Raw genomic sequence first — 57242 nt, 5'->3', positions numbered from 1 at the left:
TCACGGCGAGCCCGGTGTCCAGGTCGAGGTATTCCCCGCTGCGGACCGCGCCGGTGAAGAACGTGCTGGTCAGCGCGCTGACCAGCCCATCCCGCTGTTCGCTGCCGGGCGGTGCTGCCGCCGCGGCGGCGTAACTGTCCGGGGTGAAACCGGCCGCCTGGGTGACCAGCGAGGCAAGGCCGAGGCCGGTTGCGGGTGCGCCGCCGCCATCGTGCAGCGCGGCGAAGAAGGCGTCGTCGCCCATCCGCTCGCGCAGCCGCGCGGCGTCGTCGAGCAGCGCGTCCGACCGGTGTACGGCCGGGACGGGCGCCTCCGGGTGCAGCGCGGTGATCTGGTTGAGGTAGCCCTCCAGGACCGCCTGCTCGACCGACCGCGCGTCGAGCATATGGAAGGTCAGGGTGAGCAGCTTCCGGCCCCGCAGCCAGGAGTCGGCGGCGAGCACCGGCTCGGCCAGGCCACGCACCTCCCGGGCCTCCGGGTTGTGCTGGAGGACCTCCCGCAGCACCGCCATGAAGTGCGACTTACCGGAGCCGAACGAGCCGTGCAGGAACACCGCCTGGGAGCGGCCGGTGGTCACGGCGTGACCGATCCGGCGCAGTGCGTCGGCGAAGTTGTCCCGGAGCTGGTCGGTGACGACGTAACGGCGCAGGTCCGCGCCCTCGGCGGCACGGACGACAAAGTCGCCGTCCCCGACCGAGGTCGGAATCTCGATCACATCCCGCAACAGCGTCATCGCCGCTCCTCGCCCCCACTGCGCCCCGTTACGCCGGCATCACCGGCGACCCGACGATCCTAAGGGCTGGTCGCCGCACGTCCCAGCCCGCCGGCCCGGCGTCGCGTCACCGCGGCCGGAACCGCCGGGAGCATTCGCCGTCGTGGTCGGGCCGGAGCAGGCAGCGCTGCCCGCCGGGCAGCAGCCGGTCGCAGAACACCCAGTGGCGTACGTTCTGCTCGTCCTCGGGCGAGACGGTGGTGCCGCCCGGTTCGGTCTGCGGCAGGACGTGCGTCCAGTGCGCCACCACCCGGGCGAGCCGCTGCGCAGAGAGCAGATCGGTAACGACCACGGGCAGGTGGATGACCCAGCGCTCGCTCACCGGTGGTGTCCCCCTTCGTTGCGGGCCCGGACCTGCTCGGACTGCCAGCGGCGCAGCGCGCTCTTGATCCGGTCGGTCTCCCGGCGGCTCTCAGCGAGCGCGTCGTAGACGGTGGCCAGGTCACCGGCGACCCGGTCGAGGAACTCCCGCACCTCCTGCGGGTCGAGCCCGCGCCGGCCCAGCGACGTGGGCCGGAACCACCGCTCGCGCACCTGCCAGGGGCGCAGCGGATGGTAGGCAGCCGAGCGGTAGCAGGTCGACCCCAAGACCGACCGCTGGCGACGCCGGGCACGCCGGAGGAAGACGCGCATGACAAGACCTGCCTCTCACCGTCGAGATCGAACCGTGGATGGGATGGGCCCACCGACCCGCCACGCACCGGCGGACCCACCCCGGCACCTGCCACCGCAGCCTCCGATCAGCAGTACGACAGCAGGGCACACATGACCGCTGAGCAGCGATAACTCCACATTGGCCGCAGAGGCAGTCAAGCATCGCATCAGATCAAATGCAACGTCTAACAATCGCCGCCTCGAAAGCTTTTGGCATCGCTAATAGAACGCGGCGTGACGTGTCTATTGTTTCTGATACATAGGAGGCGTTTAATTGAACGGGCGCGTGTCAACCGCGACCTGACCATCGGAGGCAAGGGTGTCACAGGCCGTAACGGGATCGACCATGCTTCGGCGGCAGCTCGGCAGGAAACTCGAAGCACTTCGCAAGGCCGCCGGGCTGACGATGGAGAAGGCGGCTGAGGACCTGGACAGGGCGCGGGCGACCCTCTACCGGATCGAGAGCGGGGCCGAGAACGTCCGCTTCCGTGCGACGGACGTCAAGGAGATGCTCAAGCTTTACGGCGCTTCGGACGAAGACACCGAGTTGGTCCTTGCGATGGCGGCGGCCACCAGGGAGAACAAAAACTGGTGGCACGACTACGTCGGCTCCGGCCTGCCACGCTGGTTCCAGCTCTATATCGGGCTCGAAGCAGCCGCCTCCGGCATCCGCAAGTACCAGCCCGAGTTGGTTCCGGGCCTACTTCAAACCCGCGCCTACGCCGAGCAGGTCTTCAAGATGCCCGGCGGCTCGATCGATGCCGGGGACAGCGATGAGCAGCAGCGCGCCATCCAGCTTCGCATCGAGCGTCAGGCGCTGCTGACACGGTTTGCCGCTCCGCAACTCAGCGTGATAATCAACGAGGCCGTATTGCGTCGCCCGGTCGGCAGCACCACGATCATGGCCGAACAGCTTCACCAGATCTTGAAGGCCGCGGAACTACCCAACGTAACCGTCCAAGTGCTGACTTTTTCTGTCGGACTGCACGCCGGTGCGATGACCGGAGCCTTCTCGATCATGGAGTTCCCCATGGACAGCAACGGCAAGGAGATGGAGCCGCCGGTGATCTACCTGGAGAGCGCCACCGGAGCGATCTACCTCGACAAGCCGCATGAGGCCGACGCGTACGACGCGATCTGGACCGACATGACAAGCCGCGCCCTCAACGAATCCCGCTCAAAGAGCTTGATCCAGCAAGTCGCAGAGGAGTACTCCCGTGCCTGACCTGACCGGTGCCATTTGGCGCAAGTCGACCCGCAGCAACAACGGCGGGGATTGCGTCGAGGTCGCCGACAACCTCCCCGGCATCGTCGGGCTACGCGACAGCAAGGATCCGGCCGGTCCAGTGCTCACCGTCGAGCCCAAAGATTGGGCTGCCTTCATCCAGGCCGTCAAGGACGAGGCGCTGAGCCGCTGACCCGATCGCCTGCGCCGCCTCCGGATCACGTAGAGGCGGCGTAGGCGATTGTCGGTGTACTGACACTGCTCGGCGCAGTGATCTGGCGAACGGTGCCGTACGGCTACCGTGCCTCCATGAGCCCCTCTCATCAGTTCACGACGAACGATGTCGACGCGGCCATCGACTTCGTGATCAAGAACGGGGCAGAGGATCGCGGGCAGACCGTCTCGTACTCACGGGTGTTCGAGGCGGCAGGCCTACCAGCACCGCAGTACCTCCACATGGACGGCGAGCCTCAGCGGGTGACGGAGTTCATGGCGGCAGTCCATCACCGCTGCAAGGAAAGACAGCTTCCTCCCCTGGACGCCTTGGTCGTGCACGTCGCTGGCTACCGCGCGGGATTCCCCGACGCTGGCTACTTCCGGGTCAACTGCGTGGCAGACCCTCTCGCCGACCGCACCAAGCCGGAGGCTCAGGCGGCGAGCGGCCGGTTCTGGGAGACGCAGCGGGAAGAGTGCAAGCGATGGGGCATCAAAAATCGACGTGGCCGTCTGTAGGGCTACGCGCAGCACCCGGTCCACGCCCGACAGGTGACGGGCCCGGCGGCGCTGCAACGTCAACTGCCTGACATGACATCGACTGTGCCCCAGTCGGGTGCAAGGATGCGGACCATGATCCGGTTGATCGCGGACGACACCTGGCACGGCCTCGAGAGCTACCTCCGGCAGGCAACCCGCAAACGTGCGGCCATCGCCTACGTCGGATCAACTGCTACGGATCTGCTCGGTCTCGTGACCGGCGACATGATCATCGTTGATGGCTCCGACGCTGCGCTCGGTGCCGGTCTCGTCGACCCGGCTGTCATCGGAGCCTGGCTCGCCGAGGGTGTCGAGGCGCGCTCCCTGTGGGGGCTGCATGCCAAGGTGCTGCACCTAGAAGGCAGGCGGATCCGCGTGGTGGTCGGTTCTGCCAATGCTTCGGCCCACTCACGCGACCGGCTGCGGGAGGCCGCCGTCGTCACCGACGACGAAGGGCTGTGCGCCCAGGTCGCCGAACAGTTGGACGTATGGCAGGCCGCGAGCGACGAGGTCGACGCGACGTGGCTGGCGCACGCACGGACCGTCTACCGTCCGCCGGTTGTCGCATCGCCACCCCATGCATCCCGGCGACTGCCGCGACTCTGGGTGGGCATGGCGATCAATGAGCCGACCACCCTGTCAGGCAAAGCGGCAGCAGCCACCGACAGGCTCGAACAGCGCCACGGACTTGGCACCGTTTTCCCATGGCACATGTATCGGGGCGACGAACGAATCGTCCGTCAAGGGGATGAGGTCGTCCTGGTCGATGTCGGTCCGGTCGAGCGGAAGCCACGCCGAAACTCCCGAGCCTGGCCGCCGGCACGGGTGGCGCGGGTGATGACCGAGGAACGGCGCCGCCCGGTGGCACTTCTGGTATGGCCGCACAGCGCTGACGAACTTGAGCCACGCTCCTTCGCGGAGGTGGACGAAGCTGTCCGCGCAGCCGGCAGCGAGATCAACTGGGACGATCCCTTCGAGTCGCAGTCACCCGCGGCGGAAGCGCTCCGCAAGCTCTGGGCACTCTCGGCCATGTCGCAGTAGCAACAACGGGCAGGGATCATCACGTCTCGTGGCGCTGTTGCGGAAACGGTGCCAGGTTCACTCCGCCGAAGACGTCGCGCGCTTGCACCACCGGTCCGGTAACACGGCCCGAGACGGTGTTGGTGACCGCGTCAGCCCGCAGGGTTGTCTGGTGGAAGAGTTCCCAACGCCGGCGTAGCTTTTGATCAAACTCCGGATCCTGGGCGGCGGCGTCGACCAGCGCCCGCCGCAGGGCGACAGCCCGGTCATCGACCGTCGCGGGCGTCGGCCCGATGGCTAGCGAGGTCTCCAGGCCACGGTGGTCTCTGGCCTTGCGGCGAACGAGGCGCACCAACGAGGCGAACGCGTCTCTTCCTGCGTCGGCGATGCCCTCCGCGCCACGGGTCGACAGGGCCACCGCGATGGCCCCGAGAATCGGGTCATCCATCTGGCTCTCCCAGGTTCGCTCCGACATCAGGGTTTTCCCAGTCGACATCCGCCAGTCGTCGCTGCACATCCGGCGATGGGATCGTCCAGTTCCAGCAGCGTCAAAAGGGCATTCGTATAGGACTCGCGGGCCGCGCGTCGTTCGTGAAGTGCCAGGTAGGCATCGCCGGTGTAGGACTAGGCCAAGGCGACGTGTCGACGGTCGTCGAGTTCACCGATTAGCGCCACTGCCGAGGTCAGGGCGGACATCGCCACTGGGTGATCCCCTGCTCGCAGCAGGGTCTGACCGCAGTGGAGTTCGACCAGCCCTTGACTCCATCGGTTGTCCAGGCGCTTGAAGACCTTCATGGCTTCGCCGTACGAGACGAGCGCGTCATCGAGGTAACCAGCGCCATGATGGGCATCGCCGAGGCTCATCAGCGCCAGGCCGATGCTGCGCTCTTCCTTCATCCGGCTGAGGGTGTCCAGTGCTTCCTGCGCGTAGCGAGTGGCTTCCGGGGAGTTCCCTCGGTCCTCGTGCACCCGGCCGCACCCGCGCAGGGCGAAGCCGAGGGTCCACAAGTCGCCGACGTCCCGTGCCGCCTGTAGTGAATCGGCGTAGCAGCGCAGGGCCTCGCCGAGGTCTCCACGGTCCCGCCACGCGTCGCCGAGGCTGAGCAACAGCCAGTCTTCGGCCAGACGGTCGCCGACGTGCCGGGCGGATCGCAGCCAGGTCAGGTGGCTGTCCACCCACGCCTTCCAGTAGGACCGCCGTTCGAAGAAGGCCATGCCGGCGAGCGCGAGCTGCCAACCGAATCGGTGGTGGCCCCACTCGGATGCCGCCCGAACGGCGTCGAGCAGATTGAGCCGCTCCCTCTCGCACCACCGGAGTGCGTCGTCCAGCGTCTCTTCGGCTGGTTCGTCCACTCCGGGCAGTGAACGGCCCTGCGGAAGAGTCGCGCGGTAGGCCGCGTACGTGTGGCGCAGATACCAGCTGAGCAGCCGCTCCCGCGCCCGCTGGAGGGCGTCAGGGTTCTCGTCGAGGTTTGCCCGCTCCACGGCGTACAGGCTCAGCAGGTCGTGCAGGCGGTACCGGTTCGGTCCGCTGCGGGCCAACATGTGCAGGCCGACCAGCGACTCCAGGTGGCGGCGCGCGGCCGGCGGGGTGAGACCAGTGAGACTGGCCGCCGCGTCCAGGGCGGTTGTTAACCGCATACCCGGAATCAATAGATTCCCGCCGCTAGATTCCTTGCCGCCGAATGGCTCGCCGACGTTCAGGGCAGCTCCGGTACGCCACGCAGCAACGCCAGCGCCGAGCGGTCGGAGCTGAGCTGGGACAGCTCGGCGTTGATGAAGTCGGTGAAGAACTCGGCGGGCGACCCCGGGAACGCGGGCTCCTCGCCCGAGTGCCACTGGTGCAGCCACGGCTCGATCTCCGCCAGCCCGGCGAGCAGCGGCAGCAGCCGTTCCGCCGGCCACGCCTCCTGTGTCTTCCGATCGAGATAGACGGTGGCGAGCGCCTGTGCCTGCTTCAGGTGGTCCCACCCGGCCCAGCCGAGCAGTTCACTGCCGTCGCTGTCTCGCCCCGCCTGTGGGTACGAGATGAACCGCTCCTTCGGCACGTCGAGCTTGCCGCGCGCCCGCCAGTACGACGGCCGGGCGAAGTCCGCAGAAATGTACTTCGGCGGCACCTCGATGTCGACCTTCTCCCCGGCGTCCTCCCGGCGCTGCAACGCCCAAGTCCGCTCCCACTGCGCCCGCTTACGCAGCCCGGACGGCTTGTAGCGCTGCGCCGGCAGGTACGGCACATGCTCGTCGGCCATCAACAGGCCCAGCGTCTTGGTTAGGTCGTAGTTGTCATGCCCGACCCACAGGTCCAGCACCGCCCGGAAGTCCTGGTCGTGACCAACCCGGTCAGCGAGCTGCGCCACCGACAGCGGCACGGGCTGCGCGCCCCACAGCTCCGGCGCCTCCAACCGGTCCAGCAGCCAGTCCCGCAGCGCGGCCGACTGCATCTTCTCCCACCCTTCGGTGGACCAGCGCCGCTTGCACTCCGGCCGCTCGATCAACCCCAGGTGCCGGTTCGCCCCGATCGCGGCGATCCGCCGCTCGACCAGCGACCTGTACTCCGCCGGCCAGTGCGCCTGCGGCCGGTCGATCGGCTTCGACCCGTGCCGGTTGAACCATTCGGTCTGCGCCCCGCTCGTGTGTAGGACGATCTCGAAGGCCCGCTCCCCCAACGCCAGTTCAGGTGGGTTGGCGCAGGTCAGGTCCTCGTCGAGCAGCCCGTAGAGCCGGTAGACCTCCCAGTCCAACTCCTCTTGAAGTGCGATCATCCGCGCCCGCATCGAGTGGTACTCCGCCTCAGCCTCGGCGAGCCGCTGCCGGGTCGGCACCCCCAAGGCGGCAACTGCCGCCGGGGTTAAGGTCGACAGCCGCTGCGCCAGCCCATCCAACTCCCGTGCCCGCCCCAACGGGTACGCCCCCGGCAGCGGAAACTCCTGCAACTTGGTCCCAGTAAACTCAAAGAAGTGTTCCCATTCATACCGCGCCGTCGAACGCTCGCCGCCACGATTGCCTTTGTCCTGACTCACCTGCTTCAGCCAAAAGCAGGCGGTCGAACTGTTCAGTAGCCCGAGCAGCCGCAGGTGATCATCCTCCGTCGCCCCCTCCTGCAACTTGATGACTGGCGCCGTTTGCTTGAAAAGCTTTCCACCCCGATCCAGAACGAAATGGTTGTGCGTTGCCACGAACGCGAATGCAATCGACAGCGGTGCCCGTAGCTTTTCCCGATACAGCTCGCCGAATTCATACCACTGCAGCGAGGAAATCCGCTCGATGAAAGTCCCGAATCGCTTACGACGCTCCAGCACTCGGCGGTTCGGCCAGAACACCCTCATCATGTTCGAAATTCTGCCTGGGTGAGCCACCCTAAGATCATCGTCGTAAGGAAACAATGCGACGATGTCGGTCATTACTCCATAATCACGAACGACATCTCCGGTCACCATCGGCCTGGTGACTTCGACACCCATTCTATCGGCTGCGGGACCATTCACGAAGAATGCCTCATCCTCGGCAGCGATGGAGACAAATCCCATCAGAGCCACTCGCTCACCCAGCCGACTCACCGCTTTCTTGTCGAACGCTCCCATCAGAGCGTCGGCCCCGCCGCCGCTCAGGCTCCATGGGTGCTTTGCGAGCTGCTCACGGGCGAAGTCGGCAACGCTGACCCATTCGGACTCCGAATCCGGCTCATCCACTTGGTTGGTGATCGCAAGCCACACCTTCCCGCGAGCAGGTTCACTAGGCGGAGATGGTTCTCCACGAATACCGAGAACGGCACGAATCGGGCCGCTGTAGCGGGGACTGACGAGTCGATTCCTGCCGACCAGGATTACGGTCGGCGTGCCGTGACCAGGTATGTACGCGCCGGAGGTGTCGATGACCTCAGCCAGCTCGACCCGACCCGCAAAGAACCTATCGATCAGCTTTTTTCCGAACTCGCGCTTCATGAAGGCGTTACCGGTGATTTGACCGATGTGGCCCGCGCCGCCGCCGTCATGATCGCCCTCCTTAGCCAGCGAGAAGAATCGCTGCGCGAATGGGACGGTCAGTGCGTACTTTCCGGAGCAGGCGTCGTACAACCCTCGGTAGAGCTGGTTACGGGCCGGGTCGGAGACGGTGATGTAGGGCGGATTGCCGACCACCACCGTGTATTGGTTCCCGGCCAGGTAGTCCTTGAGCAGGTCGGCGTCTTCGCTCTCGTACGCGAAGATTTCCTTCTTCTCTGTCTCAGCTTTGTCGTTCTCCTCCGCCTGGTTCTCCAACACCCTGAGCAAATCGCCCTGGGCGCGGGATCGTTCCGCCTCCCAAGGCAGCAGCGAGTCGCCCGTCGCCACCCGGACCGGAAAGCCCGGTGTCCGTTCCAGCTTGGTCAGGCCACACACCTTCATGGCGGCAATTAGCAGCCGGAAGCGGGCGATCGCCACCGCGAAGGGGTTGATGTCGACGCCGGTCACCTGGCCGAGCGCGCGCTCGGCGAGCACCTTGATGTCGGTGGCCGGCTCCCGGTCCCGCCACTTAGCCACCAGCCGGTGGAACGCGCCGAGCAGGAAGTGGCCGGAGCCGCAGGTCGGGTCGATGACGCTCGTCGCGGGCAGGCCGAACTCCTTGACCGCCGGCTCGAAGGTGCGGTCGAGGATGAACTCCTCCACGAACTCCGGCGTCTGCAACAGCGCGTACGTCTTCTTCGCGTGCGTCGACAGGTCCTGGTAGAGGTCGCCCAGGAAGCGGGTATTCAGGTCGTCGCGGCGCAGCGACTCCCGGCCCGGCCCGCGCCGGAAGAACTCACTCAGCTCCTCCGCGGCGGGGCCGGAGACGTCGAACCGCCAGACCGGGTTGTGCTGGTCGAAGATCTTGCCGGTGGCCTTCAGCTCGGCCAGGTAGCCGAACGACTGCCGCAGCCAGTGCCGGTCGTTGTGCCGGGGGTTGGCGATCAGGTACGCCTGCCGGTGCTGCACCGCCCGCTCGGCCGGCGCAGCCGGGTCGGCGCCGCCGATCCACAGCTTGTCGACCAGCTCATTGTCCTCGCAGAACCGGACGAACACGCAGCCGAGCACCCAGGCCACCGCCGCCTGGTCGAGCACGTCTTCCAGCCAGGTCTCGAAGCTCGCGCCGACCCGCTCGGCGGCCTTCGCCCGGTTGTGCTCCTGGCGCAGTTCCGCGCGCAGCGCCGGCGCCTCCGCGACCTGCCGGCGCAGATCGTCCACCAGGGTCTTGACCTGCGCTTGCAACGCCTTCAGCTCGATCACCGGGAGAGTCTACGGCCGGTCTGCTCATCCTCGCGGACCGGTGACGCCTGGCGTGGTAGGGGCTGCCGTGCCGGTCCCGTCAGCGTCTGCCACAGGAACTCACACGCCAGCGCCCAGATGAAGGCGCTCTGTTCGTTGTTCGCCGCCGCGCCGTGCCCGCCCTCGACGTTCTCGTAGTACGCCACCTCGTGCCCGTGCTCGCGCAGCCGGGCCGCCATCTTCCGGGCGTGCCCCGGATGCACCCGGTCGTCCCGCGTCGAGGTGATCAACAGGACCGGCGGGTACCGCCGGTCGCCGCCGACATTGTGGTACGGCGAGTACTCGCGCAGGTAGGCCCAGTCCTCCTCCCGGTCCGGATCGCCGTACTCGGCGATCCACGAGGCGCCGGCCAGCAGCCGGTGGTAGCGCCGCATGTCCAGTACCGGCACCTGCGCGACGACCGCGCCGAACAGTTCCGGGTAGCGGGTCAGCATCACCCCCGCCAGCAGCCCGCCGTTGCTGCCGCCCTCCACGCCCAACTGCTCGGGCGTGGTGATCCCGCGCGCCGCCAGGTCGGCGGCCACCGCCGCAAGGTCCTCGTACGCCCGGAGCCGGTTCTCCCGGATCGCCGCGCGGTGCCACTCTGGGCCGTACTCCCCGCCGCCGCGGATGTTCGCCACCACGTAGGTGCCGCCCCGGGCAAGCCAGCCTCGCCCGATGACCCCGTCGTAGCCCGGGGTCATCGAGTGCTCGTACCCGCCGTAGCCGGTGAGCAGCGTGGGCCCGGCGGGCGCGTCCGGGTCTCCGACCACGAAGTACGGCACCCGGGTGCCGTCGGCGGAGGTGGCGAAGAACTGGCGGACCGTCAGACCGGCCGCGTCGAAGTACGCCGGCTCCCGCTTGAGCGTCTCCGTCGTTCCGCCGACCCGCCCGAGCCGCAGCGTCGCCGGTTGCAGGAACCCCACCGCGGCGAGCAGATAGTCGTCACCGTGGTCCGGGTCGGTCTCCACGATCTGGCTGTGCTCGTACTCCGGCATGCCGGCGAGCGGCTCGCGCCGCCAACCCGTCCCGTCGGGCGTGAGCACCTCCAGCCGGCTCCGCACGTCGACGAGGGTGGCCAGGATCAGCTGGTGTCGGGTCCAGACGTGGTAGCTCAGCGCCGTGCGGCTGTCCGGCCGGAAGAGCACCGTCAGCTCCCGCCCGCCGGCGAGGAACGCGTCGAACTGGGTCGCCAGCAGCGCGCCCGCCGGGTGCGTCATCCCGTCAACCGACCAGGGCGAGCGCAGCCTCACCAGCAGCCATTCCCGGTGTACGTCCCACCGGGCGTCCTCGGGCACATCGATCCGGGACAACTCGCCGGCGCCGGTGAGCAGGTAATTCTCGGTGCGGTAGAAGTCCATGCTGCGGCCCACGAAGTCGCGCTCGAACCCGGGGGTCGGGTCGTGCGAGGCGTACACGCCGATGTCGTCCGGGCGCCCCTCGTAAACGACGGCGGCCTCGGTCAGCGGGGTGCCCCGCCGCCAGCGCTTGACGACGCGCGGATACCCGGAGGTGGTGAGCGAGCCGGGCCCGAAGTCGGTGGCGACGTAGATGTGGTCGAGGTCGATCCAGCAGACGTTGCTCTTGGCCTCGGGCAGGGTGAACCCGTCTTCGACGAAGGCACGGCGGGCCAGGTCGAACTCCCGCACCACGACCGCGTCGGCGCCGCCGCGGGACAGGCTGATCAGGCAGCGCTGGTAGCCGGGGCGCAGCACCGTCACCTGCTGCCAGACCCAGTTCTCCCCCTCCTCGGCGGCCAGCGCGTCCAGGTCGAGCAGCACGTCCCATTCGGGCTCGGGCCGGCGGTACTGGTCGAGAGTGGTGCGCCGCCACAGCCCACGCGGATGGGCCGCGTCGGTCCAAATGTTGTAGTAGAGATGGTCGCCGCGCCAGCGGGGGTAGGGGATGCGGTCGTCGGCATCCAGCACCTGCCGGATCTCCGTCCCCAGGGCGGTGAACCGCTGGCTCCCGGTCAGCGCGGCGATGGTCTCCGCGTTGCAGTCCCGCACCCAGCCGGCGGAGTCCGCTCCATCGAGGTCCTCGAGCCAGAGGTACGGATCATCACCCTCATCGAGAAGCCTCGCCACCCTCGCAACTATCCCGACGAGCGGCCCACACTCACATCCAGGTGTCGGCTTGGCGACTGAGCCGGAGAGACAGTGCGCTACTCGCCCGCGTTCTGGTCGCTTGCCGGACCGGTGTAGCCCAGCGCCAGAAGATGGCCTTCGAGGACCGTGTAGAGAGCACTACCCTCGTCCACGTAGAGGCGTCGCTCTCCGCCACCGGCTTTGGCGGCCATGTAGTGAATGCGTCCGGTTTCGCCGCGCTGCCGCCAGGCACGCAGAATGACGCGATCCGTGATGTGTGGCATGGCAGTCCTCCCACCTCGGTGGCTCGGCTCAATGTGAAAGGCTTTAGTCGTCGGGCGGATCCGGGAGAGCGAGCTTCAACAGCCCTGCCGCTTCCAGTGCCTTCATCGTCACCAGCACCGGATTGTTCCGGTACTGCTTTTTGGCGGCTGCTTGGACGACCTTGGCGACGACATCACTGACGCCAAGCACTTGGACGGGCCCCGCGCCGACGTGCTGCGTCGCGCACCAGTCCCGGATCTTCGCCTCGTGGGTCCCGGTGGTCGGTGCCGCAAACCGGCCGACGTACAGGCGAAGCTCGACCTGATCGACGCGGTAACCGAAGCGCTGAGCTGCGCCCAGGACGACGGCATCCCGTACCGTCTGGTTGTTCAACAGGGCGTAGAGCTTCTTCGCCCGAATGTTCTCCGTTGTGCCACTGACATGCTCGGCGACGACGCCCCGCGAACCGAAGGCCGATTTGACGGTAGCGAGAACGAGGCGATCACCGCGGGCGGCGACGAGATCGACCTCAAAGCCATGTGTCTGTGTCTCCACGTACGCGGACTTGGCGGTCGGCTGTGTCACTGGGAACTTCACCGCTTCGGAGACCACGAAGCCCTCGTCCTCCAAGGCGATGGCGACGAAGGACTCGAAGGCTTCCACACTCGCAGACTACTGCGGGCATTCCACAGTGGCAGCACGACCATGCGCGAGGCTGCGACGGCGGTGTCGGGCTAGACCCCGCTGGCGCTTCGGGTGCCGGCCTGGTCGATCCAATCGTTGGCGAGCCAGAGCGACTGGCTGGCCGGCGAGGTCAGCGGCAACTGCACCCCGTCCAGCACGGCCGGCTCGGGTCGCCGGGCCGGCACCAGCAGCAGCCGGGCCGCCGGCCGGGGCCGGGTCGGGTCGGCCAACTCCTGGAGCAGCCCGAGCTGCCCGTAGCGGGCCAGCGGCGCCGCCTCGGTGATCAGCACCGGCCCGTCAGCGGCGGCGATGGCCTCACCGATCGCCGGTACTACCTGGTGTCGCACCAGGTCCACCAGGCTGCGGAAGTCGGCGTCCAGCGCCGAGCCGTTGTCGGCCGCCACGATCGCCTCCCACGGGAAGCCCAGGGCACGCAGCCGCTCCAGCAGGATCCCCGTGACGTCCACTTCGATCAGCGGCAGCCGGGCCAGCAGCGCTCGCCGTGCCGGGCCCAGCCGGCGCAATGGCGCCAGCACCGCGAGGAAGGCGCGCCGCTCGATGGCCGAAGCGAGCTTGTCCCCGACCTCGTCGGCGGCGGAGAGCCCCAGCAGCGGGGTGTGGGTGGTGGCCAGCCGGGTGCCAGTCACCGACGCCATGCTGGTCGCCGGCCCGTAGAACTGTTCGGTCGGATACCAGATCAGCGGGACCTCGGCCACCGGGAGCAGGTCGTTGAGGGCGGTGCGGCCGGGCACCGGCTCCGCACGGGGGAAGCGGCTGCGCACCCGGTCGCGGAGCTGCTGTTCGCCGAGCCGTTGCCCGATCAGGCTGCCCACCGACAGCCGCAGCGCCCGCTCCGCCGGCATCCCCACCGGGTAGAGCTGCCCCTGCGCGTTGACGTCAACCCGGTCGTTGCTCCCCACCGCGGCGAGCTGCAACAGCCGCAGATCTGCCACCGCCGGCATGCCGGCCGGTACGGGCAGCCGGCGCAGCTCGTCCACCGCCCGTTGCCGGGTCGGCAGCGGATCGCCGGCCGCCAGCTCGATCGCCCGGCCGCCCAGCTCCACCACGTACTCCAGGAAGTCTGCGGCGGTGACGTCGGACGCCGGGTCGTCGGGCTCCCGGCCGATCAGGACCATGCCGGACGTGCGGAACCGGTAGGTGGCCACCCTGGCGTCCCCGCCGGTGCTCAGCTCGGCCTCGACGGCGGCGCGGACCAAGCCGATGGCCTGGGGCAGCCGCTTCGGCTCGGCGGTGTAGGAGCCGCGCGCCGCGATCAGCGCCTGCGCCAACTCCTCGGCGGACATCACCCCGCTGCGGGCGTCGAGCAGTGCCACGATCTCGTTGCGCACCGCCTCCAGCGCCGGCTCGCCCAACCAGGTCCTGGCCTGGCTGTTGAGCAGCTTGGAGATCTGCGGCTGGCCGCGGCCGGTGGCCCGGGCCGCCTCGCTCTGCGCCGGCCAGCGCAGGAACGTGCCGTCGTCCGCGGGTGTCTGGCCGAGCAGCACTGCCAGGGTGCGGTGGTTGCGGGACGTCCTGGGCGGCAGCAGGGTCGCGCAGAGCGCCTCGACGCCCTGCGCCACCGGCCGGGCCTCCGTGTCGGCCAGCTCGCCGGTACCGGGCAGCACCGCGCGCAAGGCCCGGCCATGGGCGAGGATTTCCTTGCGGGTGGCGTCCGGCACCCCCTTGGCGCGGGTTAGTGCCGACGGTTCCGCGTCCAGCAGCTCGCCGACCGTGTGCATGCCGAGCCGTTCCAGCGCCGAGCGGGCCCGGGCGGTCAGCTCGGTGACCTCCAGCGGCGACTCGCGGGTCAGCCCCACCGCCGGGACCGGGCCGACCGGGGTCACGGCCGGCTGCGGGACCTGCTGGAAGATGGCCCGCCAGGCGTCGGTCATCTCGTCGACCGTGTCGAACCGGGCCGCCGCGTCGCGGGCCAGCGCCCGGCCGAAGAACTCCACCAGCCGGTCGGCGATCGCCGGGTCGAACGCCGCCGGGTCGAGGGTCACCTCGTCGCTGATCACGGCCGGGTTGGCGTTGTCGCCCCACCGGGGCAGCACGCCCGTCGCCATCTCGTAGAGGACGACGGCCGCCGCGAACCGCTCGGCCGCCGCGTCGAAGCGCAGCCGGCGCGGGGGGCCGAGGAACGGATCGAGGTAGCCGACGGTGCCCGCGCCGAGCTGGTCGGCGGGGGCCGAGGAGAGCGAGAAGTCGAAGACGCACAGGTGCGGCTGCTTGTCCTTCGGCCGGGGCCGGGCCGCCAGGTTGGCCGGCTTCAGGTCACGGTGCCAGACGCCCTGCCCGTCGAGGTAGTTGACGATGTCGAGCAGGTCCCGCCCGTACCGCTCCAGCAGGTCCAGCGCGAGCCGGCCGCCGCGCAGCTCCTCGGCGAGGGTCCGCTGCCCGGCGCTCTCCATCAGCAGGGCCGTCCGGCCGCCGACCCGCACCGGGCCGTCGACCAGCGCGGCCACCTGGGGATGCTTCAGCCGGGCGAGGGTACGTGCCTCCGCGGTCAGCCGTTCCTCGTGCTGCTCGTCGCGCGCCACCTTCAACACCAGCTCGCGGGAGTCCCCGCCGGCACGGGTGACCAGCAGGGCGACGGCGGTGGCGCCGGAACCGAGCCGGTCCTTCACCTCCAGGCCGCCGTCGAGCAGGTCGCCCCGGTGCGCGGAGAGCGGATCGGCCACCGGCTCCGGCTCCGGGGCGGTCAGTTCCTCCCACACCTTCTCCAGGCCGGCGCGGATCGCCGACACTCCGGCCAGCCGCTGCCCGGGATCGCCCCGGGTCGCGTCGTAGACCAGGGTGACCAGCGTGTGCGGCATCCCGTCGACCGCGGCGTCCAGGTGCAGGCCGCTGTCGCGGACCGCGCTGACCAGCTCCTCCGGCGTGGCGGCCGGGGCCGCCCCGGCGAAGATCCGGTACGCCAGCGCACCGAGGGAGAACACGTCGAGCTGGTGACCGGGCAGCCGGGTGGCGTTCTCCGCCTCCGGCGCCTGATAGCGGCGAACCTCGTCGTCGAAGAACAACTCCAGGCTGGCCGGATCGCTCGACGGTCCCAGCCGGGTGAGCTGGGTGCTGCCGCTCAACCGCCCACCGGTCTGCCAGTCGGTCACCACCAGCGTCGGGCGCGACCCGTCCGGGTCGCCGACAAAAATCGCCCGGGGCGAGAGCGCCCGGTGGGCCAGCCGGCGGGAGTGCGCGTAGTCGATGATCTCGGCGAGATCCTGGACCAGTTGCAGCCGCTGGGCCAGGGTCAACGCGTCACCGCGCCGCAGCAGCCACTGGTCGAGGCGTACCCACTCCTGCTGGTGGTCGAAGACGACCGCAGGGCCCCAGGCGTGCTCGACCAGGTCGTGCGCCCGGGCCACCCCGGGATGGTGGATGCCCTGCAACAGGCGAAACTCCCGCTCCGCCGCCCTGCGGATGGCCGGCACCTCGTGCTCCGCGGCCCGGCTGGTCAGATAGAACCGCACCCGGCGAACCAGCGAGGTGTCCAGGGCGTGCCCGGCGAGAAAGTCCTGCCAGCCGAGCCCCTCCGCGAACGGCTTGGGGTGCAGCAGCAGTTGGCCGATTTTCCGGTCCGCCACCGACGGCCGGATTTTGGCGCCGCGGACCAGCTCGACAATCTGCCGCCCGCGCGCCTCGTCCACCCGGTGTGCCGGGTTGCGGGGCGGCGTGAGCAGCAAATCCTTTAGGCCGGGCAGCCCGGAGTCGTGCCCCTCCAAGCCGTAGACGTGCTGGCGGCCGATCGCGTCCAGGCTCGCCCGCATTCCCCTGGCGTGCAGGAAAACCGCCGCGCCGACGTAGGGCGACTGACCCTCCCTGCCCTGCTGGCGGGCGTAGTAGCGGATCAGGCTGGCCAGCCGCTTTGCCTTGCGGTTGGCCAGGATGTACGGGTTGTCCTCAGGAATGAGCCGGGAGTTGGGTGCCCGGCGCACCCACTGGGTGCCGTCGCCGCGGATCTCCCCCTGCCAGTGCTTCAGCTCCAGCACGTAGAGCCCGCTGGGTGTGAGCACCAGCGCGTCGACCTCGTTGATCGAGCCGTCGGCGCCGACGAACTCGACGTTGGCCCAGACGTGGTACGGGGCGGCGTCGGGCAGGTAGCTGGCCAGCTCGCGCAGCCCGTCCTGTTCCCAGGTGTAGGAGCTGGCGTTGATCTGCTCCCAGCGCGGCGAATCCTCACGCATGCACTGGCTCCCTTGACCTCCGTCTGAACTCTGGCACCTTACCTCCTCTCCGAGCAGCTGTTACAGCGAGCGACGCACCACCCACGCCCACCGTCACCCGAACTGAGAGGGTGGTTCGAAGGTTTATGCCCGTTGTGGGATTGGCTAGAGGTTGGAGGTCCAGCTCGCAGGGGCTACGCGGACGGCGTTGGCGAGGCGAGAGCGAACAGGCCGGGTTCTGGTTCGGCCAGGATCTGGCGGGTGACGAGGCGTTTGAGCTTGGCGCGTAGACCTTCGGTGTCCTTGGCGGTGGCGCCGGTACCGACGGCGTGGCAGATGTCCTTGGCGCGCATCCCGGCGGTGGCGGCGTTGAACACAGCGAGGATCTCCTGATAGGCGGGGCTGGCGACGGTCGCGTCAGCGGGTGCCACCGGGTGGTCGGGCTGGTCCTCAGGCTGAGCAGCGTCTTGCGGGTGATCGCGAGTTCGGCCAGCTGGGTCTCGGCTGCTGCCCCGACAGGTGACCCGCCCCGATCTGCAACCGGCCGACCGGATGGTGCTGGCGGCGCTGTCGCGGCTGCTGCCCCGCCCGCCCCGGGTTGGCCTTCTTCGTCACCTCGTCTGGGTGACTCTGCCGTCGCCCGTCTGGCCGGAGCGGAATGGGAGCGAACCAGGGCGCCGCGCCGTCGTCGCCCGAGGGTCGCAGGTCGCCTTTCCGACAGCGTCGACACCGTCCGTGGATCGCCGGCCAAGGGGCGGCCCGAGTAGCATCGCGGGCAAGCCGATAGGCCCCCTCGACGTGCCCGCATCGCACCCCATGCCGGCGCCCAACCGGCCATCCAATCACCACGGGATGGTGGTTTAACACCGCAATCGATCACGTCAGTGGTACCGGTTTCGTCCACACCGCTTCGGGGACCAGCCACGCAAGCTACGGCGCTGGGCGGGCACCGGCATCAAACACCGTGGGGAGTATGACAGTGGAGAGACGTCGACGGGCCCTGGTGTGGGCCGGAGCGTCAGCCACCACGCTCACAGTCACCGTGATGTCCGGGTACTTCCTCTCGGTCGGCCTCGACGAGGCCGACAAGCTGGCATCGTCGATCGGGGCCCTCATCGGCGTCGCCGGGCTCGGCGCAACTGCGTGCGGCTTGGTTATGGGCCGCAGCGACGGAAACCGTGGCGACAGTGCGGAACCCGCTAGAGACCTCGCAGAGGGCGGTGTGGGGTCAACAATTCATGGGGCCCGTGCCTTGACCGTCCACATGAATGCGGAGGTCAATGACCACGGGCGCGTGTTCCAGTCGGCACGCGACCAGCACATCGAAGAGCGGTGATCCGGGTATGACGACCGCCGACCGCGATCCGCCCACCGAGACCACCGTGCACCTCCACGCCCACGTTGACGGCACCGCTCGCGCCTATCAAGTCGGGTACGGCACCCAGGTCATCCACCACCACTATCCGGCGGAACTAGGACGCAAGCCGCTGGATCCGGCCAACCTCCGGCTCTGGATCGATCGCATGGTCGCCGACTATCGCGACCTCATCTCCGCCGGTCGGCGACCCGCCCGTCGCCGGGAAACCGACACCCAGACCAACCGGCTCGCCTCGATCGCCGGCAGCGTGGCCGGCGCCCCGGGCCGGACCGACCCGATGACCATGCTGCGTCACTTACTCGCGGCCGGCGCCGCACAGTACCTGTTCCGGGCCGGCCCTCTGCCGCAAAACGCGCTTCCCGAACACATTGTCCTGGACTTCACGGTCTTCGCGCTCTGGCCGGTCGTGCAGGCACCGTCGCTGGCAGATGGATGGGAAGTGGAACTCGCGGAGATTACCTCGCCTCGGCTGGCCAGACTGGTGGCGCGAGCCCGCGTCGGGCATGCCCGCCAGCCCGAGGTGACCCTGCAGGCCTTCGCGCGGGAGATCACGGACAAGCCGTTCGCACACGGGGTGCTGAGCTTGCTCGAGGACTTCAGCGATCCTCGTCTCGGCGGTGCGTATCTCACTCCGCTGGCGCTCGCCGCCGGCTACCCCGTGCCACCCCGGGAGACCAGCGCGAAGAACGTCTTCGCATGGTTCCTCGCGGGCGCCGCGGGCGGCCTCGGCATCACCACGGTCGATCACACCGTCGATCTCGTCTGGGAGTGGATGGGCAACCGACAACACAACCCGCTGACCCAGGTGTTCGAGGAACCCGTCGCCGGTAGCTCGACGAATGGTGAACAGACCATTCACGGTGGCCGTCGGCTCGCCCCGGAGAGGCAGGGCGACGGAGCCAACCTGATCGACAACATCATCGACGAACTGTTCCACTGACCCCTGTCTCCCGCTCGTCCCCGACAACCGCCGGGCGTCGACGCACCCCTTTGGAGCAGCCGATGGATGCCATCGTCGCGTTCTTCGCAGACCTCGGTACGACACTGCTCATCGCGGCCGGGCTTTGGATCGTGGCACACGCCTTCCTCACGCTGGTCACGCTCGGCAACGTGGGCCTTCTCCGCATGCTGCTGCGACTCCGCAAGGTCATAGCCGCCGCGCCATCCGGAGCATCGTTTCAATGCCGAGACGGGCAGGTGTGGATGATCTATTACGACCGCGCCCGAGACGAAGACCGCAGCGTCGACCTGTGGCGGTTCTCCCGGCCCTCCCTACTGCGCTGGTCTGGACGGCCGAGGCGCTCCCTTACCGCGGTCCGGCGACGGCTGAACACCGAAATCGCCTGGCGCGCGGCGCTTCTCTGCTTGGTAGCGGTACCGCTCGTGGTGGGCACCAGCTGGCTCGCCGTCACCGTGCACTGGACGTGGATCTACCTCACCGTCCTGCTCCTCGGCCACCACGCATTCACGGCGTACTCGCAGAAGTTCTTCATCGTCAAGCCCGCCACGATGTTTTTCGCCACTGGCCTGCTGCTGCTCGACCGGACGAACTGGTGGGATTTCTCCACGGTCACGCTGACGACGATCTACTTCGTCTGGGGTCTGCTGACCCTCGTTCTGCTGACCTGGCTGGTCCGGGGTTGAACGCGCCGAACCCGCCTCGCGGCGGTCCTCCGTGGGGGCGCCCGCGCCGGCACGCTGAGACGGAGGCTTGACCCAGGGCTTGCATCCGGTACCTAGCGTTCGCTTGGTTTCAGGGGTTTCGACGGTTGAGCCAAGTTTCACGCGGCGGCGGGTAGTGAGCCGCCCCGAGAAGACGATCACCGCAATGGCAGACGCCCAGTTGGGGAACCAGCCCTCCCCCGCCATTGCCGCCGCTCGCGCAACCATCGCCGAGTGCGACGCGAAACTTGAGCGCTACCGGGCCGCCCTCGACGCCGGAGCCGACCCCTCGGTCGTCAGCAGCTCGATCGCCCAGCCGCAGGCCGAACGGACACGGGCCGAGAACGATCCGCACCCACCGGAGTCTGCCGCACCACGCCGAATGACCCACGCAGAGATCGCCACGCTGGTCCGGGCCCTCGGGGACATCGTCACAGTGCTCCGCGACGCGGAACCCGCCGACAAGGCCGAGGTCTACCGCCAGCTCGGCCTGCGGCTGATGTACCATCCGCAAACGCAAACGGTGCACGCTGAAGCTGATCTCAGCGCACACCGTGGGCCTATGGGTTGTGTCCGAGGGGCGACCCGAACCATTACCCACCGCCGCTGGTCCTCGCCGGAACCTTACGACTCCGCTAGCTCCTCCAACCATTGACCGGTCCGCGGACCCCACCGGCGGGCGACGAGGCCGAGGGCACCGTCGCCGGCCGGTGCGGTATGGGTCAGGAAAGTGCCGACGCAGTCTGGGTTGCCCCGAGCCACTGCTGGACGGCCCTGCGACGCCGGCGGTGAGCCGGCGGTGAACGGTAGCTGTCATGGTCGAAGTCGGCCACCGCTCCCCCGCCGGTGAGGTCGTGGGCGTAGAGCCCGAAGAACATCCCCGTGAACCCCCCGAAGGCTGGCAGCCACGCTAAGCGTGCGCTGAGGAGAGCGCTGGCGCCGTCAGCGCGCAGAGAGTTAGGAGGATTGCATGCCTGATGGGGATCCAGGGCGCGGGGGTCTACGCGTCGGCCTCCTGCAACCCGGTGATCATGGAGACGATCTCGTTCTTGCTTGTCTCGGCAGTCAGCCGCGTGCCGATCTGCACTCCGCGGCGCAGCACGGTGATCCGGTCCGAGAGCCGGAACACCTGGTCGAGGTTGTGGCTCACTAGCAGGATTGCAAGGTCGCGGCCGCGCAGCCGTTCGATCAGCTCCTCCACCCGGGCCGTCTCGGCGACTCCGAGCGCGGCGGTGGGCTCGTCCATCAGGACAAGCCGCTGCGCCCAGTGCGTCGCCCGGCTGATCGCCACGCCCTGGCGCTGGCCCCCGGACAGATCCCGGATGGTCGCCTTCGCGGACGGGATCCGGACGTCGAGCTCGTCCACGAGCGCCTGCGTCTCCCGCGCCATCCGTCTCTTGTCAAGGCGCCGGAACGGGCCCTTGACTAGCTCCCGGCCGAGGAACATGTTCATGTAGACGGGCTGGTGGTCGGCCAACGCGAGGTCCTGGTAGACCACCTCGACGCCGAGCCGGCGGGCCGCGCTGGCGTCCGCGGCGCGGACTGACTGACCGTCGAGCAGGATGTCGCCCGACGTCGGCGGGTGCACCCCCGAGATCAGCTTGATCAGGGTGGACTTGCCGGCGCCGTTGTCGCCGACGAGCGCCACTACCTCGCCGCGGTGTACCGAAAGGCTGAACTCGTTGATTGCGACGACTGCACCGAACTGCTTGCTTACCTTCTCCAGTCGCAGCGCCGGGGTGGCGCGAGTGGGCTCGCTCATGACCGGTCTCCTTCCGTGGGCGGCAGTGGCTGCGCTATGCCTTGTCCTCGCGCAGGGTCAGAGCGACGGCGACCAGGATGATCAGGCCGCGCGCGATCTGCTGTTCGGACACTGACAGGCCGGCTAGGATCAGGCCGTTGTTGAGCATCCCGAGGATCAGCGAGCCGACCAGCGCCCCGCCGACCGTGCCCCGGCCGCCGGACAGCCGGGTACCGCCGACCACCACGGCGGCGATCACCGTGAGGAGGTCGGAGGCGCCGAGGGTGTAGGTGGCGCCGTGCAGTCGTCCGGTGTAGAGCATGCCGGCGACCGCCGCGCATACGGCGCTCGCCACCATTACACCGACCTTGATTCGGTCGACGTGGATGCCGGAAACCCGGGAGGCGCCGGGGTTGTCGCCGACGGCCAGCACGTGCGCGCCGGTACGGGTGTGTCGGTAGACGTAGTGGCCGGCCAGGACCGCGGCAGCCGACCACAGGATTAGCGTGGAGATCCCGGCGATGCCGCCGGAGCCGAACAGCCCGTTGAAGTACTCGTCGGTCGACGGGACGGCCCGCAACTGGGTGAGCCGCTGGGCCAGGCCGATGACCAGGCCCATCATCCCGAGGGTTACCAGGAAGGACGGCAATCGCAGCTTGGTAACCAGCAGCCCGTTGACCAGTCCGACCACCGCTCCGGTGGCAAGGCCGGCGGCGGTGCCCGCCACCAGCCCGTGGTCGCGGAGCTGGATGGCGGACACCAGGGCAGCCAGCGCCACCACCGAGCCGATCGAGAGGTCGATCTCGCCGGTGCTGAGCACGAACACCGTACCGACCGCCATGACCGTGATCGGCGCAGTCTGGAGGAGAATGTTCGTGAGGTTCTGCCGGGTCAGGAAGCCGTCGTCGCGCAGCAGGACGGCGAGCACCGCGAAGATCAGCAGGAAACCGACGTAGACGACGTACCCGCGTAGGTCGACCTGGCGCATCCACGCCGTTGCGGTCTTCACTTCAGGACTTTCCTGACCGCGTCGGGGACGTCCGCGTGCAGGGAGTCGCGGTAGCCCTGCGGCACGTTGTCCTTGCTGATGGTCAGCACACCGGCCACCGCGAACGCCGGCGGCTCCTTGCCGAGCAGCGCGTAGGCGGCGGCGTCCGCCATGCCCTTGCCCAACTCCCATGCCTTGTCGGCGACGACCGCGATGGTCTGCCCGCCGGTCGCCATGTCGACCACGATCTGGTCGTCGAGATCGAGCGTGACCACCTTGGTGGTGGTGTTCGACGTGCTGCGCAGGGCGGAAAGCACGCCAGCGGCGGGTCCGGCCCAGCTGGTGTAGATGCCGCCGAGGTCCGGGTGCTGGGTGAGCATCGCGCTAGCGATGCCCTCCGCCGTGTTCGGGTCGGTGAAGCCCTGCTGCGCGACGACCTCGATGTCCGGGTATTTTGTCTCCAGCGTCTGCTTGAAGACCGCGTCACGCTGGTTCGTCACGTAGTACTTGGCGTCGTAGAACAGGACGCCCACCTTGCCCTTGCCGTGCATGGCCTCGCCCAGGGCGACGGCCGCCTGGTTGCCCATCTGGTAGAGGTCGTCGGTGACGATCGAGGCGTACTCCTTGCCCCGGGTGTAGCCGTCCGGCACGTTGGACAGGAAGACGAGCTTGGTGCCGGCGTCGACGGCGGGTCGGAACGGCGCCGCAGCGGAGGTCGAGTCGACCGGGGTGCTCAGGATGACGCTGGGCTTCTTCGCCATCGCGCTCTGGATCTGGTTCGCCTGCAGGCCGGCGTCGAAGTTCGCGCCGGCTGTGCTGCTGACCTTGATGCCCAGCCGATCGAACTCCGCCTGCGCCCCGCTCTGCACTGCGGAGACGAACGCGGACGAGGTGTTCCAGAGCATCGCGGCGGAGTACTTGCCGGCCCGCAGCTTGGCGATCTCCTCGTTGGTCAGGGTGAGGTCGGTGACCGGGGTCGGCTCCTCCCCGTTGGGGCCGGTGGTCCTGGGTACCTTCAGGTCGATCACGGACGAGCCGGGCGGCGAACTGTCGGTGCCGCCGGATGCGCCGTCGGACGGGGTGGCGCCGGTGCTACAGGCGGCCAGCACGAGGCTTGCGCCCGCCAACGCGATGACGAAACCGCGCTTCATATCCGAACTCCTTCGAGGCGTTTGGTGCCGGGATGGGCGTGACGGAAGGGCGGGCTCAGCGAAGCTCGCGCACTCCGCAGTGCGTGGCGATGAAGCGCGCGTAAACGGTCACGGCCGCCAGGAACTCCTGGATCTCGACGTGCTCATCGAATGTGTGGCAGTTGCTGATGTCGCCGGGTGCGCAGTAGACGGTGGGGATGCCGCAGTGGTCCGCCAGGAAAGGTCCCTCCGACCAGTACGGCGCTCCGGCAATCAGGTCGCGCCCGGGAAGTATGTCGCCGACGACGTTCCGCAGCCTCGTGACGGCTTCCAGCCCCGGGTCGGTGACCAGCGCTGTGCCGCCGACCGGGTGGTCGCGGCCGGCGGGGTAGGCGGTGCTGACCTGGACGCGCTCGTCGCTGACCGCCGCGCGGATCACCGCGTCCAGCTCCGCGCGGGCCGCGTCCAGATCCTCCGCGGGGGTCAGCTTGCGGATCAGGTTGATCGCGCACTCGCCGGGTACGGCAAAGTAGCCGCCGCTGCTAATCCCGGTGACGAGCAGCGACGGGCTGCCGACGAGGTCGTCCTCGGCGCGGGTGCCGAGCTCATCGTTGTACGCCCACAGGGCGCGCAGTACCTCGTCCGCGGCGCGCAGCGCGTCGACGCCCCGTTCGGGAGTGCCGAAGTAGGCGGACTTGCCGAGCAGGGTGATGTCGGTGATGAAGAAGCCCATGTGGGACGTGAAGACCTGCATCTTCGTGGGCTCGACGTAGACGGCGAGGTCGGCGGAGAGCGGCCGGTACTCGGGGCCGGCGGGGTCGAGGGCACGCCGGATGCCGGCGCTGGTGCCGGTGTCCGGTTCACCGCTCTCCTCGTCGGCGACGAACAGAATGGTGACGGGCGCCGCCGGGGCGAGACCCGCCCGGCGCAGCACCTGGAGCGCGGCGATGACGGCAGTGATGCCAGCCTTGAGGTCGCCGACGCCACGGCCCCATACCGCGCCGTCAACGATGGCCGCGCCGAAGGGACTCTGCCGGGATGTGCCCGCCCAGTGCTCCTCCCACCCGGTCACCCGAACGGTGTCGAGGTGCCCGGCGAAGAGCAGGCCCTTTCCGGCGTCGTCGTTCGAGCCGCCCCAACGGGCCCAGACGTTCGCGCGCTGCGCGGTGAACGCGTCCACCGCGACCTCGTCGCAGACGCCGGTCAGCTCCTCGGCGACGTACCGGGCGAAGTCCTCTTCCCGTCCGGTGACGCTGGGAATGGCGACCGCGGCGCGCAGCAGGCGCAGCGCGTCCTCCTCGTCGCGGGCTGCGTCGATCCGGGCGTTGAGCTCGGATGTGGCCGGTGTAGTGCGCATCTGGGAGACCTTTCGACGCGGGCTGATGGGGCGGGCCGCGGGCCGGGCCAGGGCGGCGAGCTGCACCCGTGCCACATGTCAGACAGCCTTACATCTGTCAGGCGGCCGGTCAAGGGTCCCTCACGTCGTTTGTCGATCCGATGTCCATCCGGCTTCAATGAACGCATCTGGGCGTACCGGGCACGCTTCCGGCGTATCCACCCCTCGCCTTATGGCTCTTCGCGTGCAATGCGTCTAACATCTGACAACATGTCAACCGAGTGGACCGGTGCCCGTCTCCAGCCCCGCCCCAGCCTGGCCGAGCAGGTGGTGACGGACCTGCGCCAGGCCATCAAGGACGGCGCCTTCGGCACCAACGGGCAGCTGCCCTCTGAGCCCGCGCTGAGCCAGCAGCTCGGCGTCAGCCGCCCGACGATCCGCCAGGCCATCTCGGTGCTGGAGCAGGAGGGCCTGGTGGTTCGGCGGCAGGGGCACGGGACCTTCGTCATGTCCAGCGTGGTGGAGCTGCCGAACATCCTGAACGTCAACACCGGGATCACCGACATGATCCGGGCGGCCGGCAAGCGCCCGGACACCAAGCAGACCAGTGTTCGACAGTCGGTGGCGGACGAGCGGCTGGCCGAAGCGCTCGGGGTCGAGGTGGGCGCTCCGGTGACGGTCATCGAACGGATCCGCACCGCCGACGACCAGCCGGTCGCGCTAACGCGGGACTTCGTGCGCACCGACCGGTTGTCCGCGCGCGGCGTGTCGGCGCAGCGGCTGGAGGAGTTCGTCGGCGGGGCGGACTCGCTCTACAGCAGCCTCGCCGAGATCGGGATCCCCGTGACCTACGGCGTCGCCAAGGTGCTCCCCGCCCGGGCCACCAAGCACCTTGCCGCGGCGCTCGCGCTCAAGCCGAACACGGATCTGCTTCTGCTGGAGCAGACCGACTACAGCGGTGCCGGGTCGCCGGTGCTGTTCTCGCAGGAGTATCTGGTGCCCGGCCCGCTGGCGATCTTCGTGTACCGCCGCGGGCCGGGCTGAGTCTCAGCCGTACCAGGGCAGTCGCCGGCCAAGCTGGTCGAAGATCCCCCGCAGCCTCGGCCGGTCGTCCCGATGGTCGATGACGGCGATGTTCGCCCGCGTGACGAACGACTGGATGCGGAAGCCGAAGACGACCGTCGCGCCGACCGGAGCCGCCCGCTCATCGGCGTCGAGGAAGCCGTAGTAGTCGATGCCGCCGAACTGCCCGCTTCCGCCGGAACCCGCGCCCAGGAACGTGTGGCGCTGCTCCAGTAGCTGGTCGACGCTCTCCCCCACCAGGGCCTGACGACGGAAGTCCGGCCGCAACCAGGCCGGGTCGTCGACGAAGAAGCCACCACCGTAGACGTACGCCCGGCCGCCGAAGTGGTGCGCCACTTCGGTGACGTAGCACGCAGCAGGGATCTCCGGCTGGTCCTCGAACTGGAGGTGGTACGGCGTCGTGCCGAGGAACCCGTGCCCCGGCTCGATGTGGGTGGCGCCCGCCTCGGCCTGTTGCTGTGTCGTGAAAGCGCAGGTGTTCCCTGGAGCGTTAACCTGCCGTACGTCCACGCCGAGCGAGCGCAGGATCTCTGCGGCTCGCTGGATGGTGGTGAAGTTGCCGGTCGGCTGTGGCCCTCCCGGTGCCACATAGGACAGCGTGGGGAACGACGTGACGCCGACGATGTCCACGCCCGCCCGCCGGATCCGCGCCACCGCGTCCGGAAGCTCGTCGAGCAGGAAGCCGGCCTCCATGCCGGGCAGGTACGTGTCGGCGTGCGGGTCGGCCACCCGTAGCAGCACCTGCTGTGTGAAGCCCATCTCGCGGGTCACCCGACCGACCTGCTCGGCCTTGGCTACGGAGAACACCGACACCACCTCGGGGCGGGCGGCCAGCACCCGAGGCAGCTCCGCGCGCGCGATCTGGACCAAATTGCCCACGTGCCCGAGCCGGAACCCGTTCCCGCTGATCGCGTGGGCGCACTCGACGTCGACCGAGACGGTCTCCGCGGAGCCGTCGGCGACCAGCGCCCCGGCCACCAGCGGGTTGCGCCCGACCTGCTTGAGCATCCAGTAGAGGGACAGGCCGTGCCGGTCGGCGGCGGCCCGGATCGCCCGCCCATTCGCGGCGATGGCGTCCAGGTCGAGCACGTAGCTGTTGGGCGGGATGGCGCCCTGCAGCGCCAACTCGGTCGCCGAGCGGACCAGCCGCGGATTGCGGCTCAGAAGCTGGTCAAGAAACACGGGAGTCGCTGCCGGTGGTGTAGGAGCGGGCGACCCGCTCGATCCGCGCCCGGGTCTCCTGCGGCGGCAGCGGCACGAAGTTCTCGTCGAGCTCGTTGGAGGCGCTATCGAACAGGCCCTCCACCTTCGGCTCGTCTCGGGAGATGCCGCTGACCGCGGCGACGTACGAGCGGTTCATGAACATCTGCGGGAGGAGCAGCGGGTAGACGGCGGTGTCACCGATCTGGGCGGTGCGGCCGGGATCCGCGCAGGCGCCGAAGTAGTCCACCACTCCCTTGAGCCGCAGCGCCATCACCCGCTCGGCGGCTTGCTCGAAGGTGGACCCGACCAGGCACTGCGGCGTCCACTGGTCCGGCGAGTACAGCCACGTCAGGCCGCCGCCGAGGGTGTAGGCGTCGCCCTCCCAGTGATGCATTACCTCGGAAACGTAGACCTGGGCCGGTCGCTCCGCCAGGTCGTGGTACAGGTGGTACAAGCTCGACCCGGTGACGCCGGAGCCCGGTTCCACGTCCGTGGCGCCGTAGCGGGCGAGCGTCTCGAACGTGGCCGAGTTGCAGTTCGCGGCGCAGTTGACCCTCAGGTCTGACAGGCCCAGGCCCTTCTCCAGCTTCTCCTTGGCGCGCAGCATGGTGAAGAACGCGTCCGTGGGCTCGACGGTGCGCGGGTCGGTGTCCTTGTAGCTGATGCAGGGGTGCATGGTCAGCCCGGCGACGTATACGTTCGGCAGGTCGAGGACAGGGCGGATGTCCTCGACGCAGGTGTCCTCGTGCCAGCCGCCGACCATCCCGGCGAAGATCTCGTCGCCGGGCCGGTTGACCCGCACGTACAGCCCCTGCGTGCGATCCTGCTCCCGGGCCGCGTCGGAGACCGCCTTCGCCGCCTCGTACGAGAAGACCGTGATCGCGTCCGGGTGCATCGCCACCATTTTGGGCACCTGGTGACGCGGGATGTTGGACAGGTGTCCCACGTGGCTGACCGGCAGGCCGAACCGGTGCAGGATGTTCGCCTCGATCGCCTCCACCGCCACGATGCCGTCCAGGCCCTGCTCCAGCACGGTCCGGGCCAGGTACGGGTTGTGCCCGTCCTGCTTGGTCATCGCGTACACCCGCAGCCCCAGCCGGGCGGCGACGTCGGCCATCGCCCTGGCGTTGGCCGCGATGGTGTCCAGGTCCAGCACGTACGTGGCGGCCGGGATCCGGCCGCTCTGGTGCAGCTCGATGGCCGCCTTGATCAGGTTGGGGTTGCGTTCAAGCATCCGGCGAACCGGGAGCTGCTGGTCCACTACGCTGTCCACTGTGTCTTCGCTCCTCGCTGCGCGATTATCAGGCTGTTTGGGCGGCGCGTGCCGGCGGCACGCTCGCCAGGGCCACCGCGATGGCCCCGTGCAGGGGGCCTCGGTGTGCCAGCGGGCTGGGCTCGATGGCCGGCGGCCGGTGCAGCAGCCGCCCGATGTGGCGGCGCACCGGGTCGAGCAGGGCGGGGTTGCTGCCCAGCCCGCCGGCCAGCACGACGAGCTGGGGATCGATGGTGGCGGTAACGGCGGCGATGCCCATCGCGAGCAGCTCCGCCTCGCGATCCAGCACCCGGGCGGCGGCGGCGTCGCCGGTCGCCGCCGCCTCGAAAACCAGCCGGGCCTCCCGGGCGCCCTGACCGGGCCCGGCCGGCGGCGTCTCACCGGCGTACCGGCGGGCCAGGGCGGGCCCGGACACCGCGTCCTCATAGGGACCGCGGTCGCGGTGTTCGGCCGCGAACGGGTCATTGCCGAGCGGCAGGTAGGAGATCTCCCCCGCACCGCCCTGACCGCCGCCGTACACCTCCGCGTTGATGACGATGCCGAGGGCCACGCCGGTGCCGAGGCACAGCACGACGAAGTCGTCACGGCCCTTCGCCCGGCCGCGCCACCGCTCGCCAGCCGCGGCCAGCCGGACGTCCTGGGCGAGGACCACCGGTAGGCCCAACGCCGCGCGCAGCGCCTTCGCCGGACGCAGCTCGTACAGCTCCGGCAGGTTGCCGGCGTTCCACGCCCGGTCAGCGACCGGGTCGTAGCAGGCTGGGATGCCCACGCAGCCGGCCAGTACGGGCCCGACCCCCGGTCCGGCCCGGTCGACCAGGTCCGTCTGCACCTGTGCGATCTGGTCGACCAGGCCGCGCTGTGCGGCCGGCACCACGAGTTCGGCGACCACCTCGCCGTGCCGGTCGGCGAGAGCAGCTCGGATCTTTGTACCGCCCACGTCCACCGCCAGGACGGCGCCGGCGGGGCGGGGACGCCGGGTAACGCCGTCCCCGGTCACCTCGACCAGCCGGCGGGCCTGCGCTGCCCGGACCGCCGCGCGGGCGCGGGGCACGGTCAGACCCAGCGAAGCGGCGAGGTCCTCCACTCCCACCGTCCGGCCCGCCGCCACGAGCGCGTCCACGACCGCGGCGCCGTCTGCTGCGGCGATGAGCCGCCGCCCCCAGGTACGCGAGGGGCGGTACGGGGGCCGGGCGGGGGGTGGCTGAGCGTCGGTCATGACTGTGGATCCCTACAGCGTGGTGATGACGGGCGTGGTGTTGACGAAGGAACCCGGCTCGACGCCGCGCCCGAGCGCCACCGCTTGGCTGAGCATCTGGGCCGGCACGATCTCGAAGATCGGCGCCACGTACTCGTCCGGTGTCTCGATCGGGATGGTGAGCAGGCGCTCCGATTCGACTGGGCTCCCGCCCTGACCGACGAAGATCACCCGCGCACCGCAGGTGACCAGCTCGTCGGCGAGCTGCCGGTTGAGCTCGCTGGCCCGGCCCTTCGGCGCGAACAGCACGGCGAGCGTGCCCTTGCCCACCACCTCAACCGCGCCGTGCCGGAACTGCCCGCCGTTGAGCCCTTCGGCCGGGACCTTGGCGGTCTCCTTGAGCAGCAGCCCGGTGCCGAGAGCGCTGGAGATGGACGGCCCGCGGCCCAGCGCGGTCACGTAGTTGGGCTGCCCGGCGAACTCCACCATGTGCGCCAGCGCGGCGGACGAGCGTTCGATCGCTCGATTCATCGGGGCGTCCGCCAGGATCCGCCGGCGCACGCCGGCGGTGCCGTCCTCACACACCTGGGCGGCGAGCATCAGCAGCAGCGCGACGGTGGCCGTGTACGTCTTGAGCGCCACCGACAAGTCTGGGTCGGCGAGCAGGGGCAACACCACATCCGCCCGGCGGGACAGGTCGGTGGTCGGGTCGTTGGTGATGACGATCAGCGGGTTCGCCGGCGACAGTCGGTCGGCCAGGTACGTGGCCTCCGCCGACCGACCGGACTGCGACACCACCAGCACCGGCTGCCCTTCGCGCAGCAGCGGCAGGCCGTACTCGATGAGGTAGCCGGTGTCCTCCACAGCCACCGGTACGCCGGCCCGGTCGAAGACCGGCTTGGCGGCGAACAGCGCGAAGTACGAGGCGCCCATGCCGGTCAGCACGGCGGGCGGGCCGGCCGGGCGCAGCCGCTTCGCCGCGGCGCGCAGGGCGGCCTCCAGGTCCCCCTGGGAGTACTCCCGGCACAGCCGTTCCAGCGTCTCCGGCTGGTGGTGGATGTCCGCTAGAAACCGTTGCGCGCTCATGCCGCCCGTCCCGTCGTCGTCGCTGCCAGGCATTCCCGCATCGCCGAGAGGGCGGATGCGTACGCGGCGGTGTCGTGCCCGCCGCGGAACAAGCTGCTCGTGCCGCAGACGAAGACGTCCGCGCCTGCGTCGGCGAGCAGCGGTGCGGTGGTCCGGTCGATGTGCCCGTCGACCAGGATCGAGGCATCCGGCCCGCAGATCGCCCGGGCGGCGCGGACGCGGTCCGGCGAGGTGGTGATCCAGTCCTGGCCGGCGAAGCCCGGCTCCACCGACATGATCTGCACGAAGGGGACGTCGGCGACCGACTCCAGGACCGCCACCGGGGTGGCCGGGTTCAGCGCGACCCCGGCACGCATGCCGTGCTTGGCGATCTGGCTCATCAGCCGGCGGGGGTACGGCGTCGCCTCGGCGTGGAAGATGAACACGTCGCATCCCGCCTGCGCCAGGGGCTCCAGGTACGCCGCCGGGTCCTCAACCATCAGGTGCGCCTGAAAGGGCAACCGGGACAGGGGCCGCACGGCGGCGACGATGTCGGCGGTGAGGGCCAGGTTCGGGACGAAGTGGCCGTCCATCACGTCGATGTGGAACGAGTCGACGCCGGCGCGGTCGAGGGCGACGACCTCCTCGCCCAGCCGGTCCAGTCGTGCACACATGAGGGAGGCGGACAGTTCTGCTGCCACATCCCCTCCTTTCGTTCGTTCCGGCCGCGCCGCCGAACGTGGGCGGGGGCCGGACGCATCAGCAGGGCACCGCCCTGAAATATGTCAGACATCTTCACATCTGCTCAGCTCGCACGTCAAGGTCGACCCACTCGGGACGGGCGGGCCCGGCGCGCTAACCCCGGCGGTACACGATGCCGTGCCGGCCCGGCCGGTAGACCCCGTCACGGACCACCGCATGCCCGTTGACCAGCACCTGCTCCACGCCGGACGGCGTCGACTCGGTGTCCGTGTACGACGTCGTGTCGGCCAGCCGGTCCTGGTCGACCACCACCAGATCCGCGGCGCACCCCCGGCGGATCCGTCCGGTGCGGGACAGGCCCAGCCGGTCCGCGGACAGCCCGGTCATCTGGTGCACCGCGCGCCCGATGCCCATCAGTCGCTCGTCGCGCGCGAAATGCGCGAGGAAGCGCGGGAACGCTCCATGGGCGCCCCGGTTGGGGCTGCCGTGACCGGTCACCACCGCGTCCGTCTCCATCGACGTGTACGGCAGGGCCAGCACCTCGCGCAGCGGTGCGTCCGAGCGCAGGTCGCCGGCCGAACCGACCACGAGCATCATGCTCTGGCCGCGGTCCGCGACCAGCAGGTCCATCGTGGCCTCGAACGGGTCACGCCCCAGCCCTTCGGCCAGGTCCTGCAGCGAACCGCCCTCGAACCGCGCGTAGTCCGGGTGCTGCACGGTGAGCAGCCGGATGTTCCGGTACCCCAGCGAGTCGATCATGTTGTCGGTCCACTCGCCCAGCTCCACCGGCCAGCGCGGCCGCTCCCGCTCTACCCAGCGGCGCACCAGCGCGCGGGTGGCCGGATCGGTCAGCCGAGCCATGATCGCCTCGGTGCCTCCCTCGATGGCCCACGGCGGCAGCAGCGCGGTCAGCGTGGTGTTGCCGGCGATGTACGCCTGGCAGTCGGTGGCGATGTCCACGCCCGCGTGTCGCGCCCGCTCCAGCGACTCGATCGCCCGCGGGATCAACCGCCAGTTCCGCTCGCCCAGCGCGCACAGGTGCGAGAACTGCGCCCGCACGCCGGTTCGCCGCCCCACCTCGACGATCTCGTCCATCGCCTCGACCAGCGTCTCGGAGATACCGCGACTGTGGCAGGTGAACAGGCCCCCGGCCGCCGCCACCCGCTCGTTCAGGCGGACCAGTTCGTCGGTGTCCGCGTACATCCCCGGGGCGTACGCCAGCCCGGCCGACATGCCGAACGCCCCGGCCTCCAGCGCCTCGTCCAGCAGCGCCGTCAGCGTCGACCACTCGTCGCTCGACGGTGCCCGCTTGGCGAAGCCCATCGCGGCGATACGCAGGGCACCGTGCGCGGCCAGCGGGACGACATTCAGCGCGACGCCCGCGCCCTCGAGATCATCGAGGTACGCGGCGAACGTCGGCCAGGCCGCCCCAGCACCGTCCGAACGCAGCCACGCGGTGTACGCCAGAACCCCCTCACGGTGCTCGGGTGAAACCGGAGCGGGGGCGTACCCGCAGTTACCGGTGACCAGCGTCGTGATGCCCTGCCGCAGGAAGCAGCTCAGGATGTCCTCATGGTCCGGGTCGGACAGCACGAAGTCGGAATGGCTGTGGATGTCGATGAACCCGGGCAGCACCAGCCGCCCGTCCGCCCGGATCTCGGTACGGCTCTGGACCCCCTCGGGCAGCTGTCCCACCGCCTCGATCAAGCCCTCGCGGACCGCGACGTCCGCCCGCACCGGCGGGGCGCCCGTACCGTCGACGACCGTGCCGCCACGGATCACGAGGTCGAATGTCATGCCGCAGCCGCTCCCACCCGCTCGCCGGTGTCCGGGTCGAACACCATCGCGCGCGGCCAGTCGACGGCCAGCTCCACGCCGGCGTCCGGGCTGAACACCCGGTCCGCGCCCCCGAGCGCGACCAGCTGGGTGCCGTCCGGCGCGGCCACCGTGTACTTCACCTGCTCGCCCACAGCCTCAGCGGTCAGCACCCGCAGCGACCCCTCGCCGGCCGGCTTGAGGCGCAGGTTCTCCGACCGCACGCCGAGCGTGAACTGTGCCGGCAGCTCGCGGTCCGGCACCGCCAGCCGCACCGCGCCGTCGCAGAGCGACACATGGCCTGCCTCATACCGGGCCGGGATGAGGTTCAGCGGTTGGAGGCTGACGAAGTTGGCCACCCAGGTGTTGACCGGGTTTCGGTACAGCTCCAGCGGCGGGGCGATCTGCTCCAGCCGCCCGTCGCGCATGACGGCCACGCGGTCGCCCATGCCCAGCGCCTCCTCCTGGTCGTGGGTCACGAACACGGTCGTCGCGCTGAACTCCTGGTGCAACCGGACGACCTGCGTGCGCAGCGCCCGGCGCAGCTGGGCGTCAAGCGCGGAGAACGGCTCGTCCATGAGCAACAGGGCCGGCCGGGACACCACCGCCTTCGCGATCGCGGCCCGCTGCCGCTCGCCCCCGGAGACCTCGTGCGGGCGGCGGTCCAGCAGCGCGGAGATCTGCAGCCAGGACGCCGCCTCGGTCACCCGCCGGTCGATCTCGTCCTTGGGCGTCTTCGCCAGCTTCGGCGCGAACGAGATGCTCTCCCGCAACGTCAGGTGCGGGTACAGCACCGCCGACTGGAACACCACGGCGACCTTGCGAGCCTCCGGCGGCAGTTCGGTGACGTCCTGCTCGCCGAACCAGATCCGGCCCTCGTCGACCTCGGCGAGGCCGGCCAGCAGGCTCAGAACGGTGCTCTTGCCGCTGCCCGACGGGCCCAGCACGGTCAGCAGCTCTCCCGCCCGGATGTCCAGGTCAAGGCTGTCCACGGCGCGCTGCCCGCGACCGAAGCTCTTGACGGCCGCCTCGATGCGGATTCCTACCTGCTTGGCCCCAGTAATCATGAGAGCCACCCCTCAGACGCTGACGAAGTTGACACGGCGGATGTAGCGGGAGAAGACGACGGCGAGCGCCATCGGCGGCAGCAGGCCGAGGACCAGGCCAGCGGCGACCTCGTTCGGGATGGAGACCAGGAAGAACATGCCCGACAGCGCCGGCCCGAAGGTCTGCGCGGGCGTACCGGTCGTGAAGATCAGCGCGAACGCGAACTCGTCCCACGAGGTCAGGAAGGCGATCACCGCCATCGCCATCAGGCCCGGCCGGGCGGCCGGTAGGGCGATGCGGCGGAACGCCTGCCATCGCGAGCACCCGTCCACCCGGGCCATCTGCTCGAGCGACGGCGGCAGCGTCAGGAAGAAGCTGTATCCGACCCACACCAGCAGCGGGACGACGATGGTCAGGTGCACGATCACCAGGCCGGCGCGGGTGCCAGTCAGGTTCATCGTGCTGTAGAGCGCGAAGAACGGCAACGCCGTGGCGATCGGCGGAATCGACCTGGTGGCGATGATGGTCAGCAGCGACCCGTTGCGGAACCGCATCGCCACCCGGGCCAGCGCGTAGGCGGCCGGCACTGAGGCGATCAACCCGATCACCATGACCCACACCGCGACGATGACGCTGTTCAGGATGCCTTCCATGATCAGCGGACCGTTGCCGATCGGCGGCAGCTTGTCGCCGTGCAGGCCCGGCGCAGGCGAGCCGAGCATCCGGAAGTAGTTGCTCAGCGTCGGGTGACTGGGCATCAGGCTGATGTGGCTCTGCGCGAACTCCGCGTGGTGCGTCACGGAGACGATCACCACCCAGACAATCGGGAAGAGCGTCCAGACCAGCAGGGCCGCGGCGGCGGTGTGGATCACTACGGAACGTGTGCGGGATTTCATGCCTTCGTCCGTCCTCGCCGCGGCCGTCGCGGAGTCACGATCAGGAAGTAGTAGAACGAGGTGATGAGCACGACCAGGACCAGCAGGATCCAGGACTGCGCGGCCCCGACACCGAACTCCTGGTTCTGGAAGAACGTCTCGTAGACGCCGAACGTCAGCGTCCGAGAGGCGTTGCCGGGCCCGCCCGAGGTCAGGAAGTAGATCAGGTCGAACGCGGTGGCGGCCTGACCGGCGACGAGCACCAGGAAGATGGCCAGCGGCAGCCGGATGTACGGCAGCGTGATATGCCGGAACCGCAGCCACACCCCCATGCCGTCGATCTTGGCCAGCTTGTACTGGTCCTCGGGTACCGACTGGAGCGTGGCGAGCAGGAAGTAGGCGCCGAGCGGGGCGAACTGCCACGCATGCACCACGCCGAGCGCCGGGACCACCGTGGAACCGGCCAGGAAGTCCACCGTGGGCAGCCCGAGCCGCTCCGCGATGCCGGCCACCAGGCCGTACTGGGGGCTGTAGACATACCGCCAGAGCACCGCCGCCGCGTAGGTGGACATCGACCATGGCAGCGCGATCAGCGCAATCAGGACGGTGCGACCCCGGAAGCGTTCGCGCAGGATCAGCGCGGACCCCAGGGCCACGGCAGTGCCGAGCACGGTCACGCACACCACGTAGTAGATGGTGATCAGTACCGACCACCAGGTGCCGGAGTCGGATAGCGCCGTCGTGTAGTTCGTCAGCCCGGCGAACGTCGTCACGCCGGTGAGGGGGTCTACCTTCTGCAGGCTGAGGTAGAACGAGTACCCCACCGGGTACACCACCGTGGCCAGCAGCAGGATGGCGACCGGTGCCACGAGGAGCAGCCCGAACCGGTTCGAGCTGATCCTCGACGACAGGGCCACCAGACCGGACCGGCGTGGCACGGCGGGCGTCGAAGTTTGAGTTGTCACGATCCGAACTGCTCCATGAGTTCATCCGCCTTGGTGCGCAGGTTCTTGACCACCTTCGCCGGGCTCTCGTCGCCGTTGACGGCCTTGGGCAGCTCCTGCGCGGCGTAGGTCAGCCAGCGCAGCGCCCACACCGAGTGGAACAGGCCCTTGGGGTACTGGGCGTTTTCCAGCGAGTCGGTGAGGATCGGCAGGTTGGTCTCCGGGTCCGGCAGCCACTGCGACACCGACTTGGTCACCTCGGGGTCGTTGTTGACCTCGGCGTACCCCTGCGTCAGGTAGTGCGTCTTGGCCCAGGACAGCGGCACCTCGAACTTGTTCGTCTTCTGGTCGCGGAAGCCAAAGTGCTGCGCCAGCAGGAAGTCGTGCGCCAGGCGCTCGTCGTCCTTGCCCGGCGCGCCCACCACGTACAGGCCGGCGTGCAGCATGCCCCAGTTCTGGCCCTGCCGCGGCACCGGCACGATCTTGCCGGCCACGCCCGAGCTCTCCCGGTTGTGCAGGGACTTCAGGTAGAACTGCAGGTGCGAGGCGTACGCGATGCCACCCTTGGCGAACGTCTCGGCGAAGTCGGACTCCTGGAAGGTGAGGATGCCGCGCGGCACCAGGCCCTCCGCGTAGAGCGCCCGCCACTGCTGGAGCATCTCCACCGCCTCGGACTTCTCGTCGAAGCGCGGCTCGCCGTTGTCGCCGAAGAGCGGGATGTTGCGGTTCAGCGCCTCCTGCACGAAGCCCCACGGGATGCCGGCGAAGGAGGTGATCCAGAACGGCAGGTACGGCACGTCGCTGGCACCGCTCTTCTTGATCTTCCGGGCCTGCTCGTACAGCTCGGTGTAGGTCTTCGGCCACTCACCGGACAGGCCGGCCTTCTGCAGCACCTCAGTGTTGGCCAGCATCATGCCGTGGACGAAGGCGAAATACGGCAGGCCCATCAGCTTGCCGTTGACCGTCGCCGCCTCGCGCACCGAGGGCAGCATCTGCTTCTCGGCCTCCTCGCGGGCCCAGAACCGGTCGAAGTCCACCAGCCAACCGGCCTTCTGCCAGGCGGCCAGCACGTGGGTGAGGCTGTACGCCATGTCCACGGTTTGCTTCTGCTGCAGCAGGTTCTGCACGATGGACGGGTAGTCGCCGCCCACCACGTTGAGGTCCACCTTCGTGCCGTACGCCTGCTGGAAGGCGTTGACGCGCTCCTGCACGAAGTCGGGGAAGGCGCCCCAGATCCGCATGCCGAGGCTGCTGCCGTACGGCGACGTGGGCGCTGCCAGCCGGGGGCCCTGACCCACAGTTGAGCGGCTGGCGGCCGGTCCGCCACAGGCGGCCAGCGCGGCCGGCCCCACTCCGAGAGCGAGACCCGCCAGACCAGCGCGCTTGAGCAAACTGCGTCGTGTGAACCGGTCCATCCCGATCCTTTCCTCGCGCTACGACTGCTCCGGCTGCCGACGCCTCACGCCGTGGACGGCGAAAACATGTGGTGAACAGCACCCGGGATGTGATGTCAGACAAACTTACATCTGGCAACTTGCGCGTCAAGAGGGAGACTCCGAGACAAGACAGGACCCAGAGAGGCAGCGAGAGATCACGCGATTACTCAGGCACCCGCTCGCCGCACGGTCAGCTATCGCTGCCCCGCCCACAGTGCGTAGGAAACGGGCGACGAAGCCAAGACCGGGCACTGCCGCCAAGCCGCAACGTCCAAGACGCTCAATGTCACAATTCAGCAACGGCCACCGCTGTTGATCAAGCGCCGGGTGACCACCACCCTCAAGAACCTGATCTTCGCCACCGACGGACCGAAGCCCGACCTGGTGAATCTGCGGCGTCGTGTCCGTGCCGTAGTTGTCCAGGAACAGGCGCAGATCCGTGTCGGACGGCGAGGCGCAGCGATGGACGCAGGTCCGGTCGTTCCAAACGCAGGGCCGGCCGAGCCGGCCGGAGCGATTCGGCAAGGCGGGGTGACCCAACAGGACGGGGAAGTTGACCACTTCGGTGTGAAGCAGGACGCTGCACCGCCTCTGATCTGCGCAAATGTGCAGCAGCAGGCGGGAACGGGTGTCGTTGGGCGCAGTTGAGCGCCGTTCGATGCCCAGTACAGCGCCGTTCAGTGCACCTCGCTGCTCCCAGTCTGCTCCCCCAGACCGCCGCCCACCGATTCCCCGCCGGTGGACGGCGGTCACTGAGCTGCGGCTCAGGCGGCCGACTGTCCGGCCGGGAGGAATCGTGAGAGGAAGGCCCGGGTACGCGGGTTGGCAGGCCGATCGAGCACCTCGGCGGGCGTGCCGCTCTCGACGATCGTGCCGCCGTCCATGAAGACGACGCGGTCGGCGACCTCGCGGGCGAACGTGATCTCGTGGGTCACCACGATCATCGTCAGCCCGTCCGCGGCGAGGTCCCGCATCGTGGCGAGCACCTCACCGACCAGTTCCGGGTCCAGCGCGCTGGTCGGCTCGTCGAAGAGCATCAGCTTGGGGCGCATGGCGAGCGCCCGGGCGATGGCCACGCGCTGCTGCTGGCCACCCGACAGCTGCCGGGGGAACGAGTCCGCCTTGTCCGCCAGACCGACCTTGTCGAGCAGGGCACGCGCCCGGGCGAGCACCTTCGCCCTGGGCTCGCGCAGCACCCCGACGGGCGCCTCGATGACATTGCCGAGCACCGTCAGGTGCGGGAAGAGGTTGAAGTGCTGGAACACCATGCCGATCTGGCGCCGGGTCCGGGCGACGCGCCGCTCGGGCAGCCGGTGGATCCGCCTACCGCGCTGCTCGTACCCGACGAGCTCGCCATCCACTGTGACGGAGCCGCCATCGATGCGCTCGAGGTGGTTGACGCAGCGGAGGAAGGTGGACTTTCCGGAGCCGGAAGGGCCCAGGATCACCACCACCTCGCCGGGGTGCACGTCGAGGTCGACCCCCTTGAGCACCTCCAGCGGCCCGAACTGCTTGCGCACTCCGCGAGCCGACATCAGCGGCTGGCTGGCAGCGGTCATGACGGCACCTCCACCCTCGGCACAGCCGGCTTGCGACGGATCTTGAGGACGTCGCGGTACCGGGTCGGTGCGTTGCGGTTGCTCCCGCGGGCGTAGTGCCGCTCGATGAACGACTGCCCGACGTAGAGGATCGACGTGATCACCAGATACCAGACGCACGCCACGAGCAGGAGCGGGATCGTCTGGAAGGTGCGGTTGTAGATGGACTGCACGGTGTAGAGCAGGTCGCTGAGCGCGATCACGCTCACCAGCGACGTCGCCTTGAGCATGTTGATCACCTGGCTGCCCGTGGGGGGCACGATGAAGCGCATCGCCTGTGGCAGGACGACCCGGAAGAGGGTCCGCGTCCGGCTCATGCCCAGCGCCTGCGCCGCCTCGGTCTGCCCCTGGTCGACCGACATAAGGCCGCCCCGGACGATCTCGGCCATGTAGGCGCCTTCGTTCAGCCCGAGGCCGAGGATCGCAGCGAGCAGCGGGGTGATGAGCGCGTTGGTCTCCCAGTGCGCGAACTCGGGCCCGAACGGAATGCCGATCGACACCCGCGGCATCAGCGCCGACATGTTGAACCAGAAGATGAGCTGCACCAGCGCCGGCACCCCGCGGAAGAACCAGATGTAGAGCGCGGCGAGGGACCGCAACAGCCAGTTCGTGGAGAGCCGGCAGACCGCCAGCAGCACACCGAGCACGATGCCGACGGCCATCGCGATGACGGTGAGCTTCAGCGTGGTCCACAGGCCGCGGCCGACCGACTCCGTGTTGAAGTACTGGAGGACCACGTCCCATTCGAAGTTGGGGTTGGTCACCAGCATGTGGATCAGCTGCGCGGCGAGGACGGCGACCACGACGGTCGCCACCCACTGCAGCGGATGCCGCTGGGGCACGGCATGTGCGACGTCGACCGGCTCGGCGGTGCCGGGGATGCCATCGCCGGCGTCCCGGGTAGCCGGGGCGTTCGTGGCCACGGTACTCACCCCTTGCTGCCGGCCAGATTGACGCCGGGCTTGTCGAGCTTGTTCCCGTCGAGACCCCACTTCGCCATGATCTTGGCGTAGGTGCCGTTGTCGAAGAGCTCCTGCAGGCCGGCCAGCAGTACGTCACGCAGCGCTGAGTCCTTCGGCACGACCGCACCCTGGAAGAGGTCGTCGAAGCCGTTCTTCTGCCCGACCGCGGCGAGCTCCAGCTCACCCTTGGATTGGTCGACGAAGTAGGTCAGCGGCGCCTGCGAGGAGAAGAAGGCGTCGGCGCGGCCGGACTTGACCGACAGGATCGACGATGGCTGATCCTTGTACGACTGCACCTCAATCGCCGGCTTGCCCTCGGCGGTGCACTTCTGCGCCTGGTTCTTGATTACCTTTTCGGCCGAGCCGGCGGCCATCACGGCGACCCGCAGGCCGCAGGCGCTGTCGAGGTCCTTGATCTGCTTCGGGTTACCCTTCGGCACCGCGAAGACGACGAACTCCTGCACCCAGTCGACGAAGTCGTTGTCGGCCTCGCGCTCGGGGAAGTCGCCGATCGGGCCGAGGGCGAAGTCGTACCGGCCGGCCTTGATGCCGGTCAGCACGCCGGAGAGACCTTCGACGGTCACATGCTCGACCTTGACGCCGAGCACCTGGCCGAGCGCGTCGGACAGGTCGGCGGCGGCGCCGCTGAGGTCCCGGTTGCTGCCGACGATCTCGTAGGGCGGGAAGGAGCCGCTGTTGACCGACACCAGCTTGCCGGCCTGCTTGATCTTGTCGGGCAGCTTGTCGTGCAGGGCGGCGTCCTGCTGCTGCGTGGCGGTGTCGCCCCCGCCGCCCGGCTGAGCCTCGGACGGGTCCTTGGCGCAGCCGACGAGCGACAGCGACAGCAGCGCGGACACGGCGGTTACCGCGATGGTGGTACGGCGCATGGTGATAGTTCCTCTTATCCCAGGGTTGCTGTTGTCAGCCGGTCGTGGTGGCGAGCGGCCGGGTCGGGGTGGGGTCGACGGAGAACCGCCGGTTGTCGAGCACGGGCAGCCGCCGCCGGGCCTGGGCCAGCCGCTCGGCCGACACCTCGGCCCAGAGCAGGTCCGGCTCCTCGGCGAGGCGCCCGACCACGACGCCGAGCGGGTCGACGACCATCGAGTGACCGATGTTGCGCGGGCCGCATTCGCCGCACGCCGCGACATAGACGGTGTTCTCCAGGGCACGCGCGGCGACCATCAGCTCCCAGTGCCGCTCCTTGAGCGGTCCGCGGACCCACGCCGCGGGCAGGACGAGAACGTCGGCGCCGCCCTCGGTCACGAGCAGCCGCGCCAACTCGGGAAAGCGTACGTCGTAGCAGGTCATCAGGCCGACGGTGTGCCCGGCGCAGGGGAAGGTCACCGGCGGGTCGTCGGCGGGGATGACGTTGTCGGACTCCTTGGCACCGAACGCGTCGTACAGGTGCAGTTTGCGATACTTGGCGATAATCTGTCCGTCACGCAGCACGACGAGGGTGTTGTACGCCCGGCCGTCCGGTCCCGGCTCGTGGACACCGGCCACCACGGTGACCTCGGTCCCGGCGGTGGCTGCGGCGAGACCGGTGACGAACGGCCCGTCCAGCGGCTGGGCGGCGGTACGCAGCCGGGTGAAGTCATCGGTGAACCGCGCCAGCACCCCCTCGGGCAGGACCAGGAGGTCGGCCCCGCCGACGGCGGCCCGCTCCACCAGCGCCGTGCACTGGGTGAGATTGACCTGCCAGTCCTCGCTGGCGGCGAGCTGGCCCAACGCGAGGCGCATCTACTCCACTCCCATCTCAATGGCGATCTTGGTGTACTCGGGGAACAGCACGTCCGGGTCGATCGGCGACTCGGCGATGCCCTGGGCGTGCAGTTCCGCGCAGAAGGCGCTGATCATCGAGCGGTTCGCCGCGAGGCCGTGCGGCATCCAGTCCGGGCCGTAGCGCCGCTCGGTGCCGTCGATCTCAGCGAGCGCCCACGGCGTCGAGTCGGCATGCTTGCGGTAGCTGGCCCACCACGCCTGCTGCGATGCCCGCAGCGCCGTCATCAGGTCGGCGAGCAGCTCCGGCCGCGCCTCGAAGTGCTCCCGCTTCACGGCGATGAGGTGGATGCCGGGGATGAACCCGACCTCCTCGCCGTAGCGCACCTCGGCCGCGCGGTAGTCGCGGTACAGCGGGCGCAGCGGCGTGTCGTCGCGATGGAAGCCCGGCGGCATGAACGGCGTCATGATCGCGTCGAGCGTGCCGTCGAGGAGCCCTCCGACGAGGGACTCCCCCGGCTCGGCGAGCCGTACCCACGGCGGCGGCGTCATCCCACCCATGCGGTCGCCGCCCGCCGCGTCGGGGGTGAGCGGCCCGACCATCCACGCGACGCCGGTGAGGTCGACGCCGGCCCGGCGCAGCACCGCGCGGGTCCAGGTGTTGCCGGAGTCCGGCCAGCCGGTCAGGCCGATCCGGGCACCGGCGAGGTCGGCGGCGCCGGCGGCGGGGCTGTCCTTGCGTACGAGGATGCAGCGGTGCCGGAACCCGCGCATGACGAAGGCCGGGATGCCCACAAGCCGGTCGTCGCCGGCCGCGCGGGCCAGGGTGTACCGACTGAAGGAGGTCTCGCCGGCGTCGAGACCGCTCTCGTCGAGCAGGTCCGGGGTCACCGCTAGACGCGCGACGCGCACGTCGAGCGGGGGTGCCCCGACCTCACCCAGCGCGAGCGGCACCAGGTGCGACCAGGGCCGGACGCCGAGGCGGAGCGGGGTGTGGAGTGAGGTAGCCATCGCCGGCAACGATAAAGTTCAGACACCTGGCCGACAATAGTAGTTTTGTTACTGTTCATTCTTCTCACGATGTGGTGAACTATCTGCCATGACTCCCCCGCAACCGGGCACCCCCACCAGCGACCTGGACCCGCAGTGGCTGGCCGCGCGGATCGAGGACCGCAGCGCCCGGGGCATCGCGGCGACCGTCGCCGCGCTGATCCGCGCCGGCGCGATCCCACCCGGCACCCGGCTGCCCACCGTGCGCGCCCTCGGGCTCCAGCTCGGCGTCAGCCCCGCCACCGTGTCCGAGGCCTGGTCCCTCCTGCGCCGGCGCCGGTCGGTCGCCGGTCGGGGGCGCGCCGGCACCATCGTCACCGGCCCACCCGACGTACCGCACCCCCGCCGCTTCGAGGAGGTCGGCCGGCACGGCGACCGCCTCCTGCATGATCTCCGCCTCGCCGTACCGGACACCGCGCTGCTACCGCCGCTGGACGCCGCGCTCTCCGCGGCGCTGCGTGTCGGGGAGCTGAACGAATACCACCGGGTGCCGATCACCGAACGCCTCGCCGACGCGGTCCGCCCCACGTGGCCGTTTCCGCCCGCGGGCCTGCTGGCCGTCAACGGCGGCTTCGACGGTCTGCTGCTGCTCTGCCAGGCCCTGGTCGTCACCGGCGACATGGTGGCGGTCGAGGATCCCACCGCGCCACGACTGCTCGACATCCTCGACGCGGTCGGCGCCGAGGTGATCCCGGTCCCCTGCGACGAGCGCGGTCCCCGGCCGGACGCCCTGGCCGACGCGGTACGCCGTAAGCCGGTGCTCTTCATCTACCAACCGCACGCCCACTCCCCGACCGGGCACAGCGTCGACCCGGCACGTAGCGCGGAACTCGCTGCCGCACTACGCGGCTCGGAAACCCTTGTGATCGAGGACGACGGCCTGGCCGACCTCGCCCCCGGGCCGGTGCAGACGCTCGGCACGGTCCTTCCCGATCGGGTGGTCTTCCTCCGCTCGTACTCGAAGTCACACGGCCCCGACCTGCGCCTCGCTGTCCTCGGTGGCGCGGCGGCACTGATCGAGCGGGCGCGCGTCTATCGGACGTTCGGCAGCGGGTGGACCAGCCGCATCCTGCAGAACTGCCTCGCCCACCTGCTCACCGACCCGCACACCAGCGCGCTTGTCACCGAGGCCGGCGAGATGTACCGAGCCCGGCGGCGAACGCTCGCCGCGGCGCTGGCCACCCGCGGCGTACGCACGGGCGGCACCGAAGGATTGAGCCTGTGGATGCCCGTCGAGGATGAACGATCCGCACTGGTCACACTCGCCGCGCACGGCGTGGCCGTCGTTCCGGGAGGCCGCTGTTTTTCCGGCCCGCACAAGCCTTTCCTCCGCGTCGCGACCAGCCGGCTCCACGAGCATGTCGACGAGGTGGCCGACCTGCTCGCCTTCGCCGCATTCGAAGAGCACGACCGCGGACAGCCGACCATCATACGGGGGTGACCAGCGTCGCCATCAACGACAGCCACGCGGTGCGCGGGATTTGGACGGATACCGGTGAAGTGGCTCGCGCACACCCGATGCTGTCTCCGAAGTCGGCGTTCGCCGGGTTCCGGTTTCCGCCCGAGGTGATCATGGTCGCGGTGCGCCGGCATCTGCGGTTCAATCTGTCCTATCGAGACGTGGAGGAGCTGCTGGTCGAGCGCGCCGTGGAGGTCGATCACGTCACGTGCACACTGATCACCAGACAGCCCTTGGTTTGCGATCTTCTTCCCTAGACAAGAGGGATGATCGATCAAGGGCTGTCCCAATGACCAGCCGGGTCGATGCCACCGCCCAGCAGGTCAAGGGTCAAGTTAGTGCTTTGACCACAGCCGTTGGCCGGTTGATACCGGTATCACCAACGCCGGCCCCGAAGGCACCAACGGCGTGATCAGGATCCCCGTTCCGAGGCTTATCCCGAAGCCGTTGCTGGACACCGGTGCAGTCAGCTTGCGAGCGCCTGCTTACCCCGAACGCCCCGCACCAGCGTCACCATGCGCGGTCCGCGCCGCGATCGAGGTCCTCCCAGCTGCTTCCTGCCGCCCGACCCGGTGGTCCATCGCCGGCGCGCCCGGCGCTCAGCGCCTCAAGGGCCAGGTCTCGGTCGATGACCGGCCGGCGGCCAGCTGAGCCGGCTGCGGTGGCGGATGCGGGCACTCTCGTGCCGGCCCGCGTGGTGTCGCGTGCCGCCCGTCGTCCGGCGGTGGTGACCACCGCGGCCAGTCCGGTGGTCAGCGGTACGGCGGCGATCAGGCCGAGCGTGGCCACCGCGCTGCGGACGATCTCCTGGGCCAGGAACTCGCTCGTGAGGATCTGGCTCACCGGCCGGGAGTCGGCGACGAGCAGGAGCAGCAGCGGCAGCGAGGCGCCCGCGTACGCCAGCACGATGGTGTTGACCGTGGAGGCGATGTGCGCCCGGCCCACCCGGGTGGCGGCCCGGTAGAGCTGGCGTCGGGAGAGCGCCGGGTTGGCGTGGGCCAGCTCGGTGACCGTGGCGGCCTGGGTGACGGTGACGTCGTCCAGCACGGCCAGCGAGCCGATGACGATGCCGGCCAGCAGCAGGCCGTGCAGGTCGACGTCGCCCTGGAACATCGACAGGGTGGTCGCGTCCTCGCTGCCGAAGCCGGTGAGATGGGTGGCGGCCGTGACCAGGGTGCCGAGCACCCCGGTCAGCACCAGGCTGCCGAGCGTGCCGAGCACGGCCACCGAGGTCTGCGCGGTGATCCCGTGGGTCAGGTAGAGCACCACGAACATGATCAGCGCGGCGCCGACGATCGCCACCAGCAGCGGCGGCTGGCCCGCGCCGATCCCGGGCAGCACGAACCCGAGCAGGATGGCGAAGCTCGCCACCAGGCCGCCGAGCGCGGCCAGCCCGCGCCAGCGGCCGAACGCCACGATCGCCACGGCGAACAGCACCGCCAGCCACACCAGCGGCGTGCCGCGCCGGTGCCGGTTGGGCTGCCCGCGTCTCCTCGGCGACTTGACCTTCAGCGATAGGTGAGCGTGGATCACTAGACCCCTCGCCGGTACGGCGCGGGATGTCAGATGAAGCTCGGCCGCGTTGTTGCAGAACACCTGCCCGTGGCCCCGACGGACGTAGGAGGTCCGAGTCCAGTGAGTCTTACCGTTAAAGTCGCTCTTCTCGCGACGAAAGACCTAGGGAAGAACGAGCGGGCCGTGGCTATCGCCATCGCTGCGCACGCCAACCACGAAGGTAAGGCTTGGCCTTCCGTCGCCACCATCGCCAACTACGCCGGCTGCTCGGAGCGGACGGTGCAGCGATGCCTCACCAAGCTGGTGCAGCTCGGTCGCCTGGCCGTGTCCAAGGCCGCCGGGATCGCCACCCGCGTCTACCGCCTGGTCACCGGAGACGGGCTGACGGGAACCGCCTCTGGGGTGACAAAGCAGCAGGGAGGGGTGACAGATTCGGCCAGCGGGGGTGACAGACAGGGTGTCACCCTAAGCTTTGAAGACCAATCGATGAAAGACAGGCGGGCACCGGTTCGCGACCGGTTCGCTCCGCAAAGGAGGCAGACCCGCTCTCCGGGTTGCGCCGAGCGTGGCGGCGCGGCGCCGCCGATGACCGGCGGCGGCCGCCGCTGCTCGCGTCCGGGGCACATCGGCCAACCTGCCGGCAGGTGCATTCCCTGCCGCTCAGAGGCGATCGAGCGCGGGGCATGATCGCGACCCATCGCTTATGTCATCGCGGGCTTCCGCGGTCAGCGGCCGTAACGACGGCTCCGCGTCGGCGAGCTGATCGGTCTTCGGCTGGACGAGCGCGGTGCACCATGAGACAGCGAGAAGTCGGCCGACGTAGCCGGCGAGGGCTTCGCCCAGGCACGGTCACGTCGGTGACTCATGCCGACCCCTGGGTCAGACGTCCGTCTTGGTCGAACCCGGCTCGGCCGCTGGTCACCGCGACGTGCAGGCCGTACCGGAGTAGCTTGTCGACCTTGTCGGTGCGCCGCCGGTAGCCGAGGCGCTCCAGCCCCGCGCGCAGCAAGCGCTCCTCGTCCATGCTTGGCACGCTCTGCAGAACGTCAACGAAGGCGTTGGCGATCTCCTCGGGTGGCACGTCCTCGAACGGCCGGTCGTTGCTCGCCTGGGTGACCTGGTACGCGCGGTAGGTCTGCGGATCCGTCCCTTCGGGCCAGGCGTACCGTCCCACGGTTGGATGGCCGTACAGCCGGCGGGCGTCGACGAGCGCGAGCACGGCGAGGCGCCGGTCCTCCCGGGTCCGCAAGAAGCCGAACCGGGCCAGGGCCAGGCGGGCGAGCCGGTGCTGTTCGACCGGTCCCTCGGCCGCGATGATCTCCCGCAGCGCCTCCCGGACGAGCCCGCGTACCCGCTGGTCGGTGGCGAGCAGGTCGAGGTCGCTCTGGTCGCCGAGCGGCGTCGGGGCGTACGGGACGAAGGGGCTGACTTCGATGGCGCCGGTCGCCGCCTGCGGCGCGCTCGCGACGGGGGCCGGCGCGTAGCCCAGTTCCTTCTGGATTCGGCGGGTGTTGTACCAGCCATCGATGTAGGCGAAGATCGCATCCTCGGCCACGTCGCGGGTCCGCCAGGACGTGCGGTAGACGAGTTCGATCTTCAGCGTCGACCAGAAATTCTCCATCAGGGCGTTGTCGTAGCTTTCGCCGACGGAGCCCATCGAGGGCAGGATTCCGTTGTCCTGTAAGCGTTCCGCGAAGCGGAAGGACGTGTAATTGGCGGATTCAACCGGTCGTCGCAACACCTAGCGGAGAGGTGGAGCGATGGCTTATGGCCCGGGGCAGAAGCGGGTTCGGGAGTATCGGGGGCAGATTCCTTCGCCGGGGCGGCCGACGGTGGCGTGGCGTGAGGACAGGGTCAAGTTCTGGGCTGCGATCCGGTCAGGTGTGATGACCGAGGATGCGGCCGCGGTGGCGGGTGTGTCGTCGCCGGTTGGGTTCCGGTGGTTCCGGCACGCTGGCGGCGTGAATCCTGCGTTGCCGCCGACGGTGTCGGGCCGCTATCTGTCGCTCAGCGAACGAGAGGACATCGCTCTGTCGCGGGCGCAAGGCATGGGCGTTCGGGAGATCGCGCGCCGGCTCGGCCGGGACCCGTCAACGATCTCGCGGGAGTTGCGGCGCAACGCCTCGACCAGGACGTACCGGTTGGACTACAAGGCTTCGATCGCGCAGTGGCATGCGGAGCGTCGGGCCCGCCGGCCGAAGACCGCGAAGCTGCTGGCCAATGAGCGGCTGCGGCCGTACGTCCAGCAGCGGCTTGCGGGTGCGATCCGGACCGCGGATGGCCGGCTGGTCGCCGGCCCGCAGGGCCCGCAGTGGAAGGGCCGCAACAAGCCCCACCGGGCCGATCGGGCATGGACTACCGGGTGGAGCCCGGAGCAGATCTCCCGCAGGCTCAGGGCCGAGTTCCCGGAGGATGAGTCCATGCGCATCAGCCATGAGGCGATCTACCAGGCGCTCTATGTCCAGAGCCGTGGCGCCCTCAAGCGCGAACTCGTCACCTGCTTGCGGACCGGTCGCGCGCTTCGTGTTCCCCGCGCCCGCGCGAGGCAACGCGCGTGGGCGCACGTCACGAGCGACACGCTGATCAGTGAACGTCCCGCTGAGGTCGCGGACCGTGCCGTCCCGGGGCACTGGGAAGGGGATCTGATCATCGGGTTGCAGCGATCCGCGATCGGGACACTGGTCGAACGGACGACGAGGTTCACGATGCTGGTCCACCTGCCTCGTGAGGCCGGCTGGGGTGTGATCCCGCGGACGAAGAACGGTCCTGCTCTCGCCGGCTACGGGGCGATCACGATGAGCAAAGCCCTCGCCGAGACGATCATAAAACTGCCTGAGCAGCTGCGCCGGTCGCTGACGTGGGACCGCGGCAAGGAGTTGTCGGCGCACGCACGCTTCACGGTCGAGACCGGCGTCCCGGTGTTCTTCGCCGACCCCCACAGCCCCTGGCAACGCGGCACCAACGAGAACACCAACGGCCTGCTGCGGCAGTACTTCCCGAAAGGCACCGACCTATCCAGATGGAGCGCCGAAGAGATCAACGCCGTCGCCCACGCCCTCAACAGGGCGCTGATCTCACCGTGGGTCAGGCCCTTCGCCGACAACGACAGCACCATGTCGTCGACCCCAGACAGGCGCCGCTGCCGCTTGCGCACGATCTGCGGCTCGAACGTCCCGGCGGCGTCGCGTGGGACCCGGACCTCGACCGGCACGACGTCGGTGAGCACCGTCTTGGTCCGGCTGCCGTTACGAGTGTTCCCGCTACCCCGACCCGCCGGGTCGTGCCTGTCGTAGCCGACGTGGTCGGTGATCTCCCCGTCCAGCGCGGACTCCAGGACCCGCTTCGTGAGCTGCTGCAGCAGCCCGCCCTCGCCGGTGAGCTGCAGCCCATCGCCACGAGCCCGATCGACCAGCATCGCGATCAACTGCTCATCCGTGACCGCACCGGCCGGCTCGGCGGCCGACTGTCCCACGGTGGTCTCGGTCGTCATCTGGCGTCTCTCCCTTGATCGGTCGATCAGCCGTTATTTGTACAGTCCCGTACGGCGTCCCAACCTTGCGCAGCCTTCTCGTCGCCGGACCCACGATCAGCGCCAGGACCGGTACTCCCGCCAGCACCACCACCGCCAGCGGCACCGAGATCCGCAGCAGCAGCGCCGCGATCACTATGTACGCCAACACCACGCCGACCCCCGGCCCGGTCGCGGTGAGGCTTCGCCCGATCGTCCACGCGTCCCCTCCTCCGATGGCCACGACCTCGCCGGTGCGGGCGCGCCGCTCCAACGTGGCACCCAGACGGACGGCGTGCGCGTTCACCACCGAAACCGTCCGGAACGCCGCGTCCATACGCACCCGTGTCATCGTGCGGTGCCGCGAGATGCTCAGGCCTGCCAAGACGCCACCGACCACGACCAGGACCGCCGTCCAGCACAGCACCGTGTCCCGATCGCCGTCCGCCAGGCTGTCGACCGCCCGGGACAGCACGTACGGAGGCTAGGCCAGCCCGACCATCCAGGCGGTGCCGAGCGCCGCTCCCAGCGTCAGCCGGCCGCGCTGCCGAGAGATCAGCCAGGCCAGGTACGACCACGGGCCTCGGGTAGGCGGGTGCGACGGCGACACAGCGCGATGACCCATACGGTACACAAACACACGTCGAGGGCCTGGCCGCCTTGGGGGGCGCCGCGAGCCAGCTCGTGACGGTCGGCGGTCCCCGGCCTCGCGGTGAAGGATTCCTTGCGATGGTCGACGCACGGTCAGCGCGGCGCTTCCGTGAGGTGACGCATGCGCGACCGTCCCCATGCCTTGCCCATCTGAACGACGATGGTCAGCATGATGGCGAGGAGCACGACGGAGGCCACCGGGACGAGGTCCAGGGGCAGCGTGTAGCTCATCACCACGCGGGCCGCGGCGTCAACGAGGAAGGCCAGTCCGAAGCCCCAGGTCATGCCCCGCATGGCCCCACGGAAGGTCTCGCTGATCTCCCAGGATCGGTGCCACGCCTCGGCCGCCGGCTGAGGCATGAAGCCGACGGTTCCCGTGAAGACGAGCGGCCGTGGCCAGAGCAGGGACAGCAGGAACCAGCCACCCACGACGCCTGTCAGGTAGCTTTCGCGGGCCATCAGCAGCCGCGCATCGGCGGTCATGAGGCCGACTGCGGTCCCGACGGTGATGAGCGCAAGCGAGAACAGGCTGGTCCGGGAGACGCGTCGTTGACGGAGCAGGCTGGCGCCCAGGCGGAGCATTGGCAACGCGGCCCCGGCGAGGAGGGCGGTCCAGATGGCTGCCCCTAGAGTGCGGAGGACGTAGTAGGACGCGAGCGGCACCACGAGGTCGAGGAGAAGGAAGCCGGTGAATGCGGCCCGACCGCTTCGCGTTGTCTTCATCGGGACTCCTCGGTCTGCAGGGCGCGTCGGGCGATGGTGATCAAGTGCTCGGCGTGGCTTCGTGGATCAGCTGTCGGGTCGCAGGCGGCGCGGGCCGCTGCGGCGTCGATCGAGGCGCGGATCGTCACGGCTACGACTCCTGCGTCTACCCCCGCGAGCTCACCCGCCGCCTGCCCTCGCTCAATCAATTCCCGCAGGTGAGCGGCCAGGGGATCCTCGCCTCCCGGGACCCCCTTTGGGGGGCGCGTGTTGGCCGCTACCTCCATGACCGCGCGCACGTGTCTCGGGTTCTCGGCGACGAAGGCCAGGTTGCTCCGGATGTATGCAGTGAGCTCGCCGATGACCGAGTGGCTGTCGCCGACCGCTGTGGAGATCTGCTCCCCGGCGTCGCGGTAGAGCGAGGCCACCACCTCATCCAGCAGATCCTTCTTGCTTGGAAAGTGATAGGTCACCACCCCCTTGCTGACCCCGGCGCGGCGGGCGACCTCGGCGATCGACGCTCCTGCGAATCCCTGCTCGACCAAGGCGTCAACGGCGCACCCGACCAACTGGGCTCGCCGGGCAAGACCGCCAATGGAGGGCTTCGACGATGGTGTTGTACGCACGTACAAATATTAGCTCGCTCGTACGACTACGGCAAACCCGCACCTCCCAGCTCCTTGTCATGACACGGCGCGGACGGGGCAGCTACGCCCCTGCCAGTACGGTTGCTATCCGGCGCTCTCGGCAGCCGCGCCAAGGCCATCCACCACTACCGATCCGCCACTGCGAACCGGGGGCAACTGCCGGCAGGGCGCCCGGGGCCATTCTCGGAATTCTGGGCGAATGCCAGGATGGGGCCATGAGCGCGGGGGAATTGTACGGGCGAAAGCCCGAGGAGTGTCAACGGCGCCCGAAAACTGGCTCTGGCACACATTTTGTGAGTCGCGCTCGTCGGTAGTTGGGGTTGGGTGCCGGGATGGAGGTAACTCCGGCGTTGCTGCCGCACCTGATGGGTCAGCGGTTGGAAGCGGTGGTGGTCCGGGGCGTCGGGGTCAGGATCGATGCGGCGACACAGACGGTGCGGGCAGGGTGTAATGCCTGCGGCACCTGGTCGACCACTGTGCATAGTCGCTATGTGCAGCGGCTGGCCGATGTCAAATTGGGTGGTCACGGGGTGCTGGTCGCGTTGACGGTCGGCCGGTTCACCTGCGCGAACGCCGGATGCCCGCGGCAAACGTTCGTCGAGCAGGTGCCCGGTCTGACTCGTCGGCATGCCCGTCACACCGTCTTGGCGGCGGGCGACCTGGAAGCGGTCGCGGTGGCGTTGGGTGGTCGACCGGGCAGTCGGTTGGCGCAGCGGTTGGCGGTGTCTCGGATGACGTTGATCCGGATGATTCGGCGATGCCGATCCGTCGTCGGTGACGCCGACGGTGCTGGGCGTGGACGACTTCGCCCGCCGTCGTGGCCACCGCTACGCGATCCGCATCTCTTCTTCCTCAACCTGTTGATTGAAAGAACGAGTGAAGGCGCGTTACGTGGACGGTAAGCATTGTGCTCACCGATAACTGATTTAGCGCTCGATTCGAACTAAGCTCGACTCTGCACGTGTCATCCCCTCTGCCGTCGACCCGCCCTCCTGGGAGCGGGCCGCCGCCCGGCCCGCCACGTCATCCATGAAGGAGCGGGGCCGGTCAAGGGTGGGGTTTTGAACCGTTGACACTTGTTTTGCCCGTCTTCCGGGACGGCTTCGGGCAGGCGTCTGCGCGGTGCCGGGGTCAGGGCTGGGCCGCAGGCCCACCCGATAGGGCTTGGCCTTGACGCCGGTGCCGTGGGCGCCATCGTGGTGATGCCGGAAGTCGGTGTTGTGGGTGTGGTCGCGTCGCCAGGTTCCGACTGCTGTCGGTGGGGCAGGCCGGGTTCGGCTGCCGGTCATCCATTCGCCCCGCCTGGGTTGGGGGGCATGGTGGTGTGCGACCGTGACCGGACGGGGTCAATCAAGCGGGCGGCCTCGCCGTCGGCCGACGGGGGCCAGACGTGGCACGACCACGCGTCCGGTCACGTCCGAACCTGCTCACGCCGCCGCCCGGGCCGGGGCGAGGGCACGGAAATGCCCGTCGCGCAGGCCGTAATAGACGAGGGCGAGCAGCTTGCGGGCCACCGCGACGGTGGCGATGTTGCGTCCACGGCGCTCGGCGATGGCCGCCCGTCGGGAGACCAGCCATCCAGCGCGGTGCGGAACGCTGTGGGCGGCCTCGACCGCGGCCCACCGCACCAGGGTCGAGCCCTGCTTGGTGATCCGGCCCCGGTGCACGACAAGGTCGGACTCGCGGTGCCGCGGGGTCAGCCCAGCCCACGAGGTCAGCTGCGCCGGGCCGGGGAACCTGTCGACTTCGCCGATCTCGGCGACGAACACCGCCGCCAGGACCGGTCCGACACCGGGGATGGCCTGGATCGCGGTGTAACCCCGGTGCCCCGCGAGTCTGGCCCGGATCGGCCCCGCGAGGGCGTCGACCTCGAAACCGACTGCGTCGATCAGCCGGCACAGCGAGGACACCCGCCCCCGGAAGGCGCCATCCAGCGGTGCCCGGGCGAGTAGTTCCCGCCCACCAACGCCGAACAGATCCGAGACAGGGATGTGCACGCCCTGCTTGGCCAGCACCGCGTGCACCGACGCCTTCAGGCCGCTGCGCCAGGCCACCAGCTTGGCCCGATACCGCACCAGCTCCCGCAACTCCCGCACCGCCGGCGGCGCCACATACGCCTCCGGCAACCTGCCCATGCGCAACAGATCCGCCAGGTCCGCGGCGTCACGCGCGTCGTTCTTCACCCGCCGGTAGGCGAACCCCCTTCACCCCCAACGGATGCGCCAAATGCACCCGGGCACCGGCCGCGGCCAGCACATCCACCGCCCAGTACCAGCCAAAGGTGGCCTCCAGGACCACCTCCGGATCGGGGCCGGCCTTGGCGATCTCCAACCCCAGCGCGACCGGGTCGTTGTCGATCCGCACTGTCTCGAGCTTCTCGCCTGCCTCGCTCATCCGCACGATCACCGACCTGCGCCGGTGCAGATCGACACCAACAATCTGCCGGCCGTCGTACTCTGCCTGCATCAGGGGCCTCCTTCGTCGTGAGACGTGAGCACCCCGAGCATCCCGCCCGGGACCCACGAGGAGCGAGGCCCCGCTCCTTCATGCCATCAAGCAGCGCACCCGCAACCCGTACGTCTTCCGCGGCCTGATCTACTGCGCCGCCTGCGACCGGCGCATGCAGGGCCAGTACAACCACGGGGCCGCCTACTACCGCTGCCGCTTCCCCCAGGAGTACGCCCTCGCCAACCAGGTCGAACATCCAAGCAACGTGTACCTGCGCGAGGACGCCCTCACCAACCCGCTCGACACCTGGCTGGCCTCCGCCTTCACACCCCACCGGCTCCAACAGACGATCACCGCGATGACCGACGCCCAGCCCTTGGAGCATCCACCCGCGCTTGCCACGGCAGCCCAGGCGATCATCACGGATTGCGACACCAAGCTGGAGCGGTACCGCGCCGCCCTCGACGCCGGTGCAGACCCCACGGTGGTCACCGGCTGGATCACCCAGACCCAGGCCGAATGCGCTCGAGCCGAAGCTGATCTTCACACGCAGTCGGGCACCGGCCCGCGCCGGATGAGCCGAACGGAGATCTCGAACCTCGTGCGAGCGCTCGGCGACATCGCCGGCGTGCTTCGCGACGCCGACTCCGCCGACAAGGCCGAGGTCTACCGGCAACTCGGCCTGCGACTCACTTACGAGGCTGAAACGCAAACGGTGCGCGCTTCAGTGGATCTAAGCGCGCACCGTGGGGTAATGGTTTGTGTCCGAGGGGGGACTTGAACCCCCACGCCCTATACGGGCACTAGCACCTCAAGCTAGCGCGTCTGCCATTCCGCCACCCGGACCTGCTCGTCCAGCCTACCCTGTCGGCCAAGGTGATCTTCGCACCGGTTCGGCCGACCCGGCGGGCCGCACGGGGCATTACTGTACACGGCCCGGGTGGATCATGCACATCGCCGCCACCCCGCGGAGTTTCCCCAGCTCAAGGCACTGGCGCGGCCGCGGGCACCGCTGCCGCGTACCGGATCCCGGGGCCCGGGTAGCGAGGACCCGGCGATTCCGGGCAGCATTGCTCCCGTGTCCCACCCCTCCCCCCTGACCGCCGCTCAACACCAGGCCCTCGCGCTGCGCTCTGCGGGTGACCTGGCGACCGCCCGCCGCCTGCTCGCCGACGCGATCGCGGCGGCCCGACCGGCGTACGGGGAGGACCACCCCGACGTACTGGCCACCGGCCACCTGCTGGCTCGCCTGCATCGCGAGGCCGACGATCCGGCCGCCGCCCGACGGGTGCTGGAAGAGGCGTACGCGGCCGGCGAGCGTCGCCGCGGCGACGCCGACCCGCTGATGCTCGCGCTGAGCTTCGACCTCGCCGGCGTGGCGGAGGAACTCGGCAACCGGCACGAGGCCCGCCGCAACTACACCCGCGTGGCCACCGCAGGGCCCGCCGTGCTCGGTCCGGACCACCCCGCGGTACGCGCAGCCCACCAGTACCTCGGCGGCTCCGCCGCCGCTCCCTTCCCGCCCGGCCCACCTCCCGGCGGCTCGGCCGCCGCTGCCGGCCCGCAACCCGACCCGGGGGCGCTGTCCGGGCCGACCATGTCGCTGCCCGCCGTGCCGCAGCCGTACCCGCCGCAGCCCGCCCCGCCCCGGCCCGGCGCACCCGCGGCGCCCGCTCCCGTCCCGCCGGTGCCCGGCGCCGAATGGGCACCACCGGCGGCGCCGGCCCGACCGGCCGCCTGGGCGCCGCCCACCTCCGGCCCGGCGGCGCACCTGCCGCCGCCCCCGCCCGTTCCGCCGGCGCCGACCAGCGCCGCTCCGGCCTCGGCCCCGCTGCCGCCGCCTCCGATCATCCCCCCGCCCATGTCCGCTCCCCCGACCCCGACCTCGGGGCCCGGCGCACCCGCCGGCAGCGCGCCGAGTGGCTGGGCGGCCTCCACGGAGGCGACGACCCGGTTCACCGCACCGCCCGTCTCCGGCACGGCCCCAGCCGTCCCGTCACCGCCGGTCGCTGCGGTGCCGCCGGCACCGGGGGTCACGCCGGTCGCGCCACGCCCCCCGGTCGCCGCCCCGCCGGGGCCGGCGCCGGTGCCACCTGCGCCGCACCTCACGCCGCACGCCCCCGGTTCGACACCACCCGCCCCGCACGTTTCGGCACCGCCCACGCAGACCCCGCCGCCCGCGGCGCGCCCGGCGCCGCCCGGGATGCCGTCGGCGCCCCCGTACGGCGCGGTGCCCCCGGTCGCGCCTGCGCCGGTACCGCCCTCGCCGATGCCGGTCCCTGCCGCACCGCAGGCTGCCGCGGCGCCGATCCCGTTGCCGCCGGCACCGGTCATTCCGCTGCCGGCCCGACCGGTCTCGACGCCGCCCGCGCCCGCTGTGCCGGCCGCACCGGTCTCCGGCGTGCCCGGACCGTCGGTTCCGCCCGCCGGGTCGGTCCCGCCGGCTCCGCTGATGCCGGCTCCGACGTCCGCCCCGCCCGCGTCCCGTGTGCTACCTCCGTCCCCACCCATTTCGGTTTCCGCCCCGCCGGTGCCCACCGCGCCGGCCGCGGCACCCATCTCGACCCCGCCGGCGGCCACACCGGCGACGGTCGTCCCGCCACATCGGACGCCCGGCCAGCCGGCCGCGGGCGGCGAGCCCGGCGGGGGCGACACCCCAGCTGCCCCGGCGCCGGGGTGGGACAAGCCGACCATCCAGGTGCAGCAGATCGCCCCCCTGCTCCGGGAGGAGGCCGAGCGGATCGCCGCCTCGCCGCCGGGCGCGGCCGCTCCGGTGAGCAGCCCGCCCGTCAGCGCGCCCCCGGCGAGCGTGGAGCCGGTGAGTGCGCCCCCGGCGAGCGTGGACCCGGTGAGTGCGCCCCCGGTGAGCGGTCCGCCGGTCAGCGGCGCGCCCGTCCTCCCGCAGCCCGTCAGCGGCCCACCCATCAGCGGGGCGCCCCTTCCGCCGGCCGTCGATGGTCCCGCGTCGCCTCCGCAGGGAAGCGCCGTGCCGCCTCCGCCCTCGCCGGTCAGCGCTCCCCCGGCCGGCGCCGTACCGGGCACGGGCACGCCCTTCGCCACCCCGCCGGGCAGCAACCCGCCGTTCAGCCCACCACCTGCCAGCGCACCCTTCAGCGCACCACCCGCCAGCGGCCCACCCTTCAGCGCACCACCCGCCAGCGGCCCACCCTTCAGCGCACCACCCGCCAGCGGCCCACCCTTCAGCGCACCACCCGCCAGCGGCCCACCCTTCG

At 69.7% G+C, this 57242-nt stretch carries 52 protein-coding genes, 1 tRNA gene and 4 pseudogenes (1 of these 57 running past the window's edge); 17 read left to right on the top strand and 40 right to left on the bottom strand.

Annotated elements, in window-relative coordinates:
* The 3 genes from ABZS80_RS28350 to ABZS80_RS28340 all read right to left on the bottom strand — a co-directional run.
* A protein-coding gene (locus ABZS80_RS28350; protein ID WP_355060570.1) for a phage resistance protein crosses the window boundary here: on the bottom strand, positions 1–733 show its start. 3074 nt of this gene lie to the left of the window's left edge; 733 of the gene's 3807 nt are visible here — the first part of the coding sequence; it begins with the start codon at positions 731–733; its stop codon lies beyond the left edge, outside the window.
* Positions 734–839: 106 nt separating this feature from the next.
* Positions 840–1094 carry a hypothetical protein gene (locus tag ABZS80_RS28345; RefSeq protein WP_355060568.1) on the bottom strand — a complete coding sequence of 85 codons (255 nt, stop codon included), beginning with the start codon at positions 1092–1094 and terminating at the stop codon, positions 840–842.
* A complete protein-coding gene (locus tag ABZS80_RS28340; RefSeq protein WP_355060566.1) occupies positions 1091–1405 on the bottom strand; it encodes a DivIVA domain-containing protein in 315 nt (104 codons plus the stop codon). The genes ABZS80_RS28345 and ABZS80_RS28340 overlap by 4 nt, the downstream gene beginning before the upstream one ends.
* A 367-nt stretch (positions 1406–1772) precedes the next feature.
* Between ABZS80_RS28340 and ABZS80_RS28335 the strand changes: the two genes are divergently transcribed.
* The 4 genes from ABZS80_RS28335 to ABZS80_RS28320 all read left to right on the top strand — a co-directional run bounded on the left by ABZS80_RS28335 (position 1773) and on the right by ABZS80_RS28320 (position 4445).
* Positions 1773–2651 carry a helix-turn-helix transcriptional regulator gene (locus ABZS80_RS28335; RefSeq protein ID WP_355060564.1) on the top strand — a complete coding sequence of 293 codons (879 nt, stop codon included), beginning with the start codon at positions 1773–1775 and terminating at the stop codon, positions 2649–2651.
* Positions 2644–2844: a DUF397 domain-containing protein gene (locus ABZS80_RS28330; protein ID WP_355060562.1), complete on the top strand. Its 201-nt coding sequence runs from the start codon at positions 2644–2646 to the stop codon at positions 2842–2844. Before ABZS80_RS28335 ends, ABZS80_RS28330 begins: the two co-directional genes overlap by 8 nt.
* A gap of 116 nt (positions 2845–2960) precedes the next feature.
* A complete protein-coding gene (locus ABZS80_RS28325) occupies positions 2961–3383 on the top strand; it encodes a hypothetical protein (RefSeq protein WP_355060560.1) in 423 nt (140 codons plus the stop codon).
* 114 nt (positions 3384–3497) lie between these two features.
* On the top strand, positions 3498–4445 hold the full coding sequence (locus ABZS80_RS28320; protein WP_355060558.1) for a hypothetical protein: 948 nt from the start codon (positions 3498–3500) through the stop codon (positions 4443–4445).
* Between the two features lie 19 nt (positions 4446–4464).
* Here ABZS80_RS28320 and ABZS80_RS28315 read toward each other — a convergent pair whose 3' ends face one another.
* From ABZS80_RS28315 to ABZS80_RS28280, 8 genes are all read right to left on the bottom strand, one after another.
* Positions 4465–4941, bottom strand: a complete 477-nt coding sequence (locus ABZS80_RS28315) for a hypothetical protein (protein WP_355060556.1) — start codon at positions 4939–4941, stop codon at positions 4465–4467.
* Between the two features lie 107 nt (positions 4942–5048).
* Positions 5049–6065: a tetratricopeptide repeat protein gene (locus ABZS80_RS28310; RefSeq protein ID WP_355060554.1), complete on the bottom strand. Its 1017-nt coding sequence runs from the start codon at positions 6063–6065 to the stop codon at positions 5049–5051.
* Positions 6066–6124: 59 nt separating this feature from the next.
* The gene (gene pglX / locus ABZS80_RS28305) at positions 6125–9664 is read right to left on the bottom strand and encodes a BREX-2 system adenine-specific DNA-methyltransferase PglX (RefSeq protein WP_355060552.1); all 3540 of its coding nucleotides are present in this window, start codon (positions 9662–9664) and stop codon (positions 6125–6127) included.
* The gene (locus ABZS80_RS28300) at positions 9661–11769 is read right to left on the bottom strand and encodes a prolyl oligopeptidase family serine peptidase (RefSeq protein WP_355060550.1); all 2109 of its coding nucleotides are present in this window, start codon (positions 11767–11769) and stop codon (positions 9661–9663) included. Before ABZS80_RS28300 ends, pglX begins: the two co-directional genes overlap by 4 nt.
* A 77-nt stretch (positions 11770–11846) precedes the next feature.
* Positions 11847–12053: a hypothetical protein gene (locus tag ABZS80_RS28295; protein ID WP_355060548.1), complete on the bottom strand. Its 207-nt coding sequence runs from the start codon at positions 12051–12053 to the stop codon at positions 11847–11849.
* A gap of 43 nt (positions 12054–12096) precedes the next feature.
* Complete coding sequence (locus ABZS80_RS28290) at positions 12097–12696, bottom strand: hypothetical protein (RefSeq protein ID WP_355060546.1); 600 nt, start codon at positions 12694–12696, stop codon at positions 12097–12099.
* A gap of 71 nt (positions 12697–12767) precedes the next feature.
* Positions 12768–16898, bottom strand: coding sequence for a BREX system serine/threonine kinase PglW (gene pglW / locus ABZS80_RS28285; protein WP_355060544.1), 4131 nt, complete (start codon positions 16896–16898; stop codon positions 12768–12770).
* Positions 16899–17071: 173 nt separating this feature from the next.
* Positions 17072–17308, bottom strand: coding sequence for a hypothetical protein (locus ABZS80_RS28280; protein ID WP_355060542.1), 237 nt, complete (start codon positions 17306–17308; stop codon positions 17072–17074).
* A gap of 614 nt (positions 17309–17922) precedes the next feature.
* Between ABZS80_RS28280 and ABZS80_RS28275 the strand changes: the two genes are divergently transcribed.
* From ABZS80_RS28275 to ABZS80_RS28260, 4 genes are all read left to right on the top strand, one after another.
* Positions 17923–18213, top strand: coding sequence for a hypothetical protein (locus ABZS80_RS28275; protein ID WP_355060540.1), 291 nt, complete (start codon positions 17923–17925; stop codon positions 18211–18213).
* Between the two features lie 7 nt (positions 18214–18220).
* Positions 18221–19195: a hypothetical protein gene (locus ABZS80_RS28270; protein ID WP_355060538.1), complete on the top strand. Its 975-nt coding sequence runs from the start codon at positions 18221–18223 to the stop codon at positions 19193–19195.
* Positions 19196–19257: 62 nt separating this feature from the next.
* Entirely contained in the window at positions 19258–19899 is a 642-nt protein-coding gene (locus tag ABZS80_RS28265) for a hypothetical protein (RefSeq protein WP_355060536.1), read from the top strand.
* A 184-nt stretch (positions 19900–20083) separates the two neighbouring features.
* A complete protein-coding gene (locus tag ABZS80_RS28260; protein WP_355060534.1) occupies positions 20084–20572 on the top strand; it encodes a hypothetical protein in 489 nt (162 codons plus the stop codon).
* A 67-nt stretch (positions 20573–20639) separates the two neighbouring features.
* On the opposite strand, the gene ABZS80_RS28255 is transcribed toward ABZS80_RS28260, so the two are convergent.
* The 5 genes from ABZS80_RS28255 to ABZS80_RS28235 are packed head-to-tail and all read right to left on the bottom strand — an operon-like array spanning position 20640 to position 25133.
* Positions 20640–20870 carry a hypothetical protein gene (locus ABZS80_RS28255; RefSeq protein WP_355060596.1) on the bottom strand — a complete coding sequence of 77 codons (231 nt, stop codon included), beginning with the start codon at positions 20868–20870 and terminating at the stop codon, positions 20640–20642.
* 47 nt (positions 20871–20917) lie between these two features.
* Positions 20918–21679, bottom strand: a complete 762-nt coding sequence (locus ABZS80_RS28250; protein ID WP_355060532.1) for an ATP-binding cassette domain-containing protein — start codon at positions 21677–21679, stop codon at positions 20918–20920.
* Positions 21680–21713: 34 nt separating this feature from the next.
* The gene (locus ABZS80_RS28245) at positions 21714–22667 is read right to left on the bottom strand and encodes an ABC transporter permease (RefSeq protein WP_355060530.1); all 954 of its coding nucleotides are present in this window, start codon (positions 22665–22667) and stop codon (positions 21714–21716) included.
* Positions 22664–23797, bottom strand: a complete 1134-nt coding sequence (locus tag ABZS80_RS28240; protein WP_355060528.1) for a substrate-binding domain-containing protein — start codon at positions 23795–23797, stop codon at positions 22664–22666. Before ABZS80_RS28240 ends, ABZS80_RS28245 begins: the two co-directional genes overlap by 4 nt.
* A gap of 55 nt (positions 23798–23852) precedes the next feature.
* Positions 23853–25133 (bottom strand): M20/M25/M40 family metallo-hydrolase, encoded by a 1281-nt coding sequence (locus ABZS80_RS28235; RefSeq protein ID WP_355060526.1) that lies wholly within the window; start codon positions 25131–25133, stop codon positions 23853–23855.
* A gap of 249 nt (positions 25134–25382) precedes the next feature.
* Here ABZS80_RS28235 and ABZS80_RS28230 point away from each other — a divergent pair, with 249 nt between their 5' ends.
* Positions 25383–26156: a GntR family transcriptional regulator gene (locus ABZS80_RS28230; RefSeq protein ID WP_355060524.1), complete on the top strand. Its 774-nt coding sequence runs from the start codon at positions 25383–25385 to the stop codon at positions 26154–26156.
* A gap of 3 nt (positions 26157–26159) precedes the next feature.
* Here the strand turns inward: ABZS80_RS28230 and ABZS80_RS28225 are convergent, their stop codons facing one another.
* From ABZS80_RS28225 to ABZS80_RS28180, 10 genes are all read right to left on the bottom strand, one after another.
* Complete coding sequence (locus tag ABZS80_RS28225; RefSeq protein ID WP_355060522.1) at positions 26160–27377, bottom strand: alanine racemase; 1218 nt, start codon at positions 27375–27377, stop codon at positions 26160–26162.
* On the bottom strand, positions 27367–28671 hold the full coding sequence (locus tag ABZS80_RS28220) for an alanine racemase (protein WP_355060520.1): 1305 nt from the start codon (positions 28669–28671) through the stop codon (positions 27367–27369). The genes ABZS80_RS28225 and ABZS80_RS28220 overlap by 11 nt, the downstream gene beginning before the upstream one ends.
* A gap of 28 nt (positions 28672–28699) precedes the next feature.
* Entirely contained in the window at positions 28700–29887 is a 1188-nt protein-coding gene (locus ABZS80_RS28215) for an ROK family protein (RefSeq protein WP_355060518.1), read from the bottom strand.
* Between the two features lie 12 nt (positions 29888–29899).
* Complete coding sequence (locus ABZS80_RS28210; protein WP_355060516.1) at positions 29900–30952, bottom strand: SIS domain-containing protein; 1053 nt, start codon at positions 30950–30952, stop codon at positions 29900–29902.
* Positions 30949–31632: a ribulose-phosphate 3-epimerase gene (locus ABZS80_RS28205; protein WP_355060514.1), complete on the bottom strand. Its 684-nt coding sequence runs from the start codon at positions 31630–31632 to the stop codon at positions 30949–30951. The genes ABZS80_RS28210 and ABZS80_RS28205 overlap by 4 nt, the downstream gene beginning before the upstream one ends.
* Positions 31633–31786: 154 nt before the next feature.
* Positions 31787–33430 carry an amidohydrolase family protein gene (locus ABZS80_RS28200; RefSeq protein WP_355060512.1) on the bottom strand — a complete coding sequence of 548 codons (1644 nt, stop codon included), beginning with the start codon at positions 33428–33430 and terminating at the stop codon, positions 31787–31789.
* A complete protein-coding gene (locus tag ABZS80_RS28195) occupies positions 33427–34515 on the bottom strand; it encodes an ABC transporter ATP-binding protein (RefSeq protein WP_355060510.1) in 1089 nt (362 codons plus the stop codon). Before ABZS80_RS28195 ends, ABZS80_RS28200 begins: the two co-directional genes overlap by 4 nt.
* A 12-nt stretch (positions 34516–34527) precedes the next feature.
* Entirely contained in the window at positions 34528–35391 is an 864-nt protein-coding gene (locus ABZS80_RS28190) for a carbohydrate ABC transporter permease (RefSeq protein ID WP_355060508.1), read from the bottom strand.
* The gene (locus tag ABZS80_RS28185) at positions 35388–36335 is read right to left on the bottom strand and encodes a sugar ABC transporter permease (protein ID WP_355060506.1); all 948 of its coding nucleotides are present in this window, start codon (positions 36333–36335) and stop codon (positions 35388–35390) included. Before ABZS80_RS28185 ends, ABZS80_RS28190 begins: the two co-directional genes overlap by 4 nt.
* A complete protein-coding gene (locus tag ABZS80_RS28180) occupies positions 36332–37612 on the bottom strand; it encodes an ABC transporter substrate-binding protein (RefSeq protein WP_355060504.1) in 1281 nt (426 codons plus the stop codon). The genes ABZS80_RS28185 and ABZS80_RS28180 overlap by 4 nt, the downstream gene beginning before the upstream one ends.
* Before the next feature lie 465 nt (positions 37613–38077).
* Here ABZS80_RS28180 and ABZS80_RS28175 point away from each other — a divergent pair, with 465 nt between their 5' ends.
* A complete protein-coding gene (locus ABZS80_RS28175; protein ID WP_355060502.1) occupies positions 38078–38398 on the top strand; it encodes a hypothetical protein in 321 nt (106 codons plus the stop codon).
* 116 nt (positions 38399–38514) lie between these two features.
* Here the strand turns inward: ABZS80_RS28175 and ABZS80_RS28170 are convergent, their stop codons facing one another.
* From ABZS80_RS28170 to ABZS80_RS28150, 5 genes are read right to left on the bottom strand one after another with little or no spacing between them, the layout of a single operon-like run.
* Positions 38515–39309 (bottom strand): amino acid ABC transporter ATP-binding protein, encoded by a 795-nt coding sequence (locus tag ABZS80_RS28170; protein WP_355060500.1) that lies wholly within the window; start codon positions 39307–39309, stop codon positions 38515–38517.
* Positions 39306–40271, bottom strand: coding sequence for an amino acid ABC transporter permease (locus ABZS80_RS28165; protein WP_355060498.1), 966 nt, complete (start codon positions 40269–40271; stop codon positions 39306–39308). The genes ABZS80_RS28170 and ABZS80_RS28165 overlap by 4 nt, the downstream gene beginning before the upstream one ends.
* Positions 40272–40276: 5 nt before the next feature.
* Complete coding sequence (locus tag ABZS80_RS28160) at positions 40277–41197, bottom strand: ABC transporter substrate-binding protein (protein WP_355060496.1); 921 nt, start codon at positions 41195–41197, stop codon at positions 40277–40279.
* 34 nt (positions 41198–41231) lie between these two features.
* Positions 41232–42050, bottom strand: a complete 819-nt coding sequence (locus ABZS80_RS28155) for a deaminated glutathione amidase (RefSeq protein WP_355060494.1) — start codon at positions 42048–42050, stop codon at positions 41232–41234.
* Entirely contained in the window at positions 42051–43040 is a 990-nt protein-coding gene (locus ABZS80_RS28150) for a hypothetical protein (protein ID WP_355060492.1), read from the bottom strand.
* A gap of 88 nt (positions 43041–43128) precedes the next feature.
* Here ABZS80_RS28150 and ABZS80_RS28145 point away from each other — a divergent pair, with 88 nt between their 5' ends.
* Positions 43129–44520, top strand: coding sequence for a PLP-dependent aminotransferase family protein (locus ABZS80_RS28145; protein WP_355060490.1), 1392 nt, complete (start codon positions 43129–43131; stop codon positions 44518–44520).
* Positions 44521–44597: 77 nt separating this feature from the next.
* Positions 44598–44747: pseudogene (locus ABZS80_RS28140) on the top strand (IS6 family transposase); the annotation flags it as partial.
* Between the two features lie 301 nt (positions 44748–45048).
* Here the strand turns inward: ABZS80_RS28140 and ABZS80_RS28135 are convergent.
* A pseudogene (locus ABZS80_RS28135) lies at positions 45049–46008 on the bottom strand (YibE/F family protein); the annotation flags it as partial.
* A gap of 96 nt (positions 46009–46104) precedes the next feature.
* On the opposite strand from ABZS80_RS28135, the gene ABZS80_RS28130 reads away from it, so the two are divergent.
* Positions 46105–46740 (top strand): helix-turn-helix domain-containing protein, encoded by a 636-nt coding sequence (locus ABZS80_RS28130; protein WP_355060488.1) that lies wholly within the window; start codon positions 46105–46107, stop codon positions 46738–46740.
* A gap of 175 nt (positions 46741–46915) precedes the next feature.
* On the opposite strand, the gene ABZS80_RS28125 is transcribed toward ABZS80_RS28130, so the two are convergent.
* Positions 46916–47794: an IS3 family transposase gene (locus ABZS80_RS28125; RefSeq protein ID WP_355060486.1), complete on the bottom strand. Its 879-nt coding sequence runs from the start codon at positions 47792–47794 to the stop codon at positions 46916–46918.
* A gap of 19 nt (positions 47795–47813) precedes the next feature.
* Between ABZS80_RS28125 and ABZS80_RS28120 the strand changes: the two are divergent.
* A pseudogene (locus tag ABZS80_RS28120) lies at positions 47814–49115 on the top strand (IS30 family transposase); the annotation flags it as partial.
* Positions 49116–49117: 2 nt separating this feature from the next.
* Here ABZS80_RS28120 and ABZS80_RS28115 read toward each other — a convergent pair.
* From ABZS80_RS28115 to ABZS80_RS28100, 4 genes and pseudogenes are all read right to left on the bottom strand, one after another.
* Positions 49118–49468 (bottom strand): annotated as a pseudogene (locus ABZS80_RS28115) (transposase); the annotation flags it as partial.
* 13 nt (positions 49469–49481) lie between these two features.
* On the bottom strand, positions 49482–50036 hold the full coding sequence (locus ABZS80_RS28110; RefSeq protein ID WP_355060484.1) for a hypothetical protein: 555 nt from the start codon (positions 50034–50036) through the stop codon (positions 49482–49484).
* Positions 50037–50305: 269 nt separating this feature from the next.
* On the bottom strand, positions 50306–50935 hold the full coding sequence (locus tag ABZS80_RS28105) for a VC0807 family protein (protein ID WP_355060482.1): 630 nt from the start codon (positions 50933–50935) through the stop codon (positions 50306–50308).
* Positions 50932–51459 (bottom strand): TetR/AcrR family transcriptional regulator, encoded by a 528-nt coding sequence (locus ABZS80_RS28100; protein ID WP_355060480.1) that lies wholly within the window; start codon positions 51457–51459, stop codon positions 50932–50934. The genes ABZS80_RS28105 and ABZS80_RS28100 overlap by 4 nt, the downstream gene beginning before the upstream one ends.
* Before the next feature lie 434 nt (positions 51460–51893).
* Between ABZS80_RS28100 and ABZS80_RS28095 the strand changes: the two genes are divergently transcribed.
* On the top strand, positions 51894–52463 hold the full coding sequence (locus ABZS80_RS28095) for a hypothetical protein (protein WP_355060478.1): 570 nt from the start codon (positions 51894–51896) through the stop codon (positions 52461–52463).
* Positions 52464–52988: 525 nt separating this feature from the next.
* Here ABZS80_RS28095 and ABZS80_RS28090 read toward each other — a convergent pair.
* Positions 52989–53744, bottom strand: a complete 756-nt coding sequence (locus ABZS80_RS28090; protein WP_355060476.1) for an IS110 family transposase — start codon at positions 53742–53744, stop codon at positions 52989–52991.
* Positions 53725–54027 carry a hypothetical protein gene (locus ABZS80_RS28085; protein ID WP_355060474.1) on the bottom strand — a complete coding sequence of 101 codons (303 nt, stop codon included), beginning with the start codon at positions 54025–54027 and terminating at the stop codon, positions 53725–53727. The genes ABZS80_RS28090 and ABZS80_RS28085 overlap by 20 nt, the downstream gene beginning before the upstream one ends.
* An 85-nt stretch (positions 54028–54112) precedes the next feature.
* Between ABZS80_RS28085 and ABZS80_RS28080 the strand changes: the two genes are divergently transcribed.
* Positions 54113–54790: a zinc ribbon domain-containing protein gene (locus tag ABZS80_RS28080; protein WP_355060594.1), complete on the top strand. Its 678-nt coding sequence runs from the start codon at positions 54113–54115 to the stop codon at positions 54788–54790.
* Here the strand turns inward: ABZS80_RS28080 and ABZS80_RS28075 are convergent.
* Positions 54772–54855 (bottom strand) — tRNA-Leu (locus ABZS80_RS28075). The genes ABZS80_RS28080 and ABZS80_RS28075 overlap by 19 nt on opposite strands.
* A 232-nt stretch (positions 54856–55087) precedes the next feature.
* Here ABZS80_RS28075 and ABZS80_RS28070 point away from each other — a divergent pair.
* A partial coding sequence (locus tag ABZS80_RS28070; protein WP_355060472.1) for a tetratricopeptide repeat protein occupies positions 55088–57242 on the top strand: 2155 nt, incomplete at its 3' end.

Origin of the sequence: Micromonospora sp. NPDC005305 (assembly GCF_040607315.1) — a bacterium.
GTDB lineage: Bacteria > Actinomycetota > Actinomycetes > Mycobacteriales > Micromonosporaceae > Micromonospora.
This window is presented reverse-complemented; position numbering and strand designations above follow the sequence as displayed.

Bases quoted from the DNA above. Each gene is read 5' to 3' on its own strand.
- ABZS80_RS28260 (WP_355060534.1), top strand. From the start codon at position 20,084: ATGGCAGACGCCCAGTTGGGGAACCAGCCCTCCCCCGCCATTGCCGCC.
- ABZS80_RS28230 (WP_355060524.1), top strand. From the start codon at position 25,383: ATGTCAACCGAGTGGACCGGTGCCCGTCTCCAGCCCCGCCCCAGCCTG.
- ABZS80_RS28340 (WP_355060566.1), bottom strand. From the start codon at position 1,405: ATGCGCGTCTTCCTCCGGCGTGCCCGGCGTCGCCAGCGGTCGGTCTTG.
- ABZS80_RS28335 (WP_355060564.1), top strand. From the start codon at position 1,773: ATGCTTCGGCGGCAGCTCGGCAGGAAACTCGAAGCACTTCGCAAGGCC.
- ABZS80_RS28195 (WP_355060510.1), bottom strand. From the start codon at position 34,515: ATGATTACTGGGGCCAAGCAGGTAGGAATCCGCATCGAGGCGGCCGTC.
- ABZS80_RS28275 (WP_355060540.1), top strand. From the start codon at position 17,923: ATGTCCGGGTACTTCCTCTCGGTCGGCCTCGACGAGGCCGACAAGCTG.
- ABZS80_RS28150 (WP_355060492.1), bottom strand. From the start codon at position 43,040: ATGGCTACCTCACTCCACACCCCGCTCCGCCTCGGCGTCCGGCCCTGG.
- ABZS80_RS28095 (WP_355060478.1), top strand. From the start codon at position 51,894: ATGGAGGTAACTCCGGCGTTGCTGCCGCACCTGATGGGTCAGCGGTTG.
- ABZS80_RS28160 (WP_355060496.1), bottom strand. From the start codon at position 41,197: ATGCGCCGTACCACCATCGCGGTAACCGCCGTGTCCGCGCTGCTGTCG.
- ABZS80_RS28170 (WP_355060500.1), bottom strand. From the start codon at position 39,309: ATGACCGCTGCCAGCCAGCCGCTGATGTCGGCTCGCGGAGTGCGCAAG.
- ABZS80_RS28190 (WP_355060508.1), bottom strand. From the start codon at position 35,391: ATGAAATCCCGCACACGTTCCGTAGTGATCCACACCGCCGCCGCGGCC.
- ABZS80_RS28295 (WP_355060548.1), bottom strand. From the start codon at position 12,053: ATGCCACACATCACGGATCGCGTCATTCTGCGTGCCTGGCGGCAGCGC.
- ABZS80_RS28325 (WP_355060560.1), top strand. From the start codon at position 2,961: ATGAGCCCCTCTCATCAGTTCACGACGAACGATGTCGACGCGGCCATC.
- ABZS80_RS28145 (WP_355060490.1), top strand. From the start codon at position 43,129: ATGACTCCCCCGCAACCGGGCACCCCCACCAGCGACCTGGACCCGCAG.
- ABZS80_RS28315 (WP_355060556.1), bottom strand. From the start codon at position 4,941: ATGTGCAGCGACGACTGGCGGATGTCGACTGGGAAAACCCTGATGTCG.
- ABZS80_RS28155 (WP_355060494.1), bottom strand. From the start codon at position 42,050: ATGCGCCTCGCGTTGGGCCAGCTCGCCGCCAGCGAGGACTGGCAGGTC.
- ABZS80_RS28200 (WP_355060512.1), bottom strand. From the start codon at position 33,430: ATGACATTCGACCTCGTGATCCGTGGCGGCACGGTCGTCGACGGTACG.
- ABZS80_RS28310 (WP_355060554.1), bottom strand. From the start codon at position 6,065: ATGCGGTTAACAACCGCCCTGGACGCGGCGGCCAGTCTCACTGGTCTC.
- ABZS80_RS28105 (WP_355060482.1), bottom strand. From the start codon at position 50,935: ATGAAGACAACGCGAAGCGGTCGGGCCGCATTCACCGGCTTCCTTCTC.
- ABZS80_RS28240 (WP_355060528.1), bottom strand. From the start codon at position 23,797: ATGAAGCGCGGTTTCGTCATCGCGTTGGCGGGCGCAAGCCTCGTGCTG.
- ABZS80_RS28265 (WP_355060536.1), top strand. From the start codon at position 19,258: ATGGATGCCATCGTCGCGTTCTTCGCAGACCTCGGTACGACACTGCTC.
- ABZS80_RS28270 (WP_355060538.1), top strand. From the start codon at position 18,221: ATGACGACCGCCGACCGCGATCCGCCCACCGAGACCACCGTGCACCTC.
- ABZS80_RS28210 (WP_355060516.1), bottom strand. From the start codon at position 30,952: ATGAGCGCGCAACGGTTTCTAGCGGACATCCACCACCAGCCGGAGACG.
- ABZS80_RS28130 (WP_355060488.1), top strand. From the start codon at position 46,105: ATGAAGCTCGGCCGCGTTGTTGCAGAACACCTGCCCGTGGCCCCGACG.
- ABZS80_RS28235 (WP_355060526.1), bottom strand. From the start codon at position 25,133: ATGCGCACTACACCGGCCACATCCGAGCTCAACGCCCGGATCGACGCA.
- ABZS80_RS28215 (WP_355060518.1), bottom strand. From the start codon at position 29,887: ATGACCGACGCTCAGCCACCCCCCGCCCGGCCCCCGTACCGCCCCTCG.
- ABZS80_RS28085 (WP_355060474.1), bottom strand. From the start codon at position 54,027: ATGCAGGCAGAGTACGACGGCCGGCAGATTGTTGGTGTCGATCTGCAC.
- ABZS80_RS28320 (WP_355060558.1), top strand. From the start codon at position 3,498: ATGATCCGGTTGATCGCGGACGACACCTGGCACGGCCTCGAGAGCTAC.
- pglW (WP_355060544.1), bottom strand. From the start codon at position 16,898: ATGCGTGAGGATTCGCCGCGCTGGGAGCAGATCAACGCCAGCTCCTAC.
- ABZS80_RS28250 (WP_355060532.1), bottom strand. From the start codon at position 21,679: ATGAGCGAGCCCACTCGCGCCACCCCGGCGCTGCGACTGGAGAAGGTA.